This is a genomic window from Planotetraspora phitsanulokensis, assembly GCF_016863295.1.
In the GTDB taxonomy this organism is placed as follows: Bacteria; Actinomycetota; Actinomycetes; order Streptosporangiales; family Streptosporangiaceae; genus Planotetraspora; species Planotetraspora phitsanulokensis.
The window spans coordinates 1-57671 of the sequence record NZ_BOOP01000001.1; the positions used below are offsets into that span (position 1 = coordinate 1).

Consider the following 57671-nt stretch of genomic DNA (forward strand, 5'->3'; position numbering starts at 1 on the left):
CCCGCCTGTCAGTTCCACAACCGCGACCGCTACCGCCGCCCCCACCACTACCAACGCCGGCAAACCGGCAAAGACCGCTGGGCCTTCAGCTACACCGGCCGACCCAACTACGGCGGCCGAAGGACACCCTCCACCCGGGACGCCACCACAGGCGACGCCCAGACCACCGCATCAACCGGCGGAAAGAAACCGAACGCGCCATGAAAGGACCGTCGAGAAAGGACCATCGCGCAAACGATCATCGCGGCGGCCGCCGCCGAAACGTGCTTCGTCGATGGCCGCCGCCCCTCGCCCACCGGCCGACGGCCGCTGATCGACCCTCTCGAGGTCGGACGGTCGTCGGCTCCCGTGCCCGGTCAGATCGCGACGGCCAGGCAGTGCGGGTTCAGCAGTGCGGGTTCAGCGGGCTCACTTGGCCCCAGGGACGCGCAACGGCGCCCGCCGGAACGTCGTCGGTCCAGCGGGCGCCGCGATGCGGTCTGCACTGCGATACAGCGAGCGTGCGACTCGGTTAGCGACTCGCGAACTCGCGCAGCACCGCGGCGAGCTGGTCGACCGCCCAGCCGAGGTCCTCTTCCGTGACGACGATGGGCGGAGCGAGCCGGATCGTGGAGCCGTGGGTGTCCTTGGCCAGCACACCCCGGCGCATGAGCGCCTCACTGACCTCACGGCCGGTGGCGAGCGAGGGGTCGATGTCGACGCCCGCCCACAGGCCGCGACCGCGGACGGCGACGACTGGCGCGACCCCGTCCTCACCCGGGACGGTCAGCTCGCGGAGCCTCGCGTGGAGGAACGCGCCGAGCTCGCGGGCCCTGGTCTGATACTCGCCCGTGCCGAGCAACGAGATGACGGCGTTGCCGACCGCGCACGCCAGGGGGTTGCCGCCGAACGTCGAGCCGTGCTGGCCCGGCTTGAGCACCCCCAGGATGTCGGCGTTCGCCGCCACGGCCGAGACGGGGACGACGCCGCCGCCCAGGGCCTTCCCGAGGACGTACATGTCCGGGACGACCCCTTCGTGGTCGCAGGCGAAGGTGTCGCCCGTGCGGCCGAGGCCCGACTGGATCTCGTCGGCGATGAACAGGACGTTGTTGTCCGAGCAGATCTCCTGGACCGCCGTCAGATAGCCGTCCGGCGGCACGAGCACGCCCGCCTCACCCTGGATCGGCTCGACGAGGACGGCCACCGTGTTCTCGTCGACGGCCTCCCTGATCGCCTCGGCCGAGCCGTACTTCACGATCCGGAAGCCGGGCGTGAACGGGCCGAAACCGCCCCGCGCGTCCGGGTCGGTGGAGAAGCCGACGATCGTGGTCGTACGCCCGTGGAAGTTGTCCTCCATGACGATGATGTTCGCCTGGTCGGCGGGCACGCCCTTGACCTCGTAGCCCCACTTGCGGGCGACCTTGATCGCGGTCTCCACGGCCTCGGCGCCGGTGTTCATGGGCAGAACCATGTCCTTGCCGCACAGGTCGGCAAGGCCGGAGACGAACGTCGCGAACTGGTCGTGCAGGAACGCGCGGCTGGTGAGCGTCAACCGGTCGAGCTGGTCGCGGGCGGCGGCGATGATCGCCGGGTTGCCGTGGCCGAAGTTCAGCGACGAGTAGCCGGCGAGGCAGTCGAGGTAGCGCTTGCCCTCGACGTCGGTCACCCAGGCGCCCTCCGCCGACCGGAGAACCACGGGCAGCGGGTGGTAGTTGTGCGCGCTGCGGCTCTCGCCGAGCCGGATGAGGTCCTCGGTGCTCATGGGCACGTTCGTCGGGGTGCTCATCGGCGGATCTCCAGGGTGCAGCACTTCGGGCCGCCGCCGGCCTTGCGCAGCTCGCTCAGGTCGACGGGGACGACCTCGTAGCCCCGGTTCTCCAGCTCCACCGACAGGTTCTTCGCCTCGGAGTTGATGACGACGTGCCGTCCGTCGCTGACCGCGTTGAGACCGAGGACCTCCGCGTCGGCGGCCTCGGCGATGACGGCGTCGGGGAACAGCCGCTCGAGCACCCGCCGGCTGCCCGCGGAGAACGCCTCGGGGTAGTAGGCCACGTTGCGCCCGTCGAGCGGGAACAGCGCCGTGTCGAGGTGGTAGAACCGCGGGTCGACCAGCCGCAGCGTGACGACCGGGCGACCGAGGAACTCCTGGGCCTCCATGTGGGCGGCCACGTCGGTGCGGAAGCCGGTGCCGGCGAGGATCATCTCGTCGAGCGTCAGGTAGTCGCCCTCACCCTCGTTGGTGAACGACGCCTCCAGCGCCTCGTAGCCGCGGTCGGTGAACCACCGCAGGTAGGCGGGCCCTTCCGCCGCCCGCTCCGGGTGGGTGAACCGTGCACCGTAGACGCGCCCGTCGACGACCAGCGCCCCGTTCGCGGCGAACACCATGTCGGGCAAGCCGGGGATCGGGTCGATCAGGTCGACCGTGTGGCCCAGGCTCTCGTAGGCGTCCCGGAGCCCCTCCCACTGCCGTACGGCAGTGGCCGTGTCGGCCCCCGCCAGCGGGTCCATCCACGGGTTGATGGCGTACGAGACGGCGAAGAACTCGGGGCGGCACATCAGGTAGTGCCGGGCCGTACCGGCTCGTTCACTACTCGTGGCCACGGCCAAGGGTGTGGTCATTCAGGCACTCCATGCGGAAAACCGGTCAACGGTCCCCTTAGCGTAAGAACGACGAAAGACCAGGCCAATCGGTGCGCGTTGCGCCTTGGCGTGGATTGATTGCGTCCTTCAGCCCGTTTGCGGTGATCCGTTAACCAGCCGGGAGAGCACGATGGCGCTCTTGGTCCGCACGACGAACGGCTCGGCCGCGAGGCGCTCGATGATGCGTTCCACATCCCGCACATCGGTCGCCCGGATGTGCAGCAGGGCGTCGGCCTCACCGGTCACCGTGCAGGCTGAGATGACCTCGGGGTGCCGAGCGGCGGCCGCGGCGATCTCGGCGGGGGAGGTCTTGCCTCGGCAGAACAATTCGACGTAGGCCTCGGTCGTCCAGCCGAGCGCCGACGGCGCGATCCTCGCGCTGAATCCCGTGATCGCGCCGGTGGCGACCAGCCGGTCGACCCGTCGCTTGACCGCTGGAGCGGACAATCCAACTTGAGCGCCTATTTCGGCATATGTAGCACGGGCATCCTCGACCAGGGCCCGGATGATGGTGCGATCCAGCTCGTCCAACTTCACGTGGACCTGTATACCGGGCTTCACCCCCGACACGGCTATCGCATGCGTCCCCCAGGCCCGTGTCCCCGTGATCTTCAGGTCTGGACCCGATCCGAGGCGACCTCGTCGCCCGTCGTCCCGGCCTTCTCGGCCTGGCGCAGGGCGTAGTCGCCCACGCCGTCCTCCAGCAGGTCGAACGCCAGTTCAGCGTCCAGTCGGATGTCCTCGAGGATCCTGCCGGTGTCCTCGCCGGCCATCTGGCGCATCGTGAAGCGCCGGATCAGGGTGCGGAGCGCCGCGTTCATCTGGCTTGCCACCAGCCACGGCGTGAGGTCGTCCGGGTCGGCGTCCGTCGCGTCGGCGAGCGCCTTCGCGAACTGCTCCTCCCTCCTGTAGTCCAGCAGGGTGAGGCGCGCGGACAGGGACGGGCTCTCCCGGACGCGGCGCGCGAACAGGTCGCTGCCCTCGTGCATCCCGTAGCGCCAGTCGCCGGTGTCGAGGGCGTCGAAGAAGTCGCGCCGCAGCGCCTGGACGGCCGTCTCGCCGGGCCGGCGCCCCTCGATGACCTTCCTCGGCAGGCTCTCGACCTCGTCGCTGCGATCGAGGAACAGGTCCTCCTTCGTCGGGAAGTAGTTGAAGACGGTGTTCACGGACACGTCGGCGGTCCTGGCGACCTCGGCGACGGTGACGTTGTCGAACCCGCGCTGCAGGAAGAGGCCCATCGCGATGTCGGCGATCCTCTGGCGCGTCTCCCGCTTCTTCCGTTCCCGCAGTCCCTCTTCGCCAGCACCCATACGGCCGATTCTAGTGGGCAGAGCAATTTTTCAGTGACACCAAAATTGGTGTTAATCTAAGAAACATGATTCATGTCAGAGGGCTCACCAGATCGTTCGGCGCCGTGGAGGCGGTCCGCGGCGTCGACATCGACGTCTCCAAGGGAGAGATCGTCGGCTTCGTCGGCCCCAACGGCGCCGGCAAGACGACCACGCTCCGCATGCTCACCACCCTGCTGCGCCCCGCGTCGGGCACCGCGACCGTGGCCGGGCGCGACCTGTTCGCCGATCCCGCCGGGGTCCGGCGGCGGATCGGCTACGTCGCCCAGGGCGGCACCGTCGGCCCGTTCTCCGAGGTGGGGGAGGAGCTTGTGCTCCAGGCCCGCCTGTACGGCCTGAGCCGGACAGAGGCCCGCGAGCGGGTCGCGGGGCTGCTGGAGGAGCTCGACCTGGCCGGTTGCGAGAAGCGGCCGGCCGGCCAGCTGTCCGGCGGTCAGAAGCGGCGGGTGGACATCGCCATGGGCCTGCTCCACCGGCCGGAGCTGCTCTTCCTGGACGAGCCGACCACCGGGCTCGACCCGCAGAGCCGCACGAACCTCTGGGGCCACGTCCGCAGGCTCCGCGAGGAGTCCGGGATGACGGTCTTCCTCACCACGCACTACCTGGAGGAGGCCGACGCCCTGTGCGACCGGATCCTCATCATCGACCATGGGCGGATCGTGGCGTCGGGCACGCCGTCCGAGCTCAAGGCCGTCCACGACGCGGGCACGCTCGACGAGGTCTTCCTCGCGGTCACGGGCCATGAGCTTCGCGAGGGAGCCGCCGCGTGACCGCCCTCGCCGCCCTCACGGGCTACTACCTGCGCACCTCCTTCACGAACAAGTTCGCGATCGTCTTCGGCGCCGTTCAGCCGCTGTTCTACCTGGTGATCTTCGGCCCGCTGTTCTCGCGCAGCGGTGTCGGATCCTGGGACACCCTGGTGCCCGGCCTCCTCGTCCAGCTCGGCCTGATGAGCTCCGGGCTCGTCGGGTTCGGCATCGTCTTCGACCAGCGGTTCGGAGTCCTCGAACGCCTGCGGGTCACGCCCACCGCGCGTTCGACGCTGCTGTTCGGCCGGGTGCTCAAGGACAGCGCCGTCCTGCTGGTGCAGGCGGCCGGGATCATCGTGCTGGGCTACGCGTTCGGGATGCGCGCGGGACCGGTGGGCGTCCTCCTCGGGCTGCTGCTGATCACCGTGCTCTCCATCGGGATGGCGGCCCTGTCGTACGCGGTGGCGCTGACGATCAGGATGGAGCTGTTCGCCCCCGTCATGTCGACGTTGGTGATCCCGCTGATGTTGCTCTCCGGCGCCCTGCTCCCCATGTCCCTCGCCCCGACGTGGCTCGACGTGGTGTCCAGGTTCACCCCGTTCCGCTACGCCGTCGAGGCGCTACGAGCGTTGTTCGCCGGTTCCTACACGTCACCCACGGTGTTGTGGGGAGTCCTGGTGACGCTGGTGTTCGTCGCCGCCGGGTTCACGATCGGCACGAAGGTGTACCAACGGGAAAACACCTGATCAAGGGCTGGAACGGTTCAGGCAATTCGTGGCCGCGCACCTGGGGGTTCCGGAGTCGGGAAGGAGCGCGGCGGTCACAATGGGTTGCGTGGCGGACGTCAATTTCACCCTCGTCCAGCTGCGTTACTTCGTAACGGCGGCCGAGCTCGGCAGCATGACCGCTGCCAGCAGGGAACTGATGGTGGCGCAGTCGGCGATCTCCGCCGCCATCGCCCAGGTCGAGCGTGAGCTCGGCGTGCAGCTGCTGATCCGCCATCACGCCAGAGGCCTGTCGCTGACCCGTTCAGGTGAGCGGTTCCTCGTCGAGGCGCGTGAGTTCCTCTCCCACGCGGCGGCGCTGGCCGCGTCCGCCCGAGGGCTGGCGGGCTCGCTGACGGGCGAGCTCGCCATCGGATGCGTCACGACGCTCGCGCCCTTCTATCTGTCACGGCTGTTGCGGGAGTTCTCCGCGCGACACCCGGGGGTGCGGGTCACCGTCGCGGAGGGGGAGGTCTCCGCGATGGAGAGCGCCCTGCTCGACGGGCGGTGCGAGGTGGCTCTGGTCTACGCGATCGATCTCGCTCTGGACCTCGACGTCCAGCCGCTGACCCAGGCCAAGCCGTGCGTGCTGCTGGCGCCGGGGCATCCGCTCGCCAGAGCTGACGCGGTGTCGCTCGCCGACCTTGCGTCCGAGCCCATGATCCTGCTCGATCTGCCACGCAGCCGCGACTACTTCCGCGCGCTGTACGCGGCCGAGCCGCGGGTGCGGTTCCGCACCTCGAGTTACGAGACGGCGCGGTCGCTGGTGGCGGGCGGGCACGGCTACTCGATACTCAACCAGCGGGCCATGACCGACCAGACCTACGACGGTGGTCAGGTGGTCTGCGTGCCGATCCGGGACGACGTGCCGCCGCTCGACGTCGTGCTGGCCTCCGTTCGCGGAGTCCGGCCGACCGCCAGGGCGAGCGCGTTCACCGCCACCTGCCAGGAGTTCTTCACCGCCCTCGCCGACGGGGATCCGGCACCCGAAGCCGGCACTTAGACCGGCTCTGATACCGGTACTGAAATCGGCGCCTGAAACCAGCACCTGAAAACCAGCACCTGAAATCTGCACGGAAACCGGCGTCCGAACCCGTAGCGGAGTCGGCATCACCCGTCACTCACCGTGACCGTGCAGGCCGGGGGCGAGGGGTTTCGGCCGCCGCAGGGGAAAATCGCCGACTGGCAACATTTGCACGTGCACACGCGCTTGCACACGCAAGGTACAGGGCAAGATACAGCGCGACAGGGTTAATCACATCATGTAGTGGGTGACGACCTGAGGGATTGGCGATGACCGCAGACCTGGCAGGCCCTGGAGCCGCGGCGGCGCCTCCATGGTTGACCTCGATGTTCGAACGGGACGACGTCGCCGACCTGCCCGTCCCGTCTCCGGTTCCGCTGTCGGCCACGTGCACCCTTCAGGGGAGGGTGACCTCCGCGGCAGCCGCCCGTGACTTCACCGCCACGACGCTGAACCAGTGGGGCTTTCCGTGCCTCATCGACGACGCGCAACTCGTGGTCTCCGAGCTGGTCACCAACGCCCTCAGGCACGCACGCGCCGATATCTCGGCCGGACCGCCCATCCAGCTCCGGCTGGTGAACCACCGGTTTCATATCGGCTGTGCCGTCCGTGACTCGAGTGAGCGCGTCCCGGCTCCGGCCGCGGGCGGCGACCTGTCCGAGACCGGGCGGGGCCTGCACCTGGTCGAGGCGCTGACCACCACCTGGGGATGGATCCTCATCGGCGGAAACGGCGGCGGCAGCGGAAACGGTGAAATCAGCGCAGGCGGCGGTGGGGGCAAGGTCGTCTGGGCGCTGTTTGAGGCCCGCGCCTCCTGAGCGCCACCCGAGTCCACGGTGCGATGAACACGCCAGAGGCCGCGGTGCGATGCGCCACCCGAGTCCACGGTGCGATGAACACGCCAGACGCCGGGGTGGGCTCCACCCCGGCGCCTGGCTCGGTTCCGATCTACGGCTGGTTCGAGGCCTGGTCCTACTTCTGGTTCGAGACCTGGCTCGGGGCCAGCGCGGCGGCCCTTTCGGCGGTCTGCGCGGACGCCTGGTCGTACAGGGCGTTGACGGCCGCGTTGAAACGGGTCATCGCGTCCGGCTGGTCCGGGCCGAGCAGGTGGGTCTTCAGCTTGCGCCGCGCCCCGGCCATGGTGTCCTCGGGCCTGTCGAGTTCCGCGATGATCTCAGGCAGCTCGCGCAGGTTGGGCCCCAGCAGGTACGCGGCGTCCGCGCTGGGGTAGCGCTCCTTGAACTCCTCCTCGGGGCGCCCGGCGACGTTGGTGACGACGTACGGCTTGCCGCTGGCGAGGAAGTCGGCCACCACGCTGGAGATGTCGCTGATCAGCAGGTCGGCCTCGTTGAAGCACTCGTAGAGGTGAGGCTCCGGGCCCGTCACGGTGCTGTGGTTCCCGCCGGCCGAGTTCAGCAGCGACATGATCTTCTTGTGTGCCGCGCCGGCGGCCGGGTCGCGGTGCCCGGTCAGCGGGTGGGGCTTGTAGATCACCCTGACGCCGGACTTCAGCAGCCTCTTCACGATCTTGGGGCCCATCGTGATGATCGAGGTGTGGAACAGGTCGTCCTGCCAGCCCTCCCAGGTGGGGGCGTACAGGACGGTCTGCTGCGACCCGCCGGGACGGGTGGTGGAGATCCCGGCGAGCTGCGGGCGGCCGACCTCGTCGACGTCCTCGTCGCGCACGCCGACGTTCGCCTTGATGTAGCGGTCGCGGCCCGCCTGCCCGGCCACCCAGACCTTGTCGTACACCTTGGTGAACGGGTTGAACGAGGCCTCCTTGTCGCTGTCGCCGTGCCCGATGAACACACTGCGGTGACCGGGAAGGCGCAACATGTGGATGTTCTTGCCGACGTTGGAGGCGAACAGCGTCACCCGGACGGAGTCGAGGCCGCGGAAGTTCATCAGGTCGGTGCCGGAGGGGATGCAGATGACCGGCAGCGTCGTCGGGCCGAGCTTGTCGACCATGCCGCGCTCACGCAGGACGATGACGGCCCGGCGGTCGATGCGGGCCAGCGTGTTCAGCCACATCGAGGCCTGGTACGCCGAGTCGAGCGACCCGGAGAAGTAGAGAGCCACCTCAGGGTCGTACGCGCGGACCTGCTCGTCCACGTGGGCGATCACCCGGTCGCGGTCGCGCAGCACCGCTGCCCGCCTGAAGTGGGGGAGCAGGGCCACGATGGACCCGGCGCAGCCCGCGAGCGCGAGCGCCGCGCCCGCGACGCCGAGCCAGGAGACGCCGGCCGCGAGACCGACGGCGGCACCGCCCACGGGGAGGATGTCCAGGTAGAGCAGCCGTGCGCCCTTGTAGCTGACGAGCGCCGCGGGGGGCGGCGGCGGGATCCGCAGGGCCGTCAGGTCCACGTTGCGGGTGACGGCCGGCAGCACGTTGACCCAGCGGTTGAGGTAGAACGCGAGCGTCGTCTGCACCGAACGCGCACCGTGCAGCAGGAACATCCCGGCCGCGAGCGCGATGAACCACGGGGAGTCGGCTCCCAGGACCCGACCCGCCAGCAGGAGGGTCGCGGTCTCCCGGAGCACGAAGCGGAGGGTGACCCCTAGGTGCACCTTGCTCAGGATTTCGTTGAGCGCGGGCGCGACCCGCGGAGTCTGGTTGTCGGCGAGGTAGGAGACGACCGCGACGACGACGAACGCCCAGGGCAGTGGCCACAGCGCGGTGACCATGAGCAGCGGGTAGGAGAGGAACAACGCGGCGGAGGTTGCGCGGCCGCGCCACGAGCTTGCTTGCATTAAGGCCCTTATCTGCGGATCCGGACGTCGATTACCTGACCTGTGAGATCGGAGACCAGCACGTCGAGGGAGGTCTCCGCGACGGCCCGCGACGTCAGCAGGGTGCCTTCCGGCTCCTCGCCGAACGCGCGCAGGCGCATGGGAGTGCTGGTCCGCTCGGGGTTGATGCAGTTGACGCGCACGCCGAACTCGGTCCACTCGTCTGCCAGGGCCTGGGTCAGGTTGACCACGGCGGCCTTGGCCGAGGAGTACAGGCTGTAGGTCGCCCGTCCCCGCGTGTAGGAGGAGGAGGTGTAGAGCAGCAGCTGACCGTGGCTCGCGCTGAGGTAGCGGATGGCGGCGCGCGCCACGTTGATCGGACCGAGGTAGTTGATGTTCATCGCCTCGGTGACCGTCGCGTCGTCGAGCTCGGCGAGCCTGCCGGTGTGCAGCACGCCCGCCGTGTTCACGACGTAGTCGATCGGCTCGCCCACCTTCTCGAACGCCGCCTCGACCGACGCCGCGTCCTCGACGCGTACGCCGTTCAGCGTGCGGGAGAAGCAGTGGACGCTCGCGCCGTGATCACGGGCGAGTGCGGCGACGTCGGCGCCGATGCCGGAGCTGCCCCCGAACACGACCACCGTCTTGCCGGCGAGCCCGGCGCGCAGCGCCTCCGGCGAGGCGGCCGGCGCTCCGGCGCTGCCCAGCTGGAAGAGCTTGTCGGCCAGGTAGACGTCGAGCGGGTGGGTCACCTTCATGTTGTGCTCGCTGCCGGGCACGATGGCGATCGGCTCGTCCGGCAGGTACCTCAGCATCACGCCGCAGTCGTCCGTCGGCGGGTGGAGCAGGAACTCCGGGTCGGCGAACGCCCGCTGGTAGGCCTCGCGGATCACCGACAGCCGGAAGCACTGCGGCGTCTGGCCGCGCCGGAGGAACGCCCGGTCCGGGATCTCCCGGATGACCTCGCCCTCCTCCGTCGGCTCCGCCACCACCACCGTGTCGGCGCTCGGGATCGCGACGTCGACCCCGGAGTAGGTCTCCAGCGCGCGGACGCACTCGGTGACGATCCGCTGCTCGAGCAGCGGCCGCACGGCGTCGTGCAGCAGGACGTTGCACTCGCGCTCGCCGAGCGCCTGTAAGGCCCGCCAGGTCGACTCCGTACGGCTGGCGCCGCCCTCGATGACCGTGCCGCCCTTGTCGAGGCGGGCGACCATCTTCTCGGCCTCGGCGGTGTGGCCCGGAGCCATGACGACGAGGATCTCGTCGATCTCGGGCGCGCCGTCGAACAGGGCGAGCGTGTGCTCCAGGATCGGCTTCCCGGCGATCTTCAGCAGTTGCTTGGGCGTGCGCAGGCCGACGCGCTGCCCGATGCCTCCCGCGAGTACCACTCCTACGACGGGCAAGCGCTCTTCCACAGTCATCTCTCCTCTTCGGACTCGGGGCTCGCCCGGTCAGTTGCGGTCGGCTCGGCCGGTGAGCTCCTCCGCCGCTTCCTCGGGTGACTGCTCGAGGTCCTGCTCGGCCCTGGCCTGCGCGGAGGCCTTGTCGAGACGGACCCAGCTGACCACGCTCTCGACCGAGAACAGCACGAGGAGGTACGCGGTCAGGATCGCGGCCACGACCGTGAGCAGGCCCGTGGCCGCGCCCACGCCGAGGATCAGCAGGCGGACCTCCCAGCCGAGCCCCGCCATGAAGACCCAGGCCGGGGGCCAGATGCCCTGCCGGGTCCGGTAGACGGTGTCGTAGGTGTGGTAGCCCACGATGTAGATGAGCACGAAGAGCAGCCACTTGGGCGTGTCCTCGGCCACCCCGAGCAGGATGATCGTGACGAACTCGGCCGCGCGGATCAGCGGCGGGGCCAGCCAGTCGAACCGGCCCAGATGGTCGCGCGTTCCGGTCGGCACGACCAGGACGACGAGCGCCAGCACGGGGACGAGCAGGATCGGCCCGTCGCTCAGCGTCCCCGTGACGGCGAGCGCCACGATGGCGGCCAACGCCACGAGGATCGCCGGGATCGGAGGCAGACCGGGGCCGATGCGTCCCCTGAGCACGCTGACGAGGGGGCCGTCGTCGCGGTAGGCGAGCAGCCGCTGGGTCTGCACGCGGCGCTGCTCCTCCTCGGGATCGGCGGCTGCGACGGCGGGAACACGCGGCTGGGTGATCATGCGAGAGACCTCAGGAGACGTCCGGTGAGGGTGTAGGTGGCCGCCACGCCGCCCCAGACGAGCAACGTGAGGAAGGTGACACGGGGATCGAAGAGGGCGGCGGTGATCGCGATGGCGGCGAAGCGCTCGCCGATGGGGAACACGATCATCTTTCTGGCCCAGTGCACGGACCGGAACCGGCCGGCGTCGGTCCAGAACTTGAGCAGGCCGCTGACGCCGCCGCGCTTGACGGCCTTGCGCCGGTCGAGTTCCTCGCGCAGGTTGACGTCGTCGGCGACCGTCAGGTCGAGGGTGGGCAGCGGTGCGGGAGGCTTGCGCCGGTTCGCCGCGCCGAAGGAGAAGTCCAGCAGGTGCCGTCCGGACTGCAGGGCGAGCGCGATCAGCGCCAGCGTCCACACGCCCTCGCCGTCGCCGAACTCGCCCGACACGGTGGCCCCGGCCGCCAGGCCGACGAAGACGGCGTACTCCTTGAACCGGTCGAAGGTGGCGTCCAGCCACGCGCCGAGGACGCCGAACTTCCGGGCGTATCTGGCGACCTGGCCGTCGACGCAGTCGAAGACGAACGCGAAGTAGATCAGCACCGCCCCGGCGACCGCGCCCCATCGGGTGCCGGTGGCGAAGGCGCCCGCCGACAACAACCCGAGAGCGATCGAGATCAGCGTGACCTGGTTGGGCGTCATCCCCCTGCGGGCCGCCCACCGGGCGATGAACCGGGAGTAGGTGCTGACGAAGAACGTGGTGAAGAAGCCGTCGGCGCCCTTGACCGCGTTGTCGAGGCGGACCCGGTCCTCGTCGTAGCCGGCCATCGCCATCTGCGCCTCGTCGGCCTCCCGCTGGTCGCGGACGCGGGAGTAGAACTCGCCGGCCCGCTCGTAGAGGCCGACGGAGACGCCCTTCCTGACCAGGCCCAGCACGATCAGTTCGGTGACGTCGTCCTCGGGCCCGAACAGGTGGGCCAGGTCGGCGAGCTCGCGGGCGGTCTCGGCGAGGAGCGCGGTGTGCCGCTGGTGAAGGTGCAGCGGGCCGAGCAGCGCCGCGTTCGGCCGGGTGACGGCGTGGTAGGCCGAGCCGACGGATATGACCCGGCCCAGGCCGACGCGCGTGCGCATCGGCAGGCCCTCCAGGGACCCGCCGCCGATCTCAGGACGGGCATCGCCGGATGACTCGTCGTCGGCGTCGGGATCATGGGCGATCATGGCGATGGCGGCGCGCTTGGCCTTGGTCAGCTGATAGATCAGCTCGTCGTGGGCGAGAGAGTCCGCCGGCATGATCAGCAGGTTCTCCGCGGCGCCCTCGGCCACGTCCGCCAGCGCGCGCAGGTCCCCTGCCAGATCCCGGCTCTCCACGACCTGCCCCGCGTGTTCGCGGTACGCCGGCGCGTCGTCGGGCCGGGCGATCGTCGTCGGTTGCGGGTCCAGCGAGGTGAGCTGTTCCAGCAGCCTGCCGTACACCGTGGGCGCTCCGGGCTGGGACGCCAGCGAGAGGTCGGTGGCGCGGACAGGCCGGCCGCCTGGCAGGGGAGAACCGATCGGGCCGGGCGGCGAGCCCAGCAGGACCACGCGGGTCATGGCACCCTTTCACATGGCGGGGGATCAGGCCGAAGGCGGCTTGTCCGGCGCGGGGGAGTCCGCCGGAGGTCAAAGCTTAGTGACCTTTCGGTGAAGCCGTTGCGTTCCAGGTTTACCGGATGTACACCTGATGTCCAGCTTGACAAGGCTTTTCACCCGGTCATCCTCTTCGGATCCTTACCGAAATTTCACCATTTCTGCTCTGTGGAAGGGCCTTACCGGACGGTGAACGCCCGTAAACCCCCTCGCTCTCCTACGATTGCCGTGTGAGTCTCTACCGGGATGAAGGCGTCGTGCTGCGGACCCAGAAGCTGGGTGAGGCCGACCGCATCATCACGATCCTCACCAAGCGGACGGGCAAGGTCCGGGGCGTCGCCAAAGGCGTGCGCAAGACGATGTCCCGATTCGGCGCGAGGCTCGAGCCGTTCTCTCACGTCGATCTGCAACTGCACACGGGCAGGTCGCTCGATGTGATCAACCAGGTCGAGACCCTCCGTCCGTACGGCGAGGCTCTCGTCTCTGACTACCCCCGTTACACCGCAGGAACCGCGATGCTGGAGACGGCCGACCGGCTGACCGTGGGGGAGAAGGAGCCGGCGCTGCGCCAGTTCCTGCTGCTCGTGGGCGGGCTGCGCACGCTCGTCGAGGGCGGGCACGAGGCCCGGCTGGTGCTCGACGCCTATTTCCTCCGTTCGCTGGCGGTCGCCGGGTACGCCCCCGCGCTGTCGGAGTGCGCCCGGTGCGGGGCGGAGGCCGTCCGTGCGTTCGCGATCGTGGCGGGCGGGGTGGTGTGCGGCGCGTGCCGTCCCGCGGGCGCGGCCGTGCCCTCGGCTGAGACGATCGCGCTGATGATCGCGCTGCTGCGCGGCGACTGGCAGGCGGCGGACGCGTCCGAGCCCCGCAACCGCGCCGAGTGCAGCGGCCTGGTCGCCGCCTACCTCCAATGGCACCTGGAACACGGCATCCGGTCCCTCAAGCACGTGGAGAGAGACCAGGCGGACCAGCCGGGCGGCGTGCGGGCCGGTGCGAAGTGGGGCACGCGGGAAGTGTGGGAATCAGCACAGGATCCGCACATCTCCCGCGCATGAGGACCGTCGGGCACCCAATACGCTCATGACATGGTCCGTCCTCCTGCTCCGCATCCGTCGGGCGCCACTCCGCCTCCCATCCCGCGTGACCTCGTGCCGCGCCATGTCGCGATCGTCATGGACGGCAACGGCCGCTGGGCCAAGGCCCGGGGGTTGCCGAGGACAGAGGGTCACAAGATGGGAGAGGCGTCGCTGTTCGACGTCATCGAGGGCGCGATCGAGATGGGCATCCCCTATCTGTCGACGTACGCCTTCTCCACGGAGAACTGGAAGCGCTCGCCCGACGAGGTCCGCTTCCTCATGGGCTTCAACCGCGACGTGATCCGCCGCCGGCGTGACCAGTTGGACGAGATGGGGGTCCGGGTCCGGTGGGCCGGGCGTCCGGGGCGTCTGTGGAAGAGCGTGATCAAGGAGCTCGAGGACGCCGAGCGGAGGACCGTGGGCAACTCCACGCTGACCCTGCAGTTCTGCGTCAACTACGGCGGCCGGGCCGAGATCGTCGACGCGGCCGTGAAGCTCGCGCAGGACATCGCCGCGGGCAAGGTCAAGCCCGCCAAGGTGTCGGAGAAGATCTTCGCCCGGTATCTCGACGAGCCCGAGATCCCCGAGGTCGACCTCTTCCTCCGCTCGTCGGGCGAGCAGCGGACCTCGAACTTCATGTTGTGGCAGTCGGCCTACGCCGAGATGGTCTTCCTCAACCAGTTGTGGCCCGACTTCGACCGCCGGGACCTGTGGGAGGCCTGCGATATCTACGCGAAGCGCGACAGAAGGTACGGCGGGGCCGTCCCGAACGCGGTCTGACCGCCTGCTGGAAGGACCGGGAGTGCTGGAAGGACCGGGAGGACCGTAAGCCGGAGGAGGACAGGGCGCGGGCCCGGGGCGGCCTTCGCGCTCAGGCTCGCCTGCGCGCCCGGTAGGCGGCGACGTGGATGCGGTTGCCGCACGTGCGGCTGTCGCAGTAGACCCGGGACCGGTTGCGCGACTCGTCGACGAACACGTGGGAGCAGTCGGGCGCCGCGCAGGTGCGCAGCCGCTCCCACTCGTCCTCGACCAGCACGTGGGCGAGGGCCACGCCGCAGTCGGCGGCCAGGTGCTCGGCGACCGAGGCGCCGGGCGCGAAGTAGTGGACGTGCAGCGGGAAGCCGTCGTGCTCGGTGAGGCTCGGCGTGATCCGCGTGCGGCCGAGCAGCGTGTTGAGCCGGGAGATCGCCGTCGTGCGGTCCGGCGCCGTGAAGACGGCGTGGAAGGCCTGCCGGAGCTCCACCACCTCGGCGAGGTCCCGCGGGGTCAGGGCCGCCACCCCGCTCACCTGGCGGAGCCGTACGAATGCCTCCAGGTCCGCGAGGTCGGCCAGCCCGTCGCGGTCGCCGGCCTCGGGCGAGGTGTTGATCAAGTCGACCACGGTGGCCAGCGAGTACACCATGTCATGACTGAACGGCACGGCATCTCCTTCCGTAGTGGCCTGTAGTGCCCTGTGTCGGTGCCTCGCAGTGACGCCGCGGCGACTTCGGTATGACTCCGCAATGACACCGCAATGGTGCCGCAGCGGAGTCTGCGCGCAGCGGCGATCGCGCTGACGGCGGCTGCGCCGGCGTCAGTCGCTCATGGCCGCCGTGCACGAGGCACAGGTGCCGAAGACCTCGACGGTGTGGGTGATCTGGGTGAAGCCGTGCTCGGCTCCGACCACCTCGGCCCATCGCTCCACATCGGGTCCTGCGACCTCGACCGTGGTCCCGCAGTGGCGGCAGACGAGATGGTGGTGGTGGGCCTGGCTCCGGCACGCACGGTAGACGGACTCGCCGTCGTCGTTGCGCAGGACGTCGACCCGGCCGTCGTCGCACAGCGACTGCAGCGCCCGGTAAACCGTCGTCAGGCCGATCTTGGCGCCGTCGGCCCGCATCTCCGTGAACACGTCCTGAGCGCTCCGGAACCCGGTGTTCTGGCGGAGGATCTCGTGGACGGCGTCGCGGCTCTTACTCATGAGGGACTCCTGTGTACGGCTTGCACTTCGAATCTACCGACCCTGGAGCCGATCGCGAACCATACATGATCCGCACGCGCCGAGGCCGCGTGCGCCCCCCCGAGCCGGGCTCAGAGGAGGCCGAACCGGGTGCCGGCGAACAGGACGAGGAAGACCAGGACCGCCACGCGCAGCAGGCGGCCGCGCAGTTCCAGCGACGGCCAGGACATGTAGGCGAGCCAGGCCACGAAGGCCATCACGGGAAGCAGGGCGACACCGCCGCGCCAGTCGGGCACCGCCAGACCCACCAGCAGCAACACCACCAGGACGACGGGCATGAGCCAGCGCGGCAGCTGGAACAGGAACACCAGGGGAGTCGCGCTCGCACGCTCGACCGTGCGCCTCAGGCCGGTCGCCCCCGGCGTGAAGAACTGCTCGCCCGCCGGCAGCGGGCGCCTCACCGGCCGCGCCGGGCCGGCTCCCGGGGCGGGTTTGCGCGCCAGGGGATGGCTCGGCACCCTCCGGCCCGGAGCCGGGGTGCCGCGCGTCGGATCGGATTCGCTACCCACGGGCCCGAGCCTAGCCATTCCCCGCCCGGCTCGCCGCGCCGCCACGGACGGATGGCATTCTGGGCGGCATGTTCGCCCTGATCCGCTACTCGGTCCCCGACGCCCAGACGGAGGAGTTCGCCGCGCAGGCGCGCGAGATCCTCGACGTGCTCGCGGGCCAGCCCGGTTACGTGAGAGGGCGGGTCGGCAGATCCGTCGACGAGCCCGCCCTGTGGGCGCTGGTCACCGAATGGGAGGGCGCCGGCTTCTACCGCAGGGCGCTGTCGGCCGCCCGCATGGCGATGTACCCGCTGATGATCCTCATGATCAACGAGCCGAGCGCGTTCGAGATCGTGGACGGCGGCCCGGGGGATTCCGAGCGTAGTCGTGAAGGGACTGTGGGCAACGCCTGAGCGAGCCGCCGGGGGATTCCCCTAAGCTTGAGGGCGGATCAGGGCGGGTGCCGGAGTCTCCGGCCGTCTCTGGCGTGGGGATCCCGCCGGAGCGCCTGATCCGTCCGAACCCCGATCTCAGGGCCGACACCCAGCCGGATGGAGCTCCACTGATGGCACGTCGCACCGACGTCTTGGAAACGATCGTCAGCCTCGCCAAACGGCGTGGGCTGGTCTTCCCGTCGAGCGAGATCTACGGAGGTCTGCGGGCGTCGTGGGACTACGGTCCCCTGGGAGTCGAGCTCAAGAACAACGTCAAGCGCGAGTGGTGGAAGGCCGTGGTGCAGGGCCGCGACGACGTCGTCGGCCTCGACTCGTCGGTGATCCTCTCCCGTGAGGTCTGGGAGGCCAGCGGCCACGTCAAGGAGTTCACCGACCCCCTGACGGAGTGCCAGTCCTGCCACAAGCGGTACCGCGCCGACCACCTGATCGAGGCGTACCAGGAGAAGCACGGCGGCAAGGAGCCGGAGAACGGCCTGGCCGACATCACCTGCGCGAACTGCGGCACCAAGGGCGCCTTCACTGACCCCCGCCAGTTCAGCGGCCTGCTGAAGACCTACCTCGGCCCGGTCGAGGACGAGTCGGGCCTGGCCTATCTCCGCCCGGAGACCGCGCAGGGCATCTTCATCAACTACCTCAACGTGCAGCAGTCGGCGCGTAAGAAGATCCCGTTCGGCATCGGCCAGATCGGCAAGTCGTTCCGCAACGAGATCACGCCGGGCAACTTCATCTTCCGCACCCGCGAGTTCGAGCAGATGGAGATGGAGTTCTTCGTCAAGCCGGGCACCGACGAGGAATGGCACCAGTACTGGATCGACGAGCGCCTGCGGTGGTACGTCGACCTGGGCATCAACAAGGACAACCTCCGCCTGTTCGAGCACACCAAGCTCGCCCACTACTCCAAGCGGACCGTCGACATCGAGTACCGGTTCAACTTCACCGGCACCGAGTGGGGCGAGCTCGAGGGCATCGCGAACCGCACCGACTACGACCTGTCGACGCACGCGGCGGCCTCCGGGACCGAGCTGTCCTTCTTCGACCAGGAGTCCGGCGACCGCTACGTGCCGTACGTCATCGAGCCGGCGGCCGGGGTCGACCGGGCCACGCTGACGTTCCTCCTCGACGCCTACACGGTCGACGAGGCGCCGAACGCGAAGGGCGTCATGGAGCAGCGCACGGTCATGCGCCTCGACCACCGGCTCGCGCCGGTCAAGGTCGCCGTGCTCCCGCTGTCGCGCAACGCCGACCTGTCGCCGATGGCCCGCGACCTGGCCGCGCAGTTGCGCCGCCGCTGGAACGTGGACTTCGACGACGCCGGCGCCATCGGCCGCCGTTACCGCCGCCAGGACGAGATCGGCACGCCGTTCGCGATCACGGTCGACTTCGACACCCTGGAGGACCAGGCTGTGACGATCCGCGAGCGCGACACGATGGCCCAGCAGCGGGTGTCCCTCGACCAGGTCGAGTCCTACCTCCGCCAGCACCTCAACGACTGAGCGGCGAGCGGGCCGCGGCTGAGCGGCGACCGAGCTCACGAGCGCGAAAGGCGCCTTCCCGAATTCCGGGAAGGCGCCTTTCTGCATTCACGGGGCTTCGAATAAAGCCGATTCGCTTTAAGCGTATGCGCTGAGAGTGAAATGTGCCCACGGCGAAAAGATCGGGCTTTTCGCCGGCATCCGGCGTTACTGTCGCCTGGAGGATCGGCACTACCAGGGAGACCACATGACGGATCAGGGACGCCCGGGCGAGCGCAGGGAGCAGCTCGGAGACCGCCTGCGGGGTCAGCGCATCATCGTTCTCGGCCAGGAGGTGAACGACGAGATCGCCAACAAGATCTGTTCGGAGCTGCTCCTGCTGACGGCGGAGGATTCACGGCGTGACATCAGCCTCTACATCAATTCACCGGGCGGCTCGGTGTCGGCGGGGATGGCCATTTACGACGTGATGCAATATGTGCCGAACGACGTCGTCACCGTGGCGATGGGATTGGCCGCGTCGATGGGGCAGTTCCTGCTCTGCGCCGGCACCCCGGGCAAGCGGTACGCCCTGCCGCACGCCCGGATCGTGATGCACCAGCCCCTCGGCGGCATCGGCGGCACCGCGGCCGACATCGCGATCCAGGCCGAGCAGATGCGCTACACCAAGAAGCTGATGGCCGAGCGCATCGCCACCCACACGGGCCAGCCCGTGGAGCGGATCGAGCAGGACTCCGACCGCGACCGCTGGTTCACCGCGGCGGAGGCCAAGGAGTACGGGATCGTCGACCACGTGGTGGCGAGCCTCGCCGCCGCCCGGGCGACCTGACCCGACCCCCGGCGAGGCGACCTGCCCCCGGCGCCCCGGCTCGCCCCCGGACCCTGACCTCACCTTCCAGGCACTTGACCTGACCGCCTGACACTGACCCGACCCCGGACGCCCATGGACTCGCGAGGACCGGGCCCGGGTCAGCAGGTGAGGCCGTTGGCGGGGACCTTGCCGTCGTTCAGGTAGGCGTTGACGGCGGTGTCGATGCACGGGCTCTGGCCGTACGCGCCGTGGCCCTCGCCGTTCAGGGTGAGCAGCACGGCGGTGCGGAGCTGACCGGCGAGCCTGGGCGCCCACTGGTACGGCGTGGCCGGGTCGTGCGTGACGCCGACGACGACGATGGGGTTCGATCCCGTGGCGTTGACGTGCTTGTTGGTGTCCTCGCCCGGCGTCCGCCAGACGCTGCACATGCCCGCGCTGGCCGCGGTGGCGGCGAAGATCGGGGTGGGCTTCAGCAGCTGCCGCGCCAGCGTGTTCGCCTGGTCGACGGTCGGGCGCTCGGTCGTGTCCGCGCAGAGGATGGCGGGCAGGGACGACTGCAGCGTCGAGTAGGTCCCGTTCGGCTGGCGTCCCGCGTACTGGTCGGCGAGGGCGAGCAGGCCGACCGGATCGCCCTTCCTGGCGTCGGTCAGCGCGTCGGTGAGCAGGGGCCAGGTCAGCCTGCTGTACAGGGCCTGTGTGATGCCGGTCCTGGCGATTGTCGCGGTGACCTCGCGGTCCCCGACCTTCACGGGGCGGTTCCCCAGCTCGTCGAGGAGTGCGAGGACCGCGCCGTTCGCCGTGGCCTTGTCGGCGCCCAGCGTGCAGCTCTGCCTGGTCTTCGCGCAGTCGGCCAGATAGTCCTCGTAGGCCAGCTGGAAGCCCAGCGCCTGGGTCTTGGACATCTCGAGCATGCTCACCGAGGGGTCCAGCGCGGAGTCGAGCACCATCCGGCCCACGTTCTTGGGGTAGAGCGTGGCGTAAACGGCGCCGAGGTGGGTGCCGTAGGAGAAGCCGAAGTAGTTGAGGCGGGAGTCGCCCAGCGTGGCGCGGAGCATGTCCATGTCCCGCGCCGCGTTGACCGTGCCGATGTACGGAAGGATCTTCCCCGACCTCTGGTAGCAGGCGTTGGCGAACTCGACGTCGAGGTCGCGCTCCTTCACGGCGTTCAGATTGGGCTCCTCGGCGAGCCACTGGTCCATCCGCCTGTCGTCGAGGCACCTGACCCCGCTGCTGCGGTCCACGCCGCGGGGGTCGAAGCTGACGAGGTCGTAGCGCCGGCCGAGGACGGAGAAGGCGGAGGCCGCGTTGAGCAGCGTGGACACGCCTGATCCGCCCGGACCGCCGAAGTTGAACACGAGCGAGCCGAGCCGCCTGCTGGGATCGGTGGCCTTGAGCCGGATCAGGGCGATGCCGATCTGCTCGCCGTCGGGCTTGGCGTAGTCGAGCGGCACGTTCATCGTCGCGCACTCGAACCCGGAGGACGTCGAGACCTGCTCGCACTGCGACCACGAAAGAGGGTCGAGGCGGGTGGCACCGGCCGTGGCGGTCCCCTTGGAGCCGCAACCTGCCGCGCCGAGCCCCGCCGCGCCGAAACCCACGATCCCCGCCAGCGTGGCACGCCAGAGCCTTCGCGACACGTGTACCCTCCGTAATCGGTTGTATCGGGAGGGTTGCTTCTTTATACCGTACGGCCCCGTGTGATGTGAGCAGACTCACCGGAAACGGCGCCCGCCTGAGAAATGGTCTACACCAATTAACCCGGTCGAAACATGAAGTGAATCACCGGCGATGTCGTGAAATTGGTTTATACCACTTGCGTACCCCTGGAAAAATGATCGATTTTTACGTGACTATGCAGTGGATTAGACCTATACATACCTTCCCACCTGGGCATATGGCTTATTGGGAGGGGTGTGATGTTTCACCCTGATTTTTGTCGGTAGAGTCCGGGCATCTGCGCGTTGGATTTTGAAGTCGCGAAGGAGCTCACGTGCCCAAGTACGTTTACGACTTCACCGAGGGCAACAAGGACCTCAAAGATCTGCTCGGTGGTAAGGGCGCCAATCTGGCGGAAATGACCAATCTCGGTCTCCCCGTGCCGCCCGGCTTCACGATCACGACGGAGGCGTGCCGCCACTACCTCGGCCACGGCGGCATGCCGGACGGCCTCGCCGGCGAGGTGGCCGCTCATCTCACGGACCTCGAGACCCGGATGCGCAAGCGCCTGGGCGACTCCGACGACCCCCTGCTCGTCAGCGTCCGGTCCGGGGCGAAGTTCTCCATGCCCGGCATGATGGAGACGGTCCTCAACATCGGCCTCAACGACGAGTCCGTGCTCGGCCTGGCCAAGCAGTCGGGCAACGAGCGGTTCGCGTGGGACTCCTACCGCAGGCTGATCCAGATGTTCGGCAAGACCGTGCTGGACATCGACGGCGACCTGTTCGAGAACGCGATCGACGAGCTCAAGGGCGACAGGGAGGACACCGACCTCGAGGCGGCCGACCTCCAGCGGCTCGTCGAGACGTACAAGGGCATCGTCCGGGACAAGAGCGGCCGCGAATTCCCCGCCGACCCGCGCGAGCAGATGGACCTCGCGATCAGCGCCGTCTTCGACTCGTGGAACGCGCCCAGGGCCGTGCTCTACCGGCGGCAGGAGCGCATCCCCTCCGGGCTCGGCACCGCCGTCAACATCGTCGCGATGGTCTTCGGCAACCTCGGGGCGGACTCGGGCACCGGTGTCGCGTTCACCAGAGACCCCGGGTCGGGGCAGCAGGGCGTCTACGGCGACTACCTCCAGAACGCGCAGGGCGAGGACGTCGTCGCGGGGATCCGCAACACCGTGCCCCTGCAGGAGCTGGAAGGGATCGACACGGCCTCCTACCGTGAGCTGCTCGAGATCATGGCGACGCTGGAGGGCCACTACCGCGACCTGTGCGACATCGAGTTCACGGTCGAGCGTGGCAAGCTGTGGATGTTGCAGACCAGGGTCGGCAAGCGGACCGCGGAGGCGGCGTTCCGGATCGCGATCCAGCTCGTCGACGAGGGCCTGATCGACATGGACGAGGCCGTCACACGGGTGACCGGCGACCAGCTCGCCCAGCTCATGTTCCCCCGGTTCGCGACGCAGGAGGACGACCGGCGGCTGACGACGGGCATGAACGCCTCGCCGGGCGCCGCCGTCGGCAGGGCGGTGTTCACCTCCGCCAGGGCCGTCGAGCTGGCCGGGCGCGGCGAGGACGTCATCCTCGTGCGACGGGAGACCAACCCCGACGACCTGTCCGGCATGATCGCGGCGAGGGGCGTCCTCACCTCACGGGGAGGCAAGACGTCGCACGCCGCCGTGGTCGCCCGCGGCATGGGCAAGACCTGCGTGTGCGGCGCGGAGGAGCTCGAGGTGGACGTCGCCGCCCGGCGTTTCACCACTCCGGACGGCACGGTCGTCGAGGAGGGCGACGTGATCTCCATCGACGGCGGCGACGGCGCCGTCTACCTGGGCGAGGTCCCGGTCGTCGCGTCCCCCGTGGTGGAGTACTTCGAGGGGAGGCGCCCGGACGACGAACTGGTCGCCGCCGTCGACCGGATCATGGCCCACGCCGACTCCGTGCGTGCCCTCGGCGTGCGGGCCAACGCCGACACGCCGGAGGACGCCGCCAGGGCCAGGAGGTTCGGAGCTCAGGGGATCGGGCTGTGCCGTACCGAGCACATGTTCCTCGGCGACCGGCGCCGTCTCGTCGAGGACCTCATCCTGGCCGTCACGCCCGAGGAGCGGCAGGCCGCGCTCGACGCGCTCGAACCCCTCCAGACCGCCGACTTCACCGGGCTGTTCGAGGCCATGGATGGGCTTCCCGTGACCATCAGGCTGATCGACCCGCCCCTGCACGAGTTCCTGCCGGACATCACCGAGCTGTCGGTCCGGGTGGCCCTCGCCGGGGACGAGGCGCAGGACAAGGACCGCAGGCTGCTGGAGGCGGTGAAGCGGCTCCACGAGCAGAACCCGATGCTGGGCCTGCGCGGGGTACGGCTCGGCCTCACCATCCCCGGCCTGTTCGCCATGCAGGTGCGGGCGATCGCCACGGCCGCGAAGCGCACGGGTGCCCGGCACGCGGAGATCATGATTCCGTTGGTGGGGGCCGTGCAGGAGTTGGAGATCGTCCGCGAGGAGGCCCAGGCGATCCTCGCCGAAACAGGCGTCGACGCCCTCATCGGCACGATGATCGAAGTGCCGCGGGCGGCCTTAACCGCCGGCCAGATCGCCGAGGCGGCTCAGTTCTTCTCCTTCGGCACCAACGATCTGACCCAGATGAGCTGGGGTTTCTCCCGCGACGACGTCGAGAGCGCGTTCTTCGGCAGGTATCTCGACCTCGGGATCTTCGGCGTCTCGCCGTTCGAGACGATCGACAGGGACGGCGTCGGGCGGCTCATGCGGATCGCGGCGGAGGAGGGGCGGCGCACCCGGCCCGGACTCAAGCTCGGCATCTGCGGAGAGCACGGCGGCGATCCGGACAGTGTGCACTTCTGCCACGAGATCGGCCTGGACTACGTCTCCTGCTCGCCCTTCCGCGTGCCGGTCGCGCGGCTGGAGGCCGGGCGGGCGGCCCTCGCCTCGCCGGAGAGCGACACCCGCTGATTGTGAAGTTCCACAGATCCGCCGGATTCACTGTGGAAGGCCCTGGTCGGAAGTCCCGGACGACGGGAGGGTTGACGGAATGGGGCCGTGGATCCGGCGGCTCTTGATGGCCTGAATCTGTTTGATCACTCTACGTACCTACCTTCAGGGAGGGCGTGGAGTGAGAAGAGGCCTGTTCCTACCTTCATTAGGCATCCTGACGGTCCTGGCGGCCGTCCTCGTGGCCGGGCCGCCGGCGTCGTCAGCCACGGAGCCGCCCCCGTCGAAGCAGTACCAGGTCGACGGCCCGTCGAACGTCACCCAACGTTCCGCGGTGGCGCGCACGGGTGCGGCGATCGACGAGGTCCACGGCAGGAACGTGGTGGTCACGGCCAACCCCGAGGAGGTCAAGGCCATTCGCCGGCTCGGCTTCACCGTGACCGAGCTCCCCGCGGAGACCGACGACGGGCAGGTCCACACCCTGGACTTCCCGCCGGCCGACTCCGGCTATCACAACTACGCCGAGCTGACGGCCGTGGTGAACCAGCTCGTGGCCGATCACCCGGCCATCGCGAGCAAGTTCACCTACGGCACGTCGTACGAGGGAAGGGCGCTCATCGGCGTCAAGATCAGTGACAACGTGGGCACGGACGAGAACGAGCCCGAAGTGCTGTTCACCCACCACCAGCACGCCCGCGAGCATCTCACCGTCGAGATGGCGATCTACCTGATGAACCTGCTGACCGACTCCTACGGCAGCGACAGCCAGATCACCGATCTCGTGAACACGCGTGAGATCTGGATCCTGCCCGACCTCAACCCGGACGGCGGCGAGTACGACGTCGCGACCGGGTCGTACCGGTCATGGCGCAAGAACCGCCAGCCCAACTCCGGCTCCTCCAGCGTCGGCACCGACCTCAACCGCAACTGGGCCTACAACTGGGGCTGCTGCGGCGGCTCGTCGGGCAGCACCTCCAGCGAGACCTACCGCGGCTCGGCGGGCGAGTCGGCCCCCGAGGTGAGGGCCACCGCGAACTGGGTGCGCAGCCGGGTCGTCGGCGGCGTACAGCAGATCAAGACCAACATCGACTTCCACACCTACGGCGAGCTCGTGTTGTGGCCGTACGGGTACACGACCGCGGACACCGGGCCGGGCCTGACGGCCGACGACAGGAACGCCTTCGCCACGCTCGGCAGGAACATGGCGGCGACCAACGGCTACACCCCCGAGCAGGCGAGCGACCTCTACATCACCGACGGCTCCATCGACGACTGGTTGTGGGCCACCCAGAAGATCTTCAGCTACACGTTCGAGATGTATCCCGTCGCGAGCAACCCGGGCTTCTACCCGGGTGACGAGCAGATCGCGACGCAGACCGCGCGGAACAAGGCGGCCGTCCTCATGCTGCTGGAGTACTCGGACTGCGTCTACCGGGTGATCGGGAAGGAGTCGACGTACTGCGGCGGCGGCGGACCGGCGCCCACGACCGTCTACTCCGACACGTTCGAGACCGCCACCGGCTGGACCGCCAACCCCTCCGGCACCGACACGGCGACCTCCGGAGCCTGGGAGCGGGCCAACCCGGCCGACACCAACTCCAGCGGGGCCAAGCAGCTGGGGACGACGGCCGGCGGCAGCTTCGACCTGGTCACCGGCGCCGCGGCCGGGACGAGCGCGGGCGACTTCGACGTGGACGGCGGCGTGACCTCGATCCGATCCCCGCTGATCACGCTCCCGGCATCTGGCAACCTCACGTTGTCGTTCTCGTGGTACCTCGGCCACGGGTCCAACTCCTCCAGCGCCGACTACCTGCGCGTACGCGTCGTGGGCAACACGACGAGCACCGTCTTCCAGCAACTCGGCGCCGCCACCGACCGGGACGCCGCCTGGAGCACGGCCAGCGCCTCCATCAGCGGCTTCGCCGGGCAGCAGGTGCGGATCCTCGTGGACGCCGCCGACGCCTCCGGCGCCAGCCTCGTGGAGGCAGGCGTGGACGAGGTGAAGATCACCCAGTCCTGACCCGTCAGACCCACTCCCATCGGATCCCGCGGGCGCCCGGACGGGCGTCCGCGTCGATGAGATGGACCGTGCCGTACGCGTCGACGTGCAACTCGCCCGCGTCCCCCGGCTCCGCCCACGGGTCGGGGGACCAGGTGTGGAAGCAGCGGACCGGCAGCGCCGGGCCCTCGAACCGGACCTGCACGACGTGCTGCTGCACGGGGACGTGCAGGAGACGCACATGATGGTCCGCGTCGAGCGCGCCACCGGAGAATCCGGTCGAGTACTCGAGGACCCTCGTCTCCCCGGCGGCCAGCGGCCGATCGAAGATCAGTTCGTCGAGCGTGCGCGTCCCCGTCTCGTCCGGGCCGCTGCGCCCCGGCCGGCAGCAGTCGGTCCGGAGCAGCCGGATGCCCGGCGGATGCGCGATGACGCAACGGTCGGTGCCCGGCGCCGTCGCCCGCAGGACGATCCGGGCGCGGGCCAGCCGCCGCTTCCGGTCCGCGCCCACGACCACCTGCTCGTGCTGGCTGAGGACCGTGATCAGGCCGGGTGACGGGTCCGTACGGCGACCGCGCGGCCGGGGCGGTCCCAGCAGGCCGATCAGCGAGTACGGCGGGAGCGCCAGGATGGCCTCGAGCTCGCGCAGAGCGACGAGGGAGGCGGCGCGCTCGGGCCGCGACCGGCCCCGCTGCCAGTAGCTCAGGCTCGACAGGCTGATGCGCACGCCCCGCTCGCGCAGCCGGGCGTGGATGCGGTCGAGGCTCAGCCCCCGCGTCCGGATCGCCACCCGCAGGGCCTGCTCGAAGGGCCCGGACCGGAGGACCTCCACGAGCTCACGATCGGACACCGAAGCTCCTTGTCAGGCGTGACGAATCCCCGACCCATTCCCCGAGCTCCACTCATGGTGCTTGACCCGGGCAAAGTCATCAATGTCGAAATCCCTGTCGATCGACGCGCCTTCGCGGGTGGGCCCGACCTGAGTGCCCCGCAGTGTTCTCAGGCCGTTCGTCGTGAGGTGGGGATTCGCCGGGTACGGTTCTCTCCCCGCCTCCGGAGCAGGCGGAGCGCGGGAACAGTGTGGGAACGCTGTGGAACAGAGTGGAAACAGGGGAAAGGAGGGCGGATGACCCGCTACGACGAGCACGACCAGGCGCGCTGGGTGCCCGAGCCGCCGGGCAATCCCGAGCGGAGCGCGTTCGAGCGGGACAGGGCGCGGGTGCTGCACAGCGCGTCGCTGCGCCGCCTCGCGGCCAAGACCCAGGTCGTGACCCCGACCGACTCCGCCAGCATGCACAGCCCGCGCACCCGGCTCACCCACTCCCTCGAGTGCGCCCAGATCGGCCGCGAGATGGGCAAGGCCCTCGGCCGCGACCCCGATCTCGTGGAGACGGCCTGCCTGGCGCACGACCTCGGCCACCCGCCCTTCGGGCACAACGGCGAGATGGCGCTCGACCGCATGGCGGCCAAGTGCGGCGGCTTCCAGGGCAACGCGCAGAACCTGCGCCTGCTCACCCGCCTGGAGGCCAAGGTCGTGACGGAGGACGGCCGCAGCGCCGGGCTCAACCTGACCCGCGCGACGCTCGACGCGGTGTGCAAGTACCCCTGGACCAGCCACGCCTTCCAGGCCCCCGGCGTGCCCCACGCCCGCGAGGGCCGGCCGTACTGCGTCTATCCCGACGACCTCCCGGTGTTCCAGTGGATCCGGGAGGGCGCCCCCGCGGGCTCGGTCAGCTTCGAAGCGCAGATCATGGACTGGGCCGACGACGTCGCGTACTCCGTCCACGACCTGGAGGACGCCCTCACCTCCGGCCACGTCACCCTCGACGCGCTGCGCGACCCCGGGGAGCGGGCGGCGGTCTGCCGCCTGACGCGCGACTGGTACGTGCCCGACGCCGACCTGAACGAACTCGCCGAGATCTTCACCCGGCTGGTCGCCGACCCGCTCTGGCCGGGCCGGTTCGACGCCGGCCTGGTCGACCTCGCCGGGCTCAAGCGCCTCACCAGCGGGCTGATCGGGCGCTTCTGCACGTCCGCGCAGGACGCCACCCGGGACGTGTACGGCTCCGCCGCCGTCCGCGGGACGCGGGCCGGGGGAGAGCCGGCGGGTCGTCACACGATGGACCTCGTCGTGCCCGCGGCGACCCGGCTGGAGTGCGCGCTCCTCAAGGGGGTGACGGCCACGTACGTGATGTCCAGGGAGGACCACCACGCCACCCAGGCCAGGCAGCGCGAACTGATCGCGGAGCTCGGGTCGCTGATCATGCTGGGCGCTCCCGGGACGCTCGAGCCCGCCCTGCGCCCCCGGTTCGAGGAGGCCGCCGACGACGCGGGGCGCCTGCGCGCGGTCGTCGACCAGATCGCCTCGTTGACCGACGCCTCGGCCCCGGCCTGGCACCGGCGGCTGTCCGCCCGCGCGTGACCGACGCCTCTGTCCCGGCCTGGCACCGGCGGCTGTCCACCCGCATGTGACCGCGGCCCGATCGCGCCTGATCGGGCCTGTCGGGGTCTGATCGGGCCTGTCCGGGCCTGTCCGGGCCGGTCTGTGCCGCCTCGGTCGTCTGGGGGAAGCGCCGTGGGCATCCGACCGCCTGAGATAGCTTCGACGGCGTGTGGCCTGTGGCAGGCGGCACGAGGAGAGGTCAAGGAGGAACCATGCCCACCTTTGTGATCATCGGCGCCGGGCTGGCCGGGGCGAAGGCGGCTGAGACCCTTCGCGCCGAGGGGTTCACCGGGGACATCGTGCTCGTGGGAAGCGAGCGGGAGCGCCCGTACGAGCGTCCGCCGCTCTCCAAGGGCTATCTCCAGGGATCGACGGACCTGGCCAAGGTCTACGTCCACGAGCCTGAGTGGTACGACGTCCAGGGCGTCGACCTGCGGCTGGGGACCACGGCCACGAGCATCGACCCGAAGGCGCGCACGGTCACCCTGACCACGGGGGACGGGCGGGACGTCGTCGCGGCACAGCCGTACGACAAGCTGCTGATCGCGACCGGCGCGAGGCCGAGGACGCTCGGCGTGGAGGGCGCCGACCTCGACGGCGTGCACTACCTCAGGACCGTCGCCGACAGTCAGGCGCTGCGCACCGCGTTCGCGCGCGGGGGCGACGTGGTGATCGTCGGTGCGGGGTGGATCGGCCTGGAGACAGCGGCCGCCGCCCGGCAGGCGGGATGCGCGGTCACGGTCGTCGAGCCGGATTCCACCCCGCTCCACCGGACCTTCGGCCCGTCTGTCGGCGAGATCTTCGCCGCGCTGCACCGGACGCGAGGCGTCGAGTTCCGGCTGGGCGCCTCGGTCCAGGCGCTGCGCGGCACGTCAGGCCTCCAGGAGGTGGTCACCTCGGAGGGCGAGGTGCTGGCCGCGACCGACGTCGTCGTCGGCATCGGCGCCGCGCCCAACGTCGAGATCGGCAGGACCGCCGGGCTGGAGATCGCGGACGGGATCGTCGTCGACGCGTCGCTGCGCACCTCCGATCCGGACATCTACGCGGCCGGCGACGTGGCTGAGGCGGTCAACCCCCTGCTCGGGCGCCGGATCCGGGTGGAGCACTGGGCCAACGCGCTCAACGGAGGCCCGGCCGCGGCCCGTTCGATGCTGGGACAGGACGTCGTCTACGACCGCGTGCCGTACTTCTACACCGACCAGTTCGATCTCGGCATGGAGTTCTCCGGGGACGTCACCGGCCATGACCAGGTCGTGTACCGCGGCGACCCGGCGATCCACACGGGGGTCGCGCCCGAGTTCCTGGCCTTCTGGGTCAAGGAGGGCTGCGTGCTCGCCGGGATGAACGTCAACGTGTGGGACGTCACCCAGGAGATCCAGTCGCTCGTGCGGGCGGGACAGGAGGGCAGGGCCGTGGATCTCGGACGGCTCGCCGACCCCGAGGTCCCCCTCGGCGACCTGCTCGCCTGACCTGCCCGTGATCTAGGCGGCCGCGCCGTCGGCCGGCGGGCTCTGCGTGCTCTGCGGATCGGTCTTCTGCACCGGCCTGGGCACGCAGAGCACCGTGCACTTGGGGAGCGCGCCGACCCGCTTGCGCACGTTGATCACGGTCTGCTTGGGCGACAGCGTGCGGTTCCCGCTACGCCACGCGTCCAGGAAGGTCCACGGCTCGACCATGCCCCGGCGGATCCACCAGTACTTGGGGTCGGTCGGCCACGAGATGCCGAAGTAGAGGTTGGCCGCCGTGTCGAGCGCGTTGCCGGAGTTGCCGATCGACCCCAGCCGCTGCCCGGCCCTGACCTTGGCGCCCGGCTTCAGGCCCGGTGTGACGGAGTAGAGGTGGCCGCCCAGGTAGAGCACGCCGTCCTTGCCGAGGATCGTCACGAAGCGGCCTTCCCGGTCCGCGCCGACGTCCGTGTCCGGCTTCCACGTGCTCTCGGTGTTCACCTCGCGCACGACGCCGTCGACCGGCGCGACGAAGGCGCATCCCTTGCCCGCCCAGATCGTGCTCTTGGGCAGGCCGGCCAGCAGTTTGCGCGTATAGGTCGTCCGGCATCCCTTGACCGGGAACACGTAGGTGAAAGGCGACACCTTGGGCGGCAGGACCCGTACCGGGTCGCTCCCGGCGGGCTTCCCGTTCGCCGGCCGGGCGGTGGCGGCGGCTCCCGAGGGCGTGCCGGCCGCGGACGTGCCGCCTGTGGATGTGGATGTGGATGTGGCCGACGACGACGGTCGCGCCGCGGTCGCGGCGGCGTCTCCGGACGGCCCGCTGCAGGCGGCCGCAAGACATCCGGCACCCGCGAGGAGGGCCAATTTCCCCGATCGCATGATCTCCACCTGGTTGACCTTACTGAACTTCTCCTTTGTAACGGACCGCCGCATTCGTCACGACCTGTTCGTTGAAGTCGCCCGGCCCCGCCGTCCGGGGCGGCCGTACGGCGCCGCCGCCATACCGGCCGGATCCCGTCTGGGCGGGGGGAGCCCACCGCACCGCCGACAGGCCCTAAAATCGCCAGAGTGGCAGGGCGGATCAGTGACGAGGACATCGCGGTCGTTCGCGAACGATCACCGATCGCCGATGTGGTCGGTGAGCACATCCAGCTGCGCAACGCCGGTGGCGGCAATCTGAAGGGCCTGTGCCCCTTCCACGACGAGAAATCGCCCTCGTTCAACGTCACGCCCGCCCGCGGCTACTACTACTGCTTCGGCTGCGCCGAGGGCGGCGACGTGATCACGTTCGTCCGCAAGATCGAGAACTTGACGTTCACCGAAGCCGTCGAGCGGCTCGCACAGCGGGCCGGGATCCAGCTCCGCTACGAGCAGGGCGGATACGTGCCCGGCCGCGAGCAGGGAGAGCGGGTCCGCCTCATCGAGGCGCACCGGGCGGCCGCCGAGTTCTACGCCGAGCGTCTGGCCACGCCGGACGCCGCGCCGGGACGGCGGTTCCTGTCCGAGCGCGGCTTCGAGCGCGTCGACGCGGAGCGGTTCGGCGTCGGCTACGCGCCCGCCGAATGGGAGGCGCTGTCGCGGCACCTCATGGGCCGCGGGTTCACCGCACAGGAACTGATCCGGGGCGGCATCGCCCGGGAGGGCCGCAGGGGGCCGATCGACCGGTTCCGCGGCCGCCTCGTCTGGCCCATCAGGGACATCACCGGCGACGTCATCGGCTTCGGAGCGCGCAAGCTGCTCGAGTCCGACGACGGCCCGAAGTACCTGAACACCCCCGAGAGCCCGATCTATCACAAGAGCTCCGTCCTGTACGGCGTCGACCTGGCCAAGCGGGAGATCGCCAAGCGGTCCCAGGCGGTCATCGTCGAGGGTTACACCGACGTGATGGCCTGCCACCTCGCCGGGGTGCCGACGGCGGTCGCCACCTGCGGCACGTCGTTCGGCGAGGAGCACATCAAGGTCCTGCGCCGGCTCCTGCTCGACCAGGCGGAGTTCCGCGGTGAGGTGATCTTCACCTTCGACGGCGACTCCGCCGGGCAGAAGGCCGCGCTGCGGGCCTTTCAGGACGAGCAGAAGTTCGTCACCCAGACCTTCGTCGCCGTCCAGCCGGACGGGCTCGACCCCTGCGACCTGAGGGTCAAGCAGGGGGACGCGGCCGTGCGGGACCTGGTGGCCAGCCGGGAGCCGCTGTTCGCCTTCGCCATCCGCAGCGTCCTGTCCCGGTACGACCTCAACACCAACGAGGGACGTCTGGGCGCGCTCGACGCCGTCGCCCCCGTCGTGGCGGGCATCAAGGACCCCGGTCTGCGCAAGACGTACGTCGTCGACCTCGACCGCTGGCTCGGCTTCATGGACGAGGGCTTCGTCATCCGGAGGATCCAGCAGGTCATCGGACGGGACCGGGGCCCCGGCCAGGCGCGGGCGCCGAAGCAGGAGACGGTCGATCCCGCGGTGCGACTGGAGGCCGAGGTGCTCAAGCTCGCCGTCCAGCGACCGGCGCTGCTCGGGCCGGAGTTCGACGCGCTCGGCGCGGAGACCTTCACGCTCCCGGAGCACGTCGGCCTGTACGGGATGATCATCGGCGTCGGCGGGACCGTCACGGGAGGGCCGGGCGGTCGTGAATGGGTCGACCGGCTGCTCGAGCAGGCCGGCTCCGCCGGGGAGACGGGGGAGGCGGGGGCCGACCTCCGGTCGATGACGACCCGGTTCGCCGTCGAGGCGCTGCGCGCCGACACCGCCGTCGAGGAGCGGTACGCCGCGGCGATGCTGGCCAAGCTCCACGAGACCGCGGTCGGCCGGGCGCTGGCCCAGGTCAAGTCACGGTTGCAGCGGCTCAACCCGGTCGAGGAACAGCAGGAATACAAGCGGCTCTTCGGCGAACTGGTGGCTCTCGAACAGCAGCATCGCGTGCTCAGAGAACGCGCCGCCGGAGCCTGAAGAATTCTCCTTTCCACATCCCGTGACGGTCAAACATTATTTTTGATCTCAATACGGTATTGGATTCTGTCTTACCTTCAGTGACAAAAATAGGCCTGCCATTTTCCGGTATCCATATTGCAGACTGTGTTCCGTGGGTGCATCGGTGCTGCCAAGCAGGCCGCCATCGGTAGATCAGGTGGCGGAGCTCGTCGCTAAGGGAAGGGAACGCGGAAGCGTCACGATCGACGATGTGGCGTCCGCGCTCGACCGGTCCGAGCTGCCTGCCGACGCGCTTGAGCGCGTCGTGCGCATGCTCGCTGAGAACGGCGTTGAGGTCCTCGAACCGCAAGGGGATGAGGAGCCCAGCAAGCCCGACGAGGAGGACGTTTCCAAACGAGCTCCAACGAGTGACCTGGTCAGGATCTACCTGCGGGAGATCGGCCGCGTTCCGCTGCTGACGGCGGAGGAGGAGGTGGAGCTGGCCAAGGCCATCGAGGCCGGGCTCTTCGCCGAGGACAAGCTCTGCGAGAACACCGCCCTCCGGCTCGCCCGTCCCGAGTTCGAGGACCTCGTCTGGGAGGGCGTCAGGGCCAAGCAGCGGCTCATCGAGGCGAACCTCCGGCTGGTGGTCTCGATCGCCAAGCGGTACGTGGGCCGCGGAATGCTCTTTCTAGATCTCATCCAGGAGGGCAATCTCGGTCTCATCCGGGCGGTTGAGAAATTCGACTACACCAAGGGATATAAGTTCTCGACGTATGCCACGTGGTGGATTCGCCAGGCGATCACCAGGGCGATAGCGGACCAGGCGCGCACGATCCGAATTCCGGTCCACATGGTCGAAACGATCAACAAATTGGTCCGGGTGCAGCGCCAGCTCCACCAGGATCTCGGCCGGGAGCCCGCCCCCGAGGAGATCGCGGCGGAGATGGGCCTGCCCATCGACCGGGTGGTGGAGATCCAGCGGATCGCGCAGGAACCGGTCTCGCTGCAGTCGCCGATCGGTGAGGAGGACTCCGACCTCGGCGACTTCATCGAGGACGCCGACGCCGTGGTGCCGATCGAGGCGGCGGCGTTCATCATGCTGCAGGACCAGCTCGACGACATCCTCGCGACGCTGTCCGAACGTGAGCAGCGGATCATCCAGCTCCGGTTCGGCCTGGCCGACGGCCATCCGCGGACGCTGGAGGAGGTCGGCCGCGAGTTCGGCGTCACGCGGGAGCGGATCCGGCAGATCGAGTCCAAGACGCTGGCCAAGCTGCGCCACCCGACCCGGGCGCAGATGCTGCGGGACTACCTCGACTGACCACGTGCGGGGTCTCGCCTGTCTCAGGCGGGGCCCCGCGCCCTCGGTCCTCTTGATCCTCGGCGTGCGGCTGAGTGACCCTCGCGCGGTGCGGCCGCTTGGTTTCCGCGTGTTGCGGCCCCTTGATTTCCGTGGTGCGGCCCCTGGGGCGCGGGCGGATTCGTCCATGGGCCACGCGCCGGATAGCCTGCCGGTATCAATGGTCGTGCTCAGTGGCGGTGCTCGTTGGCTGGTTCGAAGTTGTCCCTTTTCGGCCTGACCGGCGGACGGCTCGGGTCCCGCCGTCTGCCCTCCGAAGTCCGTACGGCTCTCGCCCTGGAACCCCACGAGCGGGTGATCAGCCACGCGCTGATACCCGAAGGCGACTTCGCGGTGGCCACCACGCACGCGCTGCACCTGCCCGGCGGCCGGCGGCTCCCGTGGCACCTCATGGACAAGGCGGTCTGGGACGAGGAGGGCGTCACCGTCACGATGACCGACGGCGTCTCTCACCGGATTTCGCTGCCCGAGCCGGGCCTGCTGCCCGAAACGGTCCGTGAGCGCGTCACAGCCTCGATCGTGGCCAGCAGGAGGGTCCAGCTCGACGCGCGCGGGGGAGTGCGGCTGGTGGCCCGCAGGGTGCCGGGATACGACACGCCGCGATGGGAGTTCATCTTCGATCCGGGGCTCGATCCGAACGATCCCGGGCTGCGGGCGCTCGCGGAACAGGCCCTGGAAGAGGTACGGCGGAGCCTCGGGGTCTGAGGACCACGGGGGCGTCGGCTCCGGGTCTGAGGACCGCAGGCGCTCGGCTCCGGGTCTGAGAACACGGAGCCGGAGAATCTCCAAGCTTGGGAAGCCGCGGTCCGGGTGGGGCCGCCTGGGCCAGGTCCGGCGGATGGGCGGCCGGAGAAGCAGATCCACGCGGAGCCGGCCGGGAACGGCCGGGGTCGGGGAGGCGGAAGCCCCCGGCGTGGGCCAGGGGCTTGCGGTGCGGGGGATCGCTCAGGTGATCCGGTCGGGGTCGTTGCCGGGCCAGCCGGTGGCGACGCCCACCCTCTCGTCCTCCCAAGATCCCTGCTTCTTCAGGAACTTGCCGCTGAGCTTGTCGCCGGCCAGGTCCTTCGCCTTGCCCGCCACCTTCGAAGCCTGAGCGCCGACCAGGCCCGCCGCCTCCTGGACGCTCGGGCTGTCCGCCACCCGCTGAGCGGCGCGCTTGATCTGTTCGTAGCGCTCACGCCCGGCTCGGGTTCCCAGGACGTAGCCGATGGCCAGCCCGGCGGCGAACATCGCCTTGTACCGCATCTTCCACCTCCGCGCTCGTGCTCTCCGCCCCTTCTACCCCGGAGTCCTGCATCTATCCAAGCGGAATGGACGTGACAGAGTCCCCCAGGAGTGCGCTAATCTAGTTCCGCGCCGCAAGACGGGCCCGCAAGGCCCGATCAGGCGGTACAACGCAATCCCGTGTAGCTCAATCGGCAGAGCAGCCGGCTGTTAACCGGCAGGTTATAGGTTCGAGTCCTATCGCGGGAGCTTCAGTAAAGCTGAGGAACACACAGTTCAGGCCTCCTTCCCAGATCACGGGCAGGGGGCCTGAGTCGTTCCGGGAGCCAACCGGGTCTGGTCGCCGTTGCCGAACACCGTGTCCGTGGTGGTCCGGCAGTCCGCCTTCAAGGCGGTGTGTAGCTGAGCCGCGCAGCCCCGGCCGGTCTCATGGCCGGCCGGGACTGTGCGCGCCAGAACCGTCGGTGGCAGATCAGCGATCAGGCCGTACGGCGGGCAAGGAGGTGGGCCTGCGGGAAGCCTCGCTGGGGGTCCTCGCCAGGAGCGACGATCAGCCGGGCCACCTCGGCGAGCCCGACCTTGAGTAGCAGCTCGGCCACGCGGTCGGGCGAATACCGGTAGGCGAGGGACACCGTGTGGTCGAATGCCTCCGCAAGCTCGGCGGGGTCGTCGTATCCCTGGAAGGAGAGCAGCAGGTGGCCGCCGGGCGCGAGCACGCGGTGGAACTCGGCGAGCGTTTCGGGGAGCCGCTCAGGCGGGGTGTGGATGATCGAGTAGTTGGCGAGAACCCCGGCGAGGGAGGCGTCCTCCACATCGAGGGCGCCCATCAGCCCCACCTCGAAGCGGAGCTCTGGATGGGCGTCCCGGGCGAGCGCGATCATCTCCGGCGACAGGTCGATGCCGAAGGCGGTGACGCCGAGGGAGCGGAGATACGCGGTGACGTGGCCGGGGCCGCACCCCACGTCCGCCACCAGGCCGTCACCGGCGGCCCGGACCAACTCGGCGAAGAAGGAGATCATCACGCGGTGGACCGGGTTGGCAGGAAAGTGTTCGCCGATGAACTCGGCGTAACGGGCGGCGTTGGTGTCGTAGGCGGTGCGGGTGGCGGTGAGATAGTCCGGCTCGGTCATGGGGGGTCATGCTAGTGCCGCGACCGACGAGCACAGCGAGATACCCAAACTGCAGTGAGCTTGATCGCCGTTCCAGATGCGAGTGACAGGCGTGGGAGCGCCCCCGTTCCTCGCATCTGGAATAGTCACCAGGCGTATGACGACTGCCGCGTTGCCCGAGAGGATGACCATGGCTCCCACCAGCACGATGACCGCGGAAGCTGTTGCCCTGCAGCACTACCTCGACGCCCAGCGGGCCAGTGCGCTGATGATCCTCGACGGGCTCACCGACGAGCAGTTGCGGACCTCGGTCCTGCCCTCGGGGTGGACGCCGCTCGGGCTGATCAAGCATCTGGGTTATGCCGAGCACCACTGGTTCCAAAGGGTGTTCCGCGGAACCGCGGCCGATGTGCCATGGCCCGATGACGACGAGGAGCTGATGACCTCGGCGCATCCGGTTGCGGAGGTGTTCGCCTTCTATCGGGAGCAGTGCGAACGAGGCAACGCCCTGCTGGCCACCACGCCGCTGGACGCGAAGCCCGCCGGGCGGCACGGCAGTGACCCGGACGACGAAGTCGCCGATCTGCGCGGGATCGTTCTCCACATGATCGAAGAGACCGCCCGGCATCTCGGCCACCTCGACGCCGCGCGCGAGCTCCTCGACGGTCGCACTGGCCTCGGCCCGCGCTAAGGCAGGCCCGCATAAGTCCTGCCGTGGTCGGGAGCGGAATCGACAGGTGCAGAGGCGTGATCGGCTGAGCGTCCCAAGGGGAGCGGACCTGCGCTTTCGTCCTTTCAGCCGAGTTGAGGACGTTGGCATGGGGCGTTATTTCGATTGACACCGGGGCGGGGCGATCTGGAGGGTGGAGCGGTGTTCGACGATCTGCCGGTGGGTGTGCGAGCGGCCTTCGGGGTTTCGTCCGGGCCGGCGCGGCGGATACCCGGAGGAGGCGGCGCCTGCTGGCAGGCGGGTGGTCTGGTCCTCAAACCCGTCCAGCATCCGGTGGTGGCGTCGTGGCAGGCAGAGGTGTTCGCCGACCTGCACGGTCCGGGTTTCCGGGTGCCGCAGCCGGTGCGTGCGACTGACGGCTCATGGGTCGTCGGCGGGTGGGCGGCGTGGACCGCGGTCGAGGGCGTGCCGGCCCCAGTGGCGCGGTGGCCGGAACTCGTCGCGGCCAGCAGGGCTTTCCACGCGGCCCTGGCCGATGTCCCGGCGCCCGGCTGGCTGGGCCGCGGCCGAACCCGCTGGGACGTCGCCGAGCGGGTGGCGTGGGATCAGGCCGAGGTCGAGCTGGCGCCGGAGCTGTCGGATCTCGTGGACGGGTTGCGGGCCGCCACCCGGCCGGTGCGGTTGCCCAACCAGCTCGTGCACGGTGACATCGCGGGCAATGTGTTGTTCGAGGCTGGGCAGCCGCCGGCGGTCATCGACTTCTCACCGAGCTGGCGGCCCGCGGGGTATGCGTTGGCGGTCGCTGCCGTGGACCTGCTGGCCTGGTCCGGCGCACCGCCCGGCATCCTCGACGAACTCGCCTGCGAGGACGACATCGATCAGCTCTTGCTGCGCGCCTTGATATGGCGCCTGGTCACCGAGTCGCTCGGGCGGCCCGACCCGGACAGCAGGCAGGCAGTCCGCCGTGCCAACCAATCGGTGGTCGAACTGCTGCTGTCACGCGTGGCCGGCCGGCCCGCGACCACCGTGCCGCCGACCGACGCTGAGATCGCCGAATCGGCCGGCCGCGCACTCGGCAGCGAGATCGTCGGGCTGCGGCCGGTCACGGGCGGGCACAGCAGGTCCGTGGCGCGGATCGCCGACCGTGCCAAGGGCGGTTCGGTGTTCGTCAAGGTCGCCGAGATCGCCGATCGCGTCGAATTCGGCACGGAGTCGGCGGTGTACGAGGCGCTGGGCGACCGGCCGTTCCTGCCGCGGCTGCTGGCGAGCACACGCGAACCGCTGCAGATGCTCGTACTGGAAATGCTCGAGCCGGAGTACTGGCTCCGTGAGTGGACCCCCGGCCTCGTCGAGGCCACCCGCAAGCTCCTCCACGACGTGCACCTGCTGCCCGCGCCGCCCGGTGTGCCGGTGTTGCGGGCGAGGCCCAACCCCTGGGAGGCCATCGCCGCCGACCCGGCACGCCTGCTGCGTATGCACGTATGCTCCCAGCGATGGCTGGCCGACCACCTGGACACGCTGCACGGCGCGGCCGCCCAGGCACCCACTGAAGGGGACAGCCTGATCCACCGCGACGTACGCGCCGCGAACCTGTGGTGCCACGGCGGCCGCCTGGTGCTGGCCGACTGGGCGTCGGCGGCGATCGGCGATCCCTGGCTCGACCACCACCTGTGGCTCGTCGCCCTGCACGCCGAAGGCGGCCCCGCGCCGGACATCGACCAGGGACCGCACGCCACCGGCCATGCCGCCCTGATCGCCGGACAACAACCCCTGCTCACCCCGGCGCGCGACACGGACCCGATCCTGTTCGACCAACGCCGACGCCGCCTCACCGCCGCCCTGTCGTGGGCCGGCCGCCTCCTGGACATTCCGCCTCCGCAGCCGACGACCTGACACGTGATGCCACTCACGAATTCGCCCTCGTGCCGCGAGTCGCGCCCTTCTCAAACGGCGTCAGGAGCTCGGCCATCGATCACGCATGGCGGGATTCACCGAGATGGCGTCCGACCATGTGGCATCCATGCGGAGCGCCGCGCCGAAGGGTGCGGCCCCGGCAGTGATGTCCCGGCAGTGATGTCCCGCGTCCCAAGATTCGGCGAGGTAGGGTCCGGGGCAGAGACGCGATCTTGGCGGATGAACGCACCACAAGGGGGTGCCGCGATGGGCGCACTTGAAGTACGGCTGCGACCCGTGACGGAGGACGATCTCGCCCTGTTCCGGCGTTTCGCCACCGAGCCGGGATTGATCGGCCTGGACTGGACGGGGTTTCGCGATGCGCAGGCCGCGGCGCGGCGTTACGCCACCGACGGTTACCTGGGCGAAGACGACAGCAGGGTCATCGTCGAGGTGGACGGCACGGCCGCAGGCCTCATGAGCTGGTCGGTCCGAGGATTCGGGGTCTCGCGATACTGGGAGATAGGTATCGCCCTGCTTCCGGACTGGCGCGGGCGTGGCATCGGCTGGCGGGCTCAGGCGATGTTGTGCGACTACCTGTTCACTCACACTCCAGCCGAGCGCATCCAGGCGGCCACCCACCCGGAGAACATCGCAGAACAGAAGTCGCTGGAGAAGGCCGGCTTCACATTGGAGGGCGTTCTGCGCGCGGTGGAGTTCCGTGCCGGTCAGTGGCGTGACGGCTGGATGTACAGCAGACTGCGGAACGATCCGCCTCCGGCCGATCTCTGAGCGGCCTTCGCCGGCGCGATCGGGCCGCTGAACCAGATCACCTGCAGCGCGTCTGAGCAAGTCGGAACGCCCTCCCTGCCAAGAGGCCCTGTTCGGCCCTTTGTAGCGTTGGACTGAGCTGCGGAGGGGAGGCCTCCCGTGCGGGACGTGGCGTCGGCGGATGTGGTGGACCGGTTCTTCGCGGCCTGCAACGCCCACGATTCGGACCTGTTAGGCCGGTGCTTCGCCTCGAACGTCGCCGCGGTGGGGCCAGATGGGCAGGCCGAGAGCCGGGAGGAGGTCGTCTCCTACTACGCGGTCATCTGGACGGCAGTGCCCGACATGCGGTTCACGGTCTGGCAGACGATCGTGGAGGGGGAAGAGGTCGCGGCGACAGCCTTGGGCACCGGCACGCACACCGGTCCGCTCCTGATAACGGGAGGCGACTTGGTTCCCGGGACCGGGCGGCGGATCAGCATCCGCTGCTGCTGGGTCTTCACCGTGGAGCAAGGCCTGATCGTCAGCTATCACCTTTTCTATGATCAGTTGGAGATGTACGCCCAGCTCGGGCTGCCGATGCCGGGGGGCGGCACGCCCTGGTGAGCCCGGCCTCGGACTGGACGGCTCGTGCACTTCGGCCCAGCGACCCAGTCGTCCTAGAGCCGATCAGCAGGGAGCCGGCTCGGCCGGGCCATCGCCTCAATCTGCTCGCCACCGTCTGTCCAGGATGAACGATCTCCCCTGAGGTCCTTCGCCGCCGCCGTGCCTGGTCGGCGATCCCTCGGGCCCGTGCGACGGTCGGGGACATCCGGATGTTTCTCCCGAAGATTGCCCCCTTGTGGTCGAATGCGGGGACAAATCACGGGACTTCGCCGAAAATGTGAGTCGCTGCGCCTTTCCTGAGAAGTCGTGGCTGCCGCGGACCACAAACATCGCAGTGGGGTGAGGGCCACTGCGCAGAGGGCGCCATCGCCACCCCGGAACCGGCGTGACGTCCGTGAGTACGAAGTGTGTGGCGGTCGTGCTGACATGGTTCAGGTCCAAGCAGGTTACGGAAGCCGTACAGCAACAGGGATGCGAGGAGGGCATCGACAGGGGGGAGGCTGAGGACTTCATCCGGCTTTACCACGCCGAGAACCCGTCCGCCGGGTCGGTGAAGCCCCGGCTGCGCGAGGTCGCCCGAGAGATCTCCCAGACAGGTACCTATACGCATACGCCGGGCGAGCTCGCCTTCGGGGCTCGGGTGGCGTGGCGCAACAGCAACAAGTGCATCGGCCGGCTCTACTGGAAATCCCTCCGTGTCCGAGATCGGCGGCACGTCGACACGGCCGACGGCGTCGCGGAGGAGTGCGTGGAACACCTGCGGGTGGCCACCAACAAGGGCAAGATCCGGCCGACGGTCACCGTGTTCGCGCCGGACAGGCCGGGCGAGCAGGCCCCGGTGATCTGGAACGACCAGCTCATCCGGTACGCCGGGTACAGGCGGCCCGACGGGTCTGTCGTCGGCGACCCCGCGAACGTCGAGGTGACCGAGGCCGCCGTCCGGCTCGGCTGGCGAGGCCGTGGCACCAGGTTCGACGTCCTGCCCCTCATCATCGAGGCCAAGGGCACCCCTGCCCTGCGAGGACTGCCCGCCGAGGTCGTCCTCGAAGTTCCCCTCCGTCACCCGTCGTTCCGGTGGTTCGCCGATCTCGGGCTGAAATGGCATGCCGTACCGGTCATCTCGAACATGTGCCTCGAGATCGGCGGCATCCGCTATCCGTGCGCCCCCTTCAACGGGTGGTACATGGGCACGGAGATCGGCGCCCGCAACCTCGCGGACGCGGACCGGTACGACCAGCTCGCAGTGGTCGCAGAGCGGCTCGGGCTGGACATGTCGCACGACCGCACGCTCTGGCGCGACCAGGCGCTCGTCGAGCTGAACGTGGCCGTCCTGCACTCCTTCGAGGAGGACGGGGTGGCCGTCACCGACCATCACACCGAGGCCAGGCGGTTCATGCTCCACCTGGAGAAGGAGGAGCGCAGCGGTCGTGTCTGCCCGGCGGACTGGTCCTGGATCGTGCCGCCTCTGTCCGGCGCGGCCACACCGGTGTTCCACCGCTACTACGACGATGTGGAGCTGACTCCGGCGTTCGTCCGCCGAGACCGGAATCAGAGCCTCGAAAGGTTCACGGAAGGCCGCTGCCCGGTGTAGAACATAATTCGGTAGGGGAGGGCGACATGGTGGTGCTGTCCGAGAACGACGGCGGGGTGCGGATTCTCACGTTCAACCGGCCCGAACGGCTGAACGCGTGGACCGACGAGATGGGACGGCGCTACTTCGACCTCCTCGAGGAGGCCGAGCGGGATCCGTCGGTCAGGGTCATCGTGGTCACCGGCGCAGGCAGAGGCTTCTGCGCCGGGGCCGACTTCGCGACCCTGACCGCCATCCAGACCGGTGACTACGACGGCAAACCGGACACGCGGCCGAACACCTTCCCCGTGACGATCCGCAAGCCGGTGATCGCCGCGGTGAACGGCGCGTGCGCCGGGCTGGGGATGGTCCACGCCCTCGTGTGCGACCTCGTCTTCACGGCCGAGGACGCCAAGTGGACGACCGCCTTCTCCCGCCGGGGTCTCGTCGCCGAGTACGGCCTCGCCTGGATCCTGCCCAAGCTCGCCGGGCAGACCAAGGCGATGGACCTGCTGCTGTCCGGCCGCGTGTTCACGGGCGCGGAGGCCTGCGAGCTCGGTCTGGCGGCCCGGGCCGTACCGCGTGACCGGCTCATGGAGGAGACCCTGGCGTACGCGAGCGAGCTGGCCGAATGGTGCTCGCCCGCGTCGATGGAGGTCATGAAGCGGCAGGTCTGGGGTGACTGGAACGTGTCCCTCGACGAATCGAGGGAGACGGCACAGGAGTTGATGCGTGAGTCGTTCGAACGGCCCGACTTCGCCGAGGGGGTCGCCAGCTTCCTCGAGCACCGGCCGCCGGACTTCCCGCCGCTAGGCTGAGCGGTCCGGGGCCGGTCCGAGGAGTCTCTAGGCGAGCTTGCGGGCGCCCGCGGCGGCCGACGCCGGGTAGATGGTCGGAGCGGCCCAGCCGCGCTCTTCGTAGGCGCGTAGAACCTCTTCCCGAACCCGGTCGGCCTTCTCCTCGGCGACAAGGGCGATGGCGGAGCCGCCGAACCCGCCCCCGGTCATCCTGGCGCCCCTGGCGCCGCCCTTGACGGCCGCCTCGACCGCAACGTCCAGCTCCGCGCAGGAGACCTCGAACTGATCGCGCAGCGAGAGGTGGGAGGCGATCAGGAGCGCCCCGATCTCCTGTACGGCTCCCGCCCGCAGCAGCCCGATCAGAGCCTCGACCCGGTGGTTCTCCGTCACGACGTGCTGCGTCCGCTTGCGCTCGTCGCCCGTGAGCCGTTCGAGGGCGGCCGCGAGGTCGGTGACGTCTCTCAAGGAGGCGACGCCCAGGTGCTTGGCGGCGTTCTCGCAGTCCTGGCGGCGGCGGGCGTACTGGCCGTCGGCCAGCTCGTGATGCACGCCGGTGTTGATGATCAACAGCTGGAGTCCGTGCGCGGCCAGGTCGAGCGGGACGGCGCGGGAGGCCAGGGACCGGCAGTCGAGGAACAGCGCGTGACCCTCCTTGCTCAGGACGGACGCCGCCTGGTCCATGATCCCGCATGGCATGCCGACGAAGTCGTTCTCGGCCCGCTGCGCGATTCTGGCCAGCTCGATCTTGGGCCTGCCGAGGCCGTACAGGTCGTCGAGGGCGACCGCGACGGCGACCTCGAGGGCCGCGCTGGACGAAAGACCGGCCCCCTGGGGCACGTCACCGTCGATCATGACGTCGGCGCCGCGGATGGGAAGGCCCTCCTCGCGCATGACCCAGAAGACCCCAGCCGCGTATCGTGCCCAGCCCTCGGCCTGGTCGATCCGCTCGAGAACCTGGGGCTCGGAGTTCGCCTGAAGCGAGGCGAGACGGACCGTGTCGTCCTCGCGCGGGCGGACCGCGGCCGTGACGCCCCACGGCACGGCGAACGGCAGCACGAAGCCGTCGTTGTAGTCGGTGTGCTCCCCGATCAGGTTGACCCGGCCCGGCGCGTGCCACACCCCTGCGGGCTCGCCGCCAAAGGTCTGCCGGAAAGCATCAACAACGCGCACAATCCCACACTCCTGAACATTTTCGACCTTCCGTAGGTTACCGAGTCGCGACTCGATGGACCCACTCAGCGAGACGCCCCTTTACTGCCCGGGCATGTCGTCGGGCCGTACGCAGGGGGAGGTGGCGGCGAGATAGAGATGATCTCCTTCGGCCCAGCCCAGCGCCAGGATGAACCCATCCGGGCGCGTCTCGCCCGCGATATTGGGATGCCCGGACTCCATTCCTCCCGTGCCGATGATGATGTGCCCCTGCTGGACCCAGTGATCCCGAACCTGGTACGCGATGGCGAGGTTGTGCTTCGCGGGTATGTCGCGGAGCCAGTACGCGCGGCTGACCATCACCTGCTCGGAAGACTCCGTCGGACCGGGGTCGAGACATCGGGAGACGGTCGGAACGATGGCGTTGAGTTCCAGACGCGGTTCGGGGTCGAGGGCAGAGACGGTGTTCGCGAGGAGTTGTTCCACACGGGTCAGCGCCTGCGTCTGGGCGATCGTTGGGGGCATGGCAGACCTTGGTTCTGTGCAGCCGGCCAGGACGGCCAGCAAGAGGGCGCACGCCGAAGCATGATGTCGCGATGACGTCATTTGTTGAGCTCTCTCACCTCTGGGGGAGCGAGTTCGGGCATCAGCAACTGAGGCTGTTTCAGAGGCTCCGGCTTGATCAGGTAGTTGTATTGGCTGTTGGCGATCAACGCCATGTTCCGCAGGGAATCCGAATACGGGACCCAGTAGTTGGAGTGGGCTTCGGTGATCACGCTGCGCTCGACGAGGAATCGCCGGGCTCCGAAGCTCGCATCGCCGGGATCTGCCGTGAACCTGCCGAGGTACGCGACCGGATCGTTGCCCGCCTCACCCACCCAGACGTGGCCGGGACCCACCCCCAGATCGCTCGCGTGCTCGACGCCGACGCCGGGGCTGCCCACGAAGATGAGATCGTCGGCCAGCAGCCCGGGCCGCAGTACGGCGGCCTTCCCGGTGACCAGGGAGCCGTAGCTGTGCCCAAGCAGCACGTTCCTGGCGGACGCGGCAGGCGTGTGGGCGGCGTGCAGGCCGTCGACGAAGGCGGCCAGCGCGCCCGCGCCCCGGTCGGCGGCGCCTCCCATGGCGACCGAGCGGCCGGGGTACACGATCCCCGGATCGAGCTGAGGGGCGTCGTAGCCCAGCCAGGCGATCGAGGCGATCTGCCTGCCCCCCGCGGTCGTCTGGCACTGCTGCCAGAGCCGCCGGGCTCGCTCGACACCGCCGTCGAAGGTGTCCAGCCGCGTGCCGAGCCCGGGGACATAGGTGACGGTGGTGTCCGCCGTGTCGGGATCGCCCCAGGAGACGACGAGCCGGCCGAGCCCTGCGAGATTGAAGGAGAGCAGCAGGAGGGGCGGATGGCCTGCGACGCCGCCCAGCGCGAGCGTCCGCTCGATCATGTCGATCCGATTGAGCGCGCACAGGACGGCGTCGAGCGGCAGGAACATGGTGGCCTGGCCCGACTCCGCGATCTGGCGGGTGAGCCTGGCGGACTCGGTTCGCAGGCGGGCCTTCTCCACGGACAGGAACAACCGGTTGGCCCGGTCGCGGACCGAGGCGGGCAGGCCGTTGAGCGACCCCACCCCCTGCGGCGCGGCGGCGATCAGTTCCTCGCGCAGCCCTCGGGGGAGCCCGCGCCACCACGTGTGGACGCGGGCCGCCAGGCCGGGGTCCTGGCCCTGCTCCTGCAGCGCGACCACGGCCATGAGCGCGGTGTGGTCTCCCGCGGCGATCCGGCGCAGCAGCGCCGCCGCCATGCCGGGATCGGGGGCGAACGCCTCGAAGAGCCCGAAGCCGATCACGCCGGACGACACCACGCCGCCGTCCCAGCGGGTCCACGCGTCCGGCTCGGCCCGCTGGATCCAGGCCAGGCGCCGCTTCAGGTCACGGGCCTGCCCGCGGGCCCAGTCGGCGCTGTGCGCCACGTCCCATCCGGGGTCGGTCGGCAGGCAGAGCACGGCGAGTTCGGCGTGCAGCCGCACCGACAGGTCGGACATCCGCTCAGCGGCGCGTTCGAGCGAGCAGACCAGGGCGTTCATCGTCTCGACGTCCACGCCCCGGAAGGCGCTCGACGTGGCGGTCATGCTCGTCACCGACGTCTGGACGGAGGTCATGCCGGGCGGGAGCATGCCGTGCCGTACGACCAGGTGGGAGACCTCCGTCAGAGCGGTCTCCAGGCACGACTGCAGAATCGCGCGGTGTCTGGACAACTCGGCGGCGAAGCGGGGCGCGCCGCCGCCGACCCACGCGTGGGCGGCCATCAGGTGGACGGCCTGGTCGAGGTCGGCGCGGTGGTCGGCGACGAGCGCGGACACCCGGCGGAACGCCTCACGCACCTCACCCGTCTCAGACATGACGGTCAGCATGGCAGGGGCGAGACGCGGCCCACAGAGAATCGGCAGTTCACGGTGCTTTGTAGCGGTACGGGCCCCCGGCCGGGGTCTTATTCGCCGTGTTCCCCTTCGGGGACGCGGCCCTGGCCGGTTGATCGCTCGGGGTGTTCCGGCCCCTGTTCGCCGGGGTCTCCCGGGGCGGCGATCATGCTGGACAGCAGTGCCAGTCCCTGGGCGGTGGGACTTCCCGGCTCGGCGTGCTTGATGACCAGGAGCTGGCCGTTGCCGCCGCTGATCGAGAGTTTCTCGAAGCGGAGCTCCAGCGGCCCGACCTGGGGATGGTCGATGACGCTGGTCCCGCAACGCCGGGCCCGGACGTCGTGACGCGCCCACAGGCGGCGGAAGAGTTCGCTGCGGACGGAGAGCTCACCGACGAGATCGGTGAGCCGAGGGTCGTCGACGTCGGGCCCGGCGAGCTCGCGCAGGGCGCCCACGGTGCCTGAGGTGATCTTCTCCCAGTCTCGGTAGTACGCGCGGACGCCGGGGTCGAGGAACAGGGCGCGCAGGACGTTGACTCCGGGCCGGTAGACCGGAGACAGGGCGCAGGCCAGCGGGTTGGCGGCGAGCACGTCGAGAAAGCGGCTCTGGACGAACGCCGGGGTGTCCGACCACGTCTTGAGCAGTTGCCGGATGCCGGGCTGCACCCGCTCGGGGCGGTCGACGACGCGGCGGCGCCGCTGCCGGGGCCGGGCGAGCTGATGGAGATGCGCGGTGGCGTCGTCGTCCAGCTGCAGCGCCCGGGCCAGGGCTTCGAGGACCTGCTCGGAGGGATGCTGGTCGCGCCCCTGCTCCAGGCGCAGGTAGTAGTCGGTGCTGATGCCCGCCAGCATGGCGAGTTCCTCACGCCGGAGCCCGATGGCCCGCCGGCGTCCGAGATCGGAGAGGCCCACGTCTTCGGGACGCATCAACTCTCTCCGCGCGCGGAGGTAGTCCCCGAGCCGGCTGCCGGTCTCCATGCCCTCGACGATACGTGCGCGAGGGCGGGCTGACCTGGCCCTGTCACACCCAGGATGGAGATGCTATGCAGAGCGCGCTCCGCCTCCAGGTCCGCTCTCGACTCCGGCCTGATTTCCATTTATATGGGATATATCCGTTTTCTGGCTAATGTGCCTATTTGGCTTATGTGAAGGGGTTCGGAGCGATAATTTCCTGTTATTGGGAATGCTTCATCAATAATCCATTCAGGCCGGTTAAAGGCGGATCGGCGCTCGGGTAGGACGTGCGGCATGAGTCAGATGACCGCAGAGAGAAGCGCAAGTCCGGTCGTCGAGGTGGTCGTTCCCGTCTACAACGAGCAGCGTGTGCTGGACGACAGCATTCGCCGTCTCCACGACTACTTGGCGACGACATTTCCGTACGGATATCTCATAACGATTGCCGACAATGACAGCACCGACGGGACGTGGCCTCTCGCCGTGGACCTCGCGTGCGATTTGCCCAACGTCCGGGCGGTGCGCCTGGAGAAGAAGGGCCGGGGCCGGGCTCTGCGCAGAGTGTGGGCGGACAGCGACGCGGACGTCGTCGCCTACATGGACGTGGACCTGTCCACCGATTTGAACGCCTTCCTGCCGCTCGTCGCGCCCCTGTTGTCCGGGCACAGCGACCTGGCGATCGGCACCCGGCTGTCCCGCGGGTCGAACGTGACGCGTGGTGCGAAACGCGAGTTCATCTCGAGGGGCTACAACCTGCTTTTGCGGTCGACCCTGGGGGTGCGGTTCTCCGACGCCCAGTGCGGGTTCAAGGCCGTGCGCGCCGATGTCGCCCAGGTGCTGCTGCCGGCGGTCGAGGACGAGGAGTGGTTCTTCGACACCGAGCTGCTGCTGCTGGCCGAGCAGCACGGGCTGCGCATCCACGAGGTTCCCGTCGACTGGGTCGACGACCCCGACAGCCGGGTGGACATCCTCAGGACGGCCCGCGACGACCTGCGGGGAATGGTCCGGGTCGCCCGCAAGACCCTGTCCGGCGCGGCGCGGCTGCCGATCCCCGAGAAGGTGCAGCAGGCCAGGTTGCCGGCCGGCATGGCCCGCCAGTTGTCGAGCTTCGCGATCGTCGGGTTGATCAGCACGTTCGTCCACCTCTTGCTCTACATGGGCCTGCGGACGGTCATGGCCGCTGTCGCCGCCAACGGGCTGGCCCTCGCCGCCACCGCGGTCGCCAACACCGCGGCGAACCGGCGTTTCACCTTCCTGGTGACCGGCCGGGCCAGAGCCGTACGGCATCAGCTTCAAGGCGGGATCGCCTTCCTGGTGGGCCTGGTCCTGAGCACGGGCGGCCTCGCGCTGCTCCATCTGCTCGTGCCGGGGCCGTCGACTCACGCGGAACTATCCGCCGTGGTCGTGGCCAACGGGCTGGCCACGCTGGTCAGGTTCCTGCTGCTGCGCGCGTGGGTGTTCAACCCACGGCGGTCCCTCGAGGCCGTCGGCTGAGCGCGTCGTGAACCGGCACCCGATCCCCGGTGAGCCAGGTGAGAGCCGGCGAAGGCAGGTGAAGCCAGTGACGCCCGCTGAAGACGGGGGAAGCCCGATGAAGCTCCGGAGCCGCCGATGTCATCGATGCCACAGATGCCGCCGATGAAAGGAAGGGCGATGCCCGTCAGTCTCACCTTCTCCCGCCCGGCCACCCGACCCGGACGCCGACTCCGTGATCGGGTGCCCGTTGAGGTGGGCGCCGTGGGGGTGGTGGCACTGGCCCTCGCCGTGCTGATGACGTGGCCGGCCATGGCCCACCCGTCCCGCACCGTTCCGGGCGACTTCGGCGACCCGTTGTTCTTCGCGTGGGAGATCGCCTGGTACGGCCACGCGCTGCTGAGCCAGATCGGGCACCCGTTCGACGCGAACGCGTACTGGCCGCTGCCCCACACCGGAGTGTTCAGCGACACCCTGCTCGGCCTGGCCCCGTTCGGCATCGGCGTGTCCGACATGGGGGACGCCCTCGTCCGCTACAACGTGGCGTACGTCCTGGCTTCCGCCTTCGCCTTCGCGGGCGCGTACCTGCTCGCCCGTCAGCTCGGCAGCGGCCGGATCGGCGCCCTCGTCGCGGGGGCGGCCTTCGCCTTCAGCCCGTGGCGCCTGTCCCACGCGATCCACCTCAACATCCTCGTCAGCGGCGCCATCCCGCTGTCGATCGCGCTGCTGCTCAGGGGCAATGGGATCGGCAGGCGAGGCTGGTTCTCCGGACCGGCGCGGCCATGGCTGGTGGTCGCGGCCTGGGCGCTCGCGGCCTGGCAGCTCAGCCTGGGCTTCGCGATCGGGCTGCCCGCGCTGTACCTGCTCATCCTCGTCGTGACGGCGGGGGCCGTCGGCTGGCTGCGGGCCGGCCGGCCGAACCTGCCCCGAGGGCTGCTGATCGCCGACCTCGCGGGCGGCGCCGGGTTCGCGGCGGTCACGCTCGCCCTCGGCGCACTCTTCCTGCGGGTGGCGAAGGAGAATCCGCAGGTCGCCGAGTCGCGGAGCGAGAGGGCGCTCGCGTTCTTCTCGCCGCCGGTCCGGGCCTTCTGGGCCGCCCCCGACTACTCCGTCGTGTGGGGACGGCTGACCGCGGGCGCCCGTGCGGGCCTCACCTGGCCGATCGAGATGTGCCTGTTCCCCGGCCTGGTCGTGGTGCTCGTGGCGATCGCCGGGCTGGCGGTGACAACGTGGCGGCCGCGGACCCGGCTCCTGCTCCTGCTCGGCGTCGCGGGCACCCTGGTGCTGGCCCTCGGCACGACGTTCCTGGGCGGCGCGGTGACCTGGTTGCCCGCCCGGCACGTGCTTCCGGGGTTCGAGGCGCTGCGGACGCCGGGCAGGTTCGTGATGTACACCGTCCTCCTGCTCGGGCTGCTGGCCGCGGGAGCCCTGACCCGCCTGGCCGTACGGGCGGGGCGGTTCAGGCACGTCCTGCTGGTGGTTCCGCTGCTCGTCTGCGCCGAGGGGCTGCAGGCCGTCCCGAATCCGGAGGTTCCGCCGCCGCCCGCCGCGATGTCCCAGATCAGGGGCCCCGTGCTGACGCTTCCCGACGAGCAAGGCCAGGACGGCCTGTCCCTGATCTGGTCGGTCGGAAGGTTCTACCCGACGGTGAACGGGGAGGCCTCGTTCACCCCCGAGATGATGTCCGAGGTCATCGAGGTGACGAAGGCGTTCCCGGAGCCGTACTCGATCGGCTACCTGCGGAACATGGGAGTGCGGGAGGTCGTCGTCCCCCGCGATCGCGCCGCGGGGACGGCGTTCCAGAACGCGGTCGAACGCCCGGTCGACGGCCTCGGGGTGGAGCGGCGAGACCTGGGGGACAGCGTGCTGTACATCCTGCGCTGACGACTCCGGCCGGCGGGGGAGCCGCCCGCCGGGGCGTCAGACGAGGGTCTTGTCGAACACGTGCTCCCCGACCGTCTCGGGGTCGGCGGTCACGTCGAACAGCGGACGGTAGCCGCCCGCGAGATACAGGGCGATCGCCTCGGGCTGGCGCGGACCCGTGCTCAGGACGACCCGCTGGTAGCCGCAGGCGGCCGCCTCACGTTCCAGCTCCCGGACGACGAGGCGGGCGAGCCCGCGGCGGCGGTGGCCGGGATGCGTCCAGATGCGCTTGAGCTCGGCCGTGGTCTCGTCGTAGCGGCGGAAGGCGCCGCCCGCCGTGGTCTCGCCGTTCTCGACGAGGATCAGGAAGCCGCCGTCCGGCGGCGCGAAGTCGGAGTCGGGGAAGCGGGCCAGTTCGTCGTTGGGCCCGTAGCGGCGCTGGTACTCGATCGCGAGGTCGTCGAGTAGCGGGCGGAGGGCGGCGTCCCCGGGAGCGACCAGTCGGAACTCGTGCGTGTGCTCGATGGTCATCTGCTCTCTCAATGGGGAGGGACGGGATCTTCCCGCCGACGGGGCGTCAGGGAGCCGCATCCTATTGACCTCGTGGTTCTCCGCCGCGGACCGGCCCCTGCCAGCGTGGTCGTCCGGGGGACCGAGGGTGTTCTGTGACAGAATTCGTCGCGTCATGCGCGCCTATCCGCTCTCTCACGGCTCGCGGAAAGTGTGACGGCTCACGCGTTCGGAGTTGGTCCCATGAAGATCTCCGCCATCAAGGCGATGCTCGTCCTGTGCCTGGGGGGCGCGCTCGTGGCGGCGTTCGCATCGCCCGCTCTCGCCCACGACAGCCTGAAGAGCAGTTCACCCGCCAAGAACGCCGTGGTCTCCACCCTCGACCGGATCGAGCTGGAGTTCAGCGCGCACGTGACCTTCCCGGTCGTGATCCTCCACGACGCCGCCGGGCGCCGCTTCGAGTCCGGCAAGCCGCGTGCCGACGGGCCGAAGGTGACCCAGGACGTCGCCGGCCCGCTCCCGTCCGGGAGCTACGTCGTCGCGTGGCGGGTCGTCTCCTCCGACGGCCATCCCATCGAGGGGGAGATCCCCTTCACGGTGAAGGCCGCTTCCGGTGGGGCGGCGCCTTCGGCCGCCGCGGCTCCGCCGGCGGCGGGGGACACGGCAGGAGACACGGCGGGGGGCAAGGCGGCCGGGGACACGGGCTCGAACAATCCGCTGCTGCTCTGGGGCGGGTTCGCCCTGCTCGTGGTCGCCGGAGGCGCGGCCCTGTTCGGCCGCCGCAAGAAGCCCGAACATCCGGCGAGCCCCGACCACGCGGCGGGTCCCGGTCATTCGGGTCCCGACCATTCGGCCGGCCCCGACCGTCCGGGGGACACGGCCTGACCCCTGACCGCCCCGGCGTTCACCGCGGGAGCGGCGACGCCCGCGTTACCGCGGGAGCGGGGTCGCCCCGCGTTGACCGCGGGAGTGGGACGCCGCGTCGACCGCGGGAGCGGGGTCGCCCCGCGTTCAGCGCAGGAGTGGGGACCTCCGCTTTCACCGCGGGGTGGGAGCTTCGCGCGGCGCGCCGCCTGGCCGTACCGACAGGCCCTCGACCGGAGGCAGAGGGGCCGGTGAGCCGCCGTAAGCCCGGCGATCGGCGACCGGCTGACGTGCCTGCTCACCGGGCCCCTCCACAGCTCAGAACCGGTGCGAGAGCACGGAGGCCGTCGGCCCGGCACCCCGTCGCACTTGCTCCGAATCTGGACTGTCAGGCGCAGTTAACATTGGATGTATTGGCCAGTCAATAGACGTCTCACGAGCCACCGTGTCAGCGGGACCGCTCCAAAAACGCGCCAGCGCCGCCGATCAGGCAGGATTTTTGTCGTTTCGAATTCGAAACTCAGAGATCTCGATCTCTGACACATCCGATGTATGAAGATCGATAACGGCCATCGAGATCGGTGTCGGACATCAGCGGCTCGAGCGCTCCGACGAATGTTGACGCTTTCGTTTGGATGTGCGAATCTTTCGTCGACGGCGACAAAAGTAAGCCGGTGGCCGTTGATTCTTTTTCACCAGGTGCGGCGGCGCGCTCCTCTTTCCCCAGAAGGAGTACCGCATGTGCCCATGTGTGCCCGCCGCCGTCCTTCTCCCGGTACCCCGGCCGGCGCCGGTGCCGTCCCGTCTCTCGTCCACCGATTGAGAGGGCCGGCTCATGCGTGTGATCATCCGGACCACTCTCGCTCTTCTCGTCGCTGCTGCGGCCGTCCTGACCGCTCAGGCCGCCGCCCTCTCCGCCCCGCTGACCAAGATCCTCGTCTTCTCCAAGACGGCGGGCTTCCGGCACTCCTCCATCCCGAACGGCATCGCGGCCATCCGGCAACTGGGTGCGGCCAACGGGTTCACGGTGGACGCCACCGAGGACGCGGCGGCGTTCACCACGGCGAACCTGGCGCAGTACCAGGCCGTCGTCTGGTTGTCGACGACCGGTGACGTCCTCAACGCCGCGCAGCAGACGGCGTTCCAGTCCTACATCGCGTCGGGCGGCGGATACGTCGGCGTGCACGCGGCCGCGGACACCGAGTACGACTGGCCCTGGTACGGCGGCCTGGTCGGGGCCTGGTTCAACTCGCATCCGGCGACCCAGCAGGCGGTCGTCCGGGTCGAGGACCGGGCCAACGTGTCCACGTCGCATCTTCCGCAGGCCTGGACGCGAACCGACGAGTGGTACAACTACCGCACCAATCCGCGGGCGAACGTGAAGGTGCTGGCCGGCCTCGACGAGTCCTCTTACTCGGGCGGGTCCATGGGCGACCATCCCATCACCTGGTGCCACGACTACATGGGTGGCCGCTCCTGGTACACCGGCCTCGGCCACACCGAGGAGTCCTACGCCGACCCCAACTTCACGAAGATGCTGCTCGGCGGCATCCAGATCGCCTCACGCGCCAGGCCGGCCGACTGCCGGCCGGAGACCGGCTACACCGCGCTCTTCGACGGCACCCAGGCGAGCCTCGACCGCTGGCGGATGGCCGGGCCCGGCGGCTTCACGCTGGCCGACGGCACGCTGACCTCCTTCGGCGGCATGGGGCTGCTCTGGTATCCGGTCACCACGTTCTCGAACTACTCCCTCAAGCTCGACTGGATGATGCCGGGCGACGACAACGGCGGCGTCTTCATCGGCTTCCCCGACCCGCAGGGCGACCCGTGGAAGCCGGTCGACCAGGGGCACGAGATCCAGATCGACGCCAGCGACGCCGATCCCACCCGTACCACCGGCAGCGTCTACAGCTTCAAGGCGCCGGACACCGCGCTGCGCGCCGCCGCGCTCAACCCGCCGGGATCCTGGAACACCTACGAGATCGCCGTCCACGGCCAGCACGTGGAGATCTTCCTCAACGGCGTCAAGATCAACGACTACACCAGCACCCGGAACATCGCGTCCGGATACATCGGCGTGCAGAACGACGGCGACGGCGCCGACATCAACTACCGCAACATCCGGATCAAGGGGGACGGAGGGCCTCCCGCGGCCACGGACCTCGCCCAGGGGCGCCCGACGGCGACCTCCAGCGTGCAGAGCGGCAGCACCCTGACCGGCTCGCTCGCGGTCGACGGCAACGCCTCCACCCGCTGGGGCAGCGCGTACGCGGACCCGCAGTGGATCTCGGTGGACCTCGGCGCCTCCTACGCGCTCAACCGGGTCCGCCTGAACTGGGAGGCGGCGTACGGCAGGGCGTACCAGATCCAGACGTCGCCGGACAACGCCACCTGGACGACCGTCTACTCGACCACCACGGGCGACGGCGGCGTCGACGACGTCACCCTGTCCGGCACCGGGCGCTATGTCCGGGTCTACGGCACGCAGAGAGGGCTCACGCAGTACGGCTACTCGTTGTGGGACCTCAACGTGTACGGCACGCCGGCCGGAACCGGGCCGACCCTGCTCTCGCAGGGGCGGCCGACGGCCACCTCCAGCGTCGAGACCGGCAACGTGCTGGTCGGGGCGAACGCCGTCGACGGCAACACGGCGACGCGCTGGGGAAGCCTGTACTCCGATCCGCAGTGGATCTCGGTCGACCTCGGCTCGTCCCGTTCGATCAGCCGGGTGGTGCTGAACTGGGAGGCCGCGTACGGCAAGGCCTACCAGGTGCAGACGTCGCCGGACAACGCGACCTGGACGACCGTCTACTCCACCACGACGAGTGACGGCGGAGTCGACGACCTGAACGTCACCGGCACCGGGCGCTACGTGCGGGTCTACGGCACCCAGCGGGGGTTGGCGCCCTACGGCTACTCGCTCTGGGAGCTGCAGGTCTACGGCACCTGAGCCCTCGCGACCCCCCGACAAGACGCCGGGGCTCCAGGTCTGCCGCAGACCTGGAGCCCCTGTGAGCTCGACGCACATCCGCCTCCGCACCCCCCAGGAGACCTCGTGGTCGGTTTCGCGCGCCTTCGGACAGCCGTCGGCGCCCTCATCCTCACGCTCGCGGCGACGGCGGTCGCGGGAGCCCCCGTCCCCGCCTCCGCCGCCCCCGCGGCACAGCCCCGGGCGGCCCTCGCTCCGCCTCCCACGAGCGGGTTCGAGAAGGTCAAGCTCGACGGCGGGCTCTCGATGGGCGAGCCCATCGAGTTGTCGGTCCTCCCCGACGGCAAGGTCCTCTACATCAACCGGGGCAGCAGCTCCGGCGGCGGCCAGGTACGCCTGTACAACCCCGTCACCAAGGCCACGACCGTGGCGCTGACGCTGCAGCTCGACGCCCGGTTCGAGGACGGGCTCATCGGCATCACGATCCACCCGCGGTTCGCCGCCAACCACTGGGTGTACCTCTTCTACTCGCCGAAGGTGACGCCGCTGGTCAACCGGATCTCCCGGTTCACCTTCAACACCGCGGCGGGCGTGCTGGACCCCGCCAGCGAGGACATGATCGTCGAGTGGCCGACCGAGCGTGACCTGTGCTGCCACTCGGCCGGCTCGATGACGTGGGACTCGAACGAGAACCTGTACTTCGCGGTGGGCGACAACACCAACTCCGGCGGCGACTCGGCGGGCATGGCGCCCATCGACGAGCGGCCGGCCAGCAACCCGCAGTACGACGCCCAGCGCACGGCGGGCAACACCAACGACCTGCGCGGGAAGATCAACCGGATCCACCCCGAGAACGACGGCACCTACACGATCCCGGCCGGCAACCTCTTCCCGCCGGGCACGGCGAAGACCCGGCCTGAGATCTACATCATGGGCGACCGCAACCCGTACCGGATCTGGGTCGACAAGAAGGCGAACAACACCCTCTACTGGGGCGAGGTCGGGCCCGACGCGGGCGCCACGATTCCCAACCGGGGACCGGCGGCCTACGACGAGTTCAACCGGGCGACCGGCCCGGGCAACTACGGCTGGCCGTACTGCGGCGGCCCGAACGTCGCCTACAACGACTGGGACTTCGCGGCCAACGCCCCGCGCGGCTGGTTCCCCTGCGGCGGCACGACCGGCCCGGTGAACAACTCGGCCCGCAACACCGGCCTGCAGCAGCTTCCCCCCACCAAACCCTCGCTGGTGTGGGAGCAGCACGGCGGCAGCAAGGAGTGGCCCGCCCTCGACAACCCGGGCGGCTGCGGCTCGCCCAACCACGCCGAGGTCTACCACTACGACCCGAACCTGGCCTCGGACGTGAAGTGGCCCGCGTACTACGACAACAAGTGGATCATCTCCGAGTACTGCCGCAACTGGATCAAGGAGGTCCAGTTCGACAACGGAAACCCCGCCACGGGGAACCCGACGGTCATCGAGCCGGTGCTCGCGGGGATGAACCTCGTCCACCCGATCGACATGGAGTTCGGGCCCGACGGATCGTTGTACCTGCTGGAGTACGGCAGCGGCTACTTCTCGGGCGCGGTGGACGCCGGACTCTACAAGATCAACTATGTCCAGGGCGGACGGTCGCCGGTCGCGGTGGCCACGGCGAACAAGGACAACGGCCTGACGCCGCTCGCGGTGACGTTCTCCAGCGCGGGATCGTCCGATCCCGACGGCGACCCCATCACCTATGCCTGGGACTTCGACGACAACGGCACCATCGACTCCACGGCCGCCAACCCGTCGTTCACCTACACCACCAACGGCGACAAGCGGGCGCGTCTGACCGTACGGGATCCCGCCGGTCACACGGGCACGGCGGTGATCCCCGTCGTGGTCGGCAACAACCGGCCGGCGGTCACGCTGGCGGGCATCCCGGCGGGCGGCATGTGGAGCTGGGGCGAGAACCTCACCACGACCGCGAGCGCCACCGACCCGCAGGACGGCACGGTCGGCTGCGCCGACGTCGTCATCCGGGCGGCGCTGGGGCACCAGGAGCACGCCCACGAGGAGGGACAGGGAACGGGCTGCGGGTTCACCGTCAACACCGGCCCCGTGCACGCCGGTCCCGACGCCGTGCAGTTCTTCGTCCTGCGGGCCTCCTACACCGACCGGGGCGCCCCCGGCACGGTCGCGCTGACAGGGGAGAAGGAGATCTCGGTCTGGCCGAAGCAGTGGCAGGCGGAGCACTTCGTCCAGCTCAACGGCCCGAAGGTCGTCGACCAGGCCGCGGCGGAGGGCGGCAGGCGCCTCGGCGACATCCAGAGCGGGGAGTGGGTGCGGCACCACGCGGTGAGCCTGAAGGGCATCACCGGGGTGAAGGCCCGCGTGTCCTCGGCCAACGCCGGCGGCACCCTCTCCTTCCGCTACGACTCGCCGACGGGTCCCGAGGTCGCGCGCCTCGCGGTCTCCGGCACGGGAGGCTGGGACAACTACGTCGAGCTGACCGCGCCGGTGACGAGGCCGGACGACGGCACGCACGACCTCTACCTGGTGTTCACCGGCAACAACACCGGCGCGAACGCGCTGTTCGACGTCGACAGCTACACATTCGTCGGCCCCGGCGTCAGCACGCCGCCGACCACCTCGAGCGACCTCGCTCAGGGCCGTCCGACGGCGACCTCCAGCGTGGAGCCCGACGCCGGCCGGGTGGGGTCGCTGGCGGTCGACGGCGACGCGGCGACGCGGTGGAGCAGCGCGTACAGCGACCCGCAGTGGATCTCGGTCGACCTCGGGGCCACCTACGCGCTCAACCGGGTGCGGCTGAACTGGGAG

Annotated in this window: 49 protein-coding genes and 1 tRNA gene (1 of these 50 running past the window's edge); 29 read left to right on the forward strand and 21 right to left on the reverse strand. The window is 69.6% G+C overall.

Annotation, left to right across the window (positions count from 1 at the left end; all coding sequences use genetic code 11):
- Positions 1 to 204 (forward strand): hypothetical protein (locus tag Pph01_RS00005; protein ID WP_204070804.1); only part of this gene is annotated, 204 nt, incomplete at its 5' end.
- Between the two features lie 307 nt (positions 205 to 511).
- Here the strand turns inward: Pph01_RS00005 and rocD are convergent.
- From rocD to Pph01_RS00025, 4 genes are all read right to left on the reverse strand, one after another.
- Positions 512 to 1765, reverse strand: coding sequence for an ornithine--oxo-acid transaminase (rocD, locus tag Pph01_RS00010; RefSeq protein WP_275412778.1), 1254 nt, complete (start codon positions 1763 to 1765; stop codon positions 512 to 514).
- The gene (gene ddaH / locus Pph01_RS00015) at positions 1762 to 2598 is read right to left on the reverse strand and encodes a dimethylargininase (RefSeq protein WP_239116300.1); all 837 of its coding nucleotides are present in this window, start codon (positions 2596 to 2598) and stop codon (positions 1762 to 1764) included. Before ddaH ends, rocD begins: the two co-directional genes overlap by 4 nt.
- Before the next feature lie 108 nt (positions 2599 to 2706).
- Positions 2707 to 3156, reverse strand: a complete 450-nt coding sequence (locus Pph01_RS00020; protein WP_204071253.1) for an Lrp/AsnC family transcriptional regulator — start codon at positions 3154 to 3156, stop codon at positions 2707 to 2709.
- 74 nt (positions 3157 to 3230) lie between these two features.
- Positions 3231 to 3929 (reverse strand): TetR/AcrR family transcriptional regulator, encoded by a 699-nt coding sequence (locus tag Pph01_RS00025; RefSeq protein ID WP_204070805.1) that lies wholly within the window; start codon positions 3927 to 3929, stop codon positions 3231 to 3233.
- A gap of 65 nt (positions 3930 to 3994) precedes the next feature.
- Between Pph01_RS00025 and Pph01_RS00030 the strand changes: the two genes are divergently transcribed.
- The 4 genes from Pph01_RS00030 to Pph01_RS00045 all read left to right on the forward strand — a co-directional run bounded on the left by Pph01_RS00030 (position 3995) and on the right by Pph01_RS00045 (position 7323).
- On the forward strand, positions 3995 to 4738 hold the full coding sequence (locus Pph01_RS00030; protein ID WP_204070806.1) for an ABC transporter ATP-binding protein: 744 nt from the start codon (positions 3995 to 3997) through the stop codon (positions 4736 to 4738).
- Positions 4735 to 5463, forward strand: a complete 729-nt coding sequence (locus Pph01_RS00035) for an ABC transporter permease (RefSeq protein WP_204070807.1) — start codon at positions 4735 to 4737, stop codon at positions 5461 to 5463. Before Pph01_RS00030 ends, Pph01_RS00035 begins: the two co-directional genes overlap by 4 nt.
- Positions 5464 to 5542: 79 nt before the next feature.
- Complete coding sequence (locus tag Pph01_RS00040) at positions 5543 to 6484, forward strand: LysR family transcriptional regulator (protein WP_239116301.1); 942 nt, start codon at positions 5543 to 5545, stop codon at positions 6482 to 6484.
- Positions 6485 to 6774: 290 nt separating this feature from the next.
- Positions 6775 to 7323, forward strand: coding sequence for an ATP-binding protein (locus Pph01_RS00045; protein WP_239116302.1), 549 nt, complete (start codon positions 6775 to 6777; stop codon positions 7321 to 7323).
- Between the two features lie 154 nt (positions 7324 to 7477).
- Here the strand turns inward: Pph01_RS00045 and Pph01_RS00050 are convergent, their stop codons facing one another.
- From Pph01_RS00050 to Pph01_RS43205, 4 genes are read right to left on the reverse strand one after another with little or no spacing between them, the layout of a single operon-like run.
- Complete coding sequence (locus tag Pph01_RS00050; RefSeq protein WP_204070809.1) at positions 7478 to 9256, reverse strand: CDP-glycerol glycerophosphotransferase family protein; 1779 nt, start codon at positions 9254 to 9256, stop codon at positions 7478 to 7480.
- An 8-nt stretch (positions 9257 to 9264) separates the two neighbouring features.
- Complete coding sequence (locus Pph01_RS00055) at positions 9265 to 10656, reverse strand: bifunctional cytidylyltransferase/SDR family oxidoreductase (RefSeq protein WP_204070810.1); 1392 nt, start codon at positions 10654 to 10656, stop codon at positions 9265 to 9267.
- 30 nt (positions 10657 to 10686) lie between these two features.
- The gene (locus tag Pph01_RS43200; RefSeq protein ID WP_204070811.1) at positions 10687 to 11400 is read right to left on the reverse strand and encodes a DUF5941 domain-containing protein; all 714 of its coding nucleotides are present in this window, start codon (positions 11398 to 11400) and stop codon (positions 10687 to 10689) included.
- A complete protein-coding gene (locus Pph01_RS43205) occupies positions 11397 to 12968 on the reverse strand; it encodes a CDP-alcohol phosphatidyltransferase family protein (RefSeq protein ID WP_204070812.1) in 1572 nt (523 codons plus the stop codon). Before Pph01_RS43205 ends, Pph01_RS43200 begins: the two co-directional genes overlap by 4 nt.
- A gap of 266 nt (positions 12969 to 13234) precedes the next feature.
- Here Pph01_RS43205 and recO point away from each other — a divergent pair, with 266 nt between their 5' ends.
- The gene (gene recO, locus Pph01_RS00070; protein ID WP_204070813.1) at positions 13235 to 14056 is read left to right on the forward strand and encodes a DNA repair protein RecO; all 822 of its coding nucleotides are present in this window, start codon (positions 13235 to 13237) and stop codon (positions 14054 to 14056) included.
- Positions 14057 to 14086: 30 nt separating this feature from the next.
- Entirely contained in the window at positions 14087 to 14857 is a 771-nt protein-coding gene (locus tag Pph01_RS00075; protein WP_204070814.1) for an isoprenyl transferase, read from the forward strand.
- Positions 14858 to 14948: 91 nt separating this feature from the next.
- Here Pph01_RS00075 and Pph01_RS00080 read toward each other — a convergent pair whose 3' ends face one another.
- The 3 genes from Pph01_RS00080 to Pph01_RS00090 all read right to left on the reverse strand — a co-directional run bounded on the left by Pph01_RS00080 (position 14949) and on the right by Pph01_RS00090 (position 16585).
- Complete coding sequence (locus Pph01_RS00080; RefSeq protein ID WP_239116303.1) at positions 14949 to 15497, reverse strand: CGNR zinc finger domain-containing protein; 549 nt, start codon at positions 15495 to 15497, stop codon at positions 14949 to 14951.
- A gap of 153 nt (positions 15498 to 15650) precedes the next feature.
- A complete protein-coding gene (locus Pph01_RS00085) occupies positions 15651 to 16037 on the reverse strand; it encodes a Fur family transcriptional regulator (protein ID WP_204070815.1) in 387 nt (128 codons plus the stop codon).
- Positions 16038 to 16147: 110 nt separating this feature from the next.
- Positions 16148 to 16585, reverse strand: a complete 438-nt coding sequence (locus tag Pph01_RS00090) for a DUF6703 family protein (RefSeq protein WP_239116304.1) — start codon at positions 16583 to 16585, stop codon at positions 16148 to 16150.
- A gap of 68 nt (positions 16586 to 16653) precedes the next feature.
- On the opposite strand from Pph01_RS00090, the gene Pph01_RS00095 reads away from it, so the two are divergent.
- From Pph01_RS00095 to Pph01_RS00105, 3 genes are all read left to right on the forward strand, one after another.
- Positions 16654 to 16977 carry an antibiotic biosynthesis monooxygenase family protein gene (locus Pph01_RS00095; RefSeq protein WP_204070816.1) on the forward strand — a complete coding sequence of 108 codons (324 nt, stop codon included), beginning with the start codon at positions 16654 to 16656 and terminating at the stop codon, positions 16975 to 16977.
- Positions 16978 to 17129: 152 nt separating this feature from the next.
- Positions 17130 to 18512: a glycine--tRNA ligase gene (locus Pph01_RS00100; protein WP_204070817.1), complete on the forward strand. Its 1383-nt coding sequence runs from the start codon at positions 17130 to 17132 to the stop codon at positions 18510 to 18512.
- Positions 18513 to 18648: 136 nt separating this feature from the next.
- On the forward strand, positions 18649 to 19320 hold the full coding sequence (locus tag Pph01_RS00105; RefSeq protein WP_275412779.1) for a ClpP family protease: 672 nt from the start codon (positions 18649 to 18651) through the stop codon (positions 19318 to 19320).
- 140 nt (positions 19321 to 19460) lie between these two features.
- Here Pph01_RS00105 and Pph01_RS00110 read toward each other — a convergent pair whose 3' ends face one another.
- Entirely contained in the window at positions 19461 to 20939 is a 1479-nt protein-coding gene (locus Pph01_RS00110) for an alpha/beta hydrolase (protein ID WP_204070819.1), read from the reverse strand.
- A gap of 353 nt (positions 20940 to 21292) precedes the next feature.
- On the opposite strand from Pph01_RS00110, the gene ppdK reads away from it, so the two are divergent.
- Together ppdK and Pph01_RS00120 are read left to right on the forward strand one after the other, a co-directional pair.
- On the forward strand, positions 21293 to 23929 hold the full coding sequence (gene ppdK, locus Pph01_RS00115) for a pyruvate, phosphate dikinase (protein WP_204070820.1): 2637 nt from the start codon (positions 21293 to 21295) through the stop codon (positions 23927 to 23929).
- 160 nt (positions 23930 to 24089) lie between these two features.
- Positions 24090 to 25928, forward strand: a complete 1839-nt coding sequence (locus Pph01_RS00120) for a M14 family metallopeptidase (RefSeq protein WP_239116305.1) — start codon at positions 24090 to 24092, stop codon at positions 25926 to 25928.
- Between the two features lie 4 nt (positions 25929 to 25932).
- On the opposite strand, the gene Pph01_RS00125 is transcribed toward Pph01_RS00120, so the two are convergent.
- Positions 25933 to 26757, reverse strand: a complete 825-nt coding sequence (locus Pph01_RS00125) for a hypothetical protein (protein ID WP_204070821.1) — start codon at positions 26755 to 26757, stop codon at positions 25933 to 25935.
- 276 nt (positions 26758 to 27033) lie between these two features.
- Here Pph01_RS00125 and Pph01_RS00130 point away from each other — a divergent pair, with 276 nt between their 5' ends.
- Together Pph01_RS00130 and Pph01_RS00135 are read left to right on the forward strand one after the other, a co-directional pair.
- Positions 27034 to 28329, forward strand: a complete 1296-nt coding sequence (locus tag Pph01_RS00130; protein ID WP_204070822.1) for a deoxyguanosinetriphosphate triphosphohydrolase — start codon at positions 27034 to 27036, stop codon at positions 28327 to 28329.
- A gap of 233 nt (positions 28330 to 28562) precedes the next feature.
- Positions 28563 to 29819: an NAD(P)/FAD-dependent oxidoreductase gene (locus tag Pph01_RS00135; RefSeq protein WP_204070823.1), complete on the forward strand. Its 1257-nt coding sequence runs from the start codon at positions 28563 to 28565 to the stop codon at positions 29817 to 29819.
- Positions 29820 to 29831: 12 nt separating this feature from the next.
- Here the strand turns inward: Pph01_RS00135 and Pph01_RS00140 are convergent, their stop codons facing one another.
- Positions 29832 to 30677 (reverse strand): M23 family metallopeptidase, encoded by an 846-nt coding sequence (locus Pph01_RS00140; RefSeq protein WP_204071258.1) that lies wholly within the window; start codon positions 30675 to 30677, stop codon positions 29832 to 29834.
- A 189-nt stretch (positions 30678 to 30866) separates the two neighbouring features.
- Between Pph01_RS00140 and dnaG the strand changes: the two genes are divergently transcribed.
- The 3 genes from dnaG (at position 30867) to Pph01_RS00155 (ending at position 34764) form a co-directional block, all read left to right on the forward strand.
- A complete protein-coding gene (gene dnaG / locus Pph01_RS00145; RefSeq protein WP_204070824.1) occupies positions 30867 to 32735 on the forward strand; it encodes a DNA primase in 1869 nt (622 codons plus the stop codon).
- A 145-nt stretch (positions 32736 to 32880) separates the two neighbouring features.
- Positions 32881 to 34020 (forward strand): RNA polymerase sigma factor RpoD, encoded by a 1140-nt coding sequence (rpoD, locus tag Pph01_RS00150; protein WP_204071259.1) that lies wholly within the window; start codon positions 32881 to 32883, stop codon positions 34018 to 34020.
- 225 nt (positions 34021 to 34245) lie between these two features.
- The gene (locus Pph01_RS00155; RefSeq protein ID WP_239116306.1) at positions 34246 to 34764 is read left to right on the forward strand and encodes a hypothetical protein; all 519 of its coding nucleotides are present in this window, start codon (positions 34246 to 34248) and stop codon (positions 34762 to 34764) included.
- A gap of 240 nt (positions 34765 to 35004) precedes the next feature.
- On the opposite strand, the gene Pph01_RS42545 is transcribed toward Pph01_RS00155, so the two are convergent.
- Complete coding sequence (locus Pph01_RS42545; protein WP_239116307.1) at positions 35005 to 35304, reverse strand: YtxH domain-containing protein; 300 nt, start codon at positions 35302 to 35304, stop codon at positions 35005 to 35007.
- A 155-nt stretch (positions 35305 to 35459) separates the two neighbouring features.
- On the opposite strand from Pph01_RS42545, the gene Pph01_RS00165 reads away from it, so the two are divergent.
- Positions 35460 to 35532: transfer RNA gene (locus tag Pph01_RS00165), tRNA-Asn, on the forward strand.
- A 230-nt stretch (positions 35533 to 35762) separates the two neighbouring features.
- Here Pph01_RS00165 and Pph01_RS00170 read toward each other — a convergent pair.
- Positions 35763 to 36413: a class I SAM-dependent methyltransferase gene (locus Pph01_RS00170; RefSeq protein WP_204070825.1), complete on the reverse strand. Its 651-nt coding sequence runs from the start codon at positions 36411 to 36413 to the stop codon at positions 35763 to 35765.
- Between the two features lie 169 nt (positions 36414 to 36582).
- On the opposite strand from Pph01_RS00170, the gene Pph01_RS00175 reads away from it, so the two are divergent.
- From Pph01_RS00175 to Pph01_RS00200, 6 genes are all read left to right on the forward strand, one after another.
- The gene (locus Pph01_RS00175; protein WP_204070826.1) at positions 36583 to 37083 is read left to right on the forward strand and encodes a DinB family protein; all 501 of its coding nucleotides are present in this window, start codon (positions 36583 to 36585) and stop codon (positions 37081 to 37083) included.
- Positions 37084 to 37263: 180 nt separating this feature from the next.
- Positions 37264 to 38955 carry a TIGR02569 family protein gene (locus Pph01_RS00180; RefSeq protein ID WP_204070827.1) on the forward strand — a complete coding sequence of 564 codons (1692 nt, stop codon included), beginning with the start codon at positions 37264 to 37266 and terminating at the stop codon, positions 38953 to 38955.
- A gap of 267 nt (positions 38956 to 39222) precedes the next feature.
- Positions 39223 to 39747 carry a GNAT family N-acetyltransferase gene (locus Pph01_RS00185; RefSeq protein ID WP_204070828.1) on the forward strand — a complete coding sequence of 175 codons (525 nt, stop codon included), beginning with the start codon at positions 39223 to 39225 and terminating at the stop codon, positions 39745 to 39747.
- A gap of 138 nt (positions 39748 to 39885) precedes the next feature.
- On the forward strand, positions 39886 to 40329 hold the full coding sequence (locus Pph01_RS00190) for an ester cyclase (RefSeq protein WP_204070829.1): 444 nt from the start codon (positions 39886 to 39888) through the stop codon (positions 40327 to 40329).
- Positions 40330 to 40747: 418 nt separating this feature from the next.
- The gene (locus Pph01_RS00195; protein WP_239116308.1) at positions 40748 to 41920 is read left to right on the forward strand and encodes a nitric oxide synthase oxygenase; all 1173 of its coding nucleotides are present in this window, start codon (positions 40748 to 40750) and stop codon (positions 41918 to 41920) included.
- 26 nt (positions 41921 to 41946) lie between these two features.
- Complete coding sequence (locus tag Pph01_RS00200; RefSeq protein ID WP_204070830.1) at positions 41947 to 42717, forward strand: enoyl-CoA hydratase-related protein; 771 nt, start codon at positions 41947 to 41949, stop codon at positions 42715 to 42717.
- A gap of 27 nt (positions 42718 to 42744) precedes the next feature.
- Here the strand turns inward: Pph01_RS00200 and galK are convergent, their stop codons facing one another.
- The 4 genes from galK to Pph01_RS00220 form a co-directional block, all read right to left on the reverse strand.
- The gene (galK, locus tag Pph01_RS00205) at positions 42745 to 43866 is read right to left on the reverse strand and encodes a galactokinase (RefSeq protein ID WP_204070831.1); all 1122 of its coding nucleotides are present in this window, start codon (positions 43864 to 43866) and stop codon (positions 42745 to 42747) included.
- Between the two features lie 81 nt (positions 43867 to 43947).
- Positions 43948 to 44370 (reverse strand): hypothetical protein, encoded by a 423-nt coding sequence (locus Pph01_RS00210; RefSeq protein ID WP_204070832.1) that lies wholly within the window; start codon positions 44368 to 44370, stop codon positions 43948 to 43950.
- 77 nt (positions 44371 to 44447) lie between these two features.
- Entirely contained in the window at positions 44448 to 46238 is a 1791-nt protein-coding gene (locus Pph01_RS00215; protein WP_204070833.1) for an alpha/beta hydrolase, read from the reverse strand.
- A gap of 89 nt (positions 46239 to 46327) precedes the next feature.
- Complete coding sequence (locus tag Pph01_RS00220; RefSeq protein ID WP_204070834.1) at positions 46328 to 47233, reverse strand: helix-turn-helix transcriptional regulator; 906 nt, start codon at positions 47231 to 47233, stop codon at positions 46328 to 46330.
- Positions 47234 to 47512: 279 nt separating this feature from the next.
- Here Pph01_RS00220 and Pph01_RS00225 point away from each other — a divergent pair, with 279 nt between their 5' ends.
- Positions 47513 to 48703: a bifunctional glycosyltransferase family 2/GtrA family protein gene (locus tag Pph01_RS00225; RefSeq protein ID WP_239116309.1), complete on the forward strand. Its 1191-nt coding sequence runs from the start codon at positions 47513 to 47515 to the stop codon at positions 48701 to 48703.
- Between the two features lie 159 nt (positions 48704 to 48862).
- Complete coding sequence (locus Pph01_RS00230) at positions 48863 to 50566, forward strand: hypothetical protein (RefSeq protein ID WP_204070836.1); 1704 nt, start codon at positions 48863 to 48865, stop codon at positions 50564 to 50566.
- A gap of 36 nt (positions 50567 to 50602) precedes the next feature.
- On the opposite strand, the gene Pph01_RS00235 is transcribed toward Pph01_RS00230, so the two are convergent.
- Positions 50603 to 51076 carry a GNAT family N-acetyltransferase gene (locus tag Pph01_RS00235; protein WP_204070837.1) on the reverse strand — a complete coding sequence of 158 codons (474 nt, stop codon included), beginning with the start codon at positions 51074 to 51076 and terminating at the stop codon, positions 50603 to 50605.
- Between the two features lie 222 nt (positions 51077 to 51298).
- Between Pph01_RS00235 and Pph01_RS00240 the strand changes: the two genes are divergently transcribed.
- From Pph01_RS00240 to Pph01_RS00260, 3 genes are all read left to right on the forward strand, one after another.
- Positions 51299 to 51940 carry a copper resistance CopC family protein gene (locus tag Pph01_RS00240; protein ID WP_204070838.1) on the forward strand — a complete coding sequence of 214 codons (642 nt, stop codon included), beginning with the start codon at positions 51299 to 51301 and terminating at the stop codon, positions 51938 to 51940.
- Between the two features lie 814 nt (positions 51941 to 52754).
- Positions 52755 to 54869, forward strand: coding sequence for a ThuA domain-containing protein (locus Pph01_RS42550; protein ID WP_239116310.1), 2115 nt, complete (start codon positions 52755 to 52757; stop codon positions 54867 to 54869).
- A 105-nt stretch (positions 54870 to 54974) separates the two neighbouring features.
- Positions 54975 to 57671: the 5' portion of a galactose-binding domain-containing protein gene (locus Pph01_RS00260; protein WP_204070839.1), read on the forward strand. 609 nt of this gene lie beyond the right edge of the window; the window shows 2697 of its 3306 coding nt (coding positions 1–2697); its start codon is at positions 54975 to 54977; the stop codon falls past the right edge of the window.

What these genes read in the sequence shown, in the direction of transcription:
- ddaH (WP_239116300.1), bottom strand. Translation starts at nt 2,598, where the DNA reads ATGACCACACCCTTGGCCGTGGCCACGAGTAGTGAACGAGCCGGTACG.
- Pph01_RS00075 (WP_204070814.1), top strand. Translation starts at nt 14,087, where the DNA reads ATGGTCCGTCCTCCTGCTCCGCATCCGTCGGGCGCCACTCCGCCTCCC.
- Pph01_RS00130 (WP_204070822.1), top strand. Translation starts at nt 27,034, where the DNA reads ATGACCCGCTACGACGAGCACGACCAGGCGCGCTGGGTGCCCGAGCCG.
- Pph01_RS42545 (WP_239116307.1), bottom strand. Translation starts at nt 35,304, where the DNA reads ATGCGGTACAAGGCGATGTTCGCCGCCGGGCTGGCCATCGGCTACGTC.
- Pph01_RS00200 (WP_204070830.1), top strand. Translation starts at nt 41,947, where the DNA reads ATGGTGGTGCTGTCCGAGAACGACGGCGGGGTGCGGATTCTCACGTTC.
- Pph01_RS00140 (WP_204071258.1), bottom strand. Translation starts at nt 30,677, where the DNA reads ATGCGATCGGGGAAATTGGCCCTCCTCGCGGGTGCCGGATGTCTTGCG.
- Pph01_RS00210 (WP_204070832.1), bottom strand. Translation starts at nt 44,370, where the DNA reads ATGCCCCCAACGATCGCCCAGACGCAGGCGCTGACCCGTGTGGAACAA.
- Pph01_RS00240 (WP_204070838.1), top strand. Translation starts at nt 51,299, where the DNA reads ATGAAGATCTCCGCCATCAAGGCGATGCTCGTCCTGTGCCTGGGGGGC.
- Pph01_RS00040 (WP_239116301.1), top strand. Translation starts at nt 5,543, where the DNA reads ATGGGTTGCGTGGCGGACGTCAATTTCACCCTCGTCCAGCTGCGTTAC.
- Pph01_RS00225 (WP_239116309.1), top strand. Translation starts at nt 47,513, where the DNA reads ATGACCGCAGAGAGAAGCGCAAGTCCGGTCGTCGAGGTGGTCGTTCCC.
- rocD (WP_275412778.1), bottom strand. Translation starts at nt 1,765, where the DNA reads ATGAGCACCCCGACGAACGTGCCCATGAGCACCGAGGACCTCATCCGG.
- Pph01_RS43200 (WP_204070811.1), bottom strand. Translation starts at nt 11,400, where the DNA reads ATGATCACCCAGCCGCGTGTTCCCGCCGTCGCAGCCGCCGATCCCGAG.
- Pph01_RS00220 (WP_204070834.1), bottom strand. Translation starts at nt 47,233, where the DNA reads ATGGAGACCGGCAGCCGGCTCGGGGACTACCTCCGCGCGCGGAGAGAG.
- Pph01_RS00030 (WP_204070806.1), top strand. Translation starts at nt 3,995, where the DNA reads ATGATTCATGTCAGAGGGCTCACCAGATCGTTCGGCGCCGTGGAGGCG.
- Pph01_RS00175 (WP_204070826.1), top strand. Translation starts at nt 36,583, where the DNA reads ATGGCTCCCACCAGCACGATGACCGCGGAAGCTGTTGCCCTGCAGCAC.
- Pph01_RS00055 (WP_204070810.1), bottom strand. Translation starts at nt 10,656, where the DNA reads ATGACTGTGGAAGAGCGCTTGCCCGTCGTAGGAGTGGTACTCGCGGGA.
- Pph01_RS00235 (WP_204070837.1), bottom strand. Translation starts at nt 51,076, where the DNA reads ATGACCATCGAGCACACGCACGAGTTCCGACTGGTCGCTCCCGGGGAC.
- Pph01_RS43205 (WP_204070812.1), bottom strand. Translation starts at nt 12,968, where the DNA reads ATGACCCGCGTGGTCCTGCTGGGCTCGCCGCCCGGCCCGATCGGTTCT.
- Pph01_RS00045 (WP_239116302.1), top strand. Translation starts at nt 6,775, where the DNA reads ATGACCGCAGACCTGGCAGGCCCTGGAGCCGCGGCGGCGCCTCCATGG.
- Pph01_RS00135 (WP_204070823.1), top strand. Translation starts at nt 28,563, where the DNA reads ATGCCCACCTTTGTGATCATCGGCGCCGGGCTGGCCGGGGCGAAGGCG.
- Pph01_RS00100 (WP_204070817.1), top strand. Translation starts at nt 17,130, where the DNA reads ATGGCACGTCGCACCGACGTCTTGGAAACGATCGTCAGCCTCGCCAAA.
- Pph01_RS00170 (WP_204070825.1), bottom strand. Translation starts at nt 36,413, where the DNA reads ATGACCGAGCCGGACTATCTCACCGCCACCCGCACCGCCTACGACACC.
- Pph01_RS00230 (WP_204070836.1), top strand. Translation starts at nt 48,863, where the DNA reads ATGCCCGTCAGTCTCACCTTCTCCCGCCCGGCCACCCGACCCGGACGC.
- Pph01_RS00185 (WP_204070828.1), top strand. Translation starts at nt 39,223, where the DNA reads ATGGGCGCACTTGAAGTACGGCTGCGACCCGTGACGGAGGACGATCTC.
- Pph01_RS00095 (WP_204070816.1), top strand. Translation starts at nt 16,654, where the DNA reads ATGTTCGCCCTGATCCGCTACTCGGTCCCCGACGCCCAGACGGAGGAG.
- Pph01_RS00085 (WP_204070815.1), bottom strand. Translation starts at nt 16,037, where the DNA reads ATGAGTAAGAGCCGCGACGCCGTCCACGAGATCCTCCGCCAGAACACC.
- Pph01_RS42550 (WP_239116310.1), top strand. Translation starts at nt 52,755, where the DNA reads ATGCGTGTGATCATCCGGACCACTCTCGCTCTTCTCGTCGCTGCTGCG.
- Pph01_RS00050 (WP_204070809.1), bottom strand. Translation starts at nt 9,256, where the DNA reads ATGCAAGCAAGCTCGTGGCGCGGCCGCGCAACCTCCGCCGCGTTGTTC.
- Pph01_RS00215 (WP_204070833.1), bottom strand. Translation starts at nt 46,238, where the DNA reads ATGTCTGAGACGGGTGAGGTGCGTGAGGCGTTCCGCCGGGTGTCCGCG.
- Pph01_RS00025 (WP_204070805.1), bottom strand. Translation starts at nt 3,929, where the DNA reads ATGGGTGCTGGCGAAGAGGGACTGCGGGAACGGAAGAAGCGGGAGACG.